42 protein-coding genes and 1 pseudogene (1 of these 43 running past the window's edge) are annotated in these 43,210 nt (G+C 71.4%); 23 read left to right on the top strand and 20 right to left on the bottom strand.

Going from position 1 to position 43,210, the window contains the following annotated elements; all coding sequences use genetic code 11:
- Positions 1 to 91: 91 nt before the first annotated feature.
- The 4 genes from AC07F0_RS35900 to AC07F0_RS35885 form a co-directional block, all read right to left on the bottom strand.
- Positions 92 to 823 (bottom strand): siderophore-interacting protein, encoded by a 732-nt coding sequence (locus AC07F0_RS35900; RefSeq protein ID WP_478984115.1) that lies wholly within the window; start codon positions 821 to 823, stop codon positions 92 to 94.
- A gap of 12 nt (positions 824 to 835) precedes the next feature.
- Complete coding sequence (locus tag AC07F0_RS35895; RefSeq protein ID WP_478984113.1) at positions 836 to 1,567, bottom strand: TetR/AcrR family transcriptional regulator; 732 nt, start codon at positions 1,565 to 1,567, stop codon at positions 836 to 838.
- A gap of 146 nt (positions 1,568 to 1,713) precedes the next feature.
- Positions 1,714 to 2,193, bottom strand: coding sequence for a MaoC family dehydratase (locus tag AC07F0_RS35890; protein ID WP_478984111.1), 480 nt, complete (start codon positions 2,191 to 2,193; stop codon positions 1,714 to 1,716).
- 85 nt (positions 2,194 to 2,278) lie between these two features.
- Positions 2,279 to 3,709 (bottom strand): class II 3-deoxy-7-phosphoheptulonate synthase, encoded by a 1,431-nt coding sequence (locus AC07F0_RS35885; RefSeq protein ID WP_478984122.1) that lies wholly within the window; start codon positions 3,707 to 3,709, stop codon positions 2,279 to 2,281.
- Between the two features lie 282 nt (positions 3,710 to 3,991).
- Between AC07F0_RS35885 and AC07F0_RS35880 the strand changes: the two genes are divergently transcribed.
- The 6 genes from AC07F0_RS35880 to AC07F0_RS35855 are packed head-to-tail and all read left to right on the top strand — an operon-like array spanning position 3,992 to position 9,791.
- On the top strand, positions 3,992 to 5,584 hold the full coding sequence (locus AC07F0_RS35880) for a 4-hydroxyphenylacetate 3-hydroxylase family protein (RefSeq protein WP_478984109.1): 1,593 nt from the start codon (positions 3,992 to 3,994) through the stop codon (positions 5,582 to 5,584).
- Positions 5,581 to 6,138 carry a flavin reductase family protein gene (locus tag AC07F0_RS35875; protein WP_478984107.1) on the top strand — a complete coding sequence of 186 codons (558 nt, stop codon included), beginning with the start codon at positions 5,581 to 5,583 and terminating at the stop codon, positions 6,136 to 6,138. The genes AC07F0_RS35880 and AC07F0_RS35875 overlap by 4 nt, the downstream gene beginning before the upstream one ends.
- Before the next feature lie 44 nt (positions 6,139 to 6,182).
- A complete protein-coding gene (locus AC07F0_RS35870) occupies positions 6,183 to 7,421 on the top strand; it encodes an FAD-dependent monooxygenase (RefSeq protein ID WP_478984105.1) in 1,239 nt (412 codons plus the stop codon).
- Between the two features lie 36 nt (positions 7,422 to 7,457).
- Positions 7,458 to 8,069 carry an acyltransferase gene (locus tag AC07F0_RS35865; RefSeq protein ID WP_478984104.1) on the top strand — a complete coding sequence of 204 codons (612 nt, stop codon included), beginning with the start codon at positions 7,458 to 7,460 and terminating at the stop codon, positions 8,067 to 8,069.
- Positions 8,070 to 8,079: 10 nt separating this feature from the next.
- Complete coding sequence (aroC, locus tag AC07F0_RS35860) at positions 8,080 to 9,264, top strand: chorismate synthase (protein ID WP_478984102.1); 1,185 nt, start codon at positions 8,080 to 8,082, stop codon at positions 9,262 to 9,264.
- On the top strand, positions 9,261 to 9,791 hold the full coding sequence (locus AC07F0_RS35855) for a shikimate kinase (protein ID WP_478984100.1): 531 nt from the start codon (positions 9,261 to 9,263) through the stop codon (positions 9,789 to 9,791). Before aroC ends, AC07F0_RS35855 begins: the two co-directional genes overlap by 4 nt.
- 16 nt (positions 9,792 to 9,807) lie before the next feature.
- Here the strand turns inward: AC07F0_RS35855 and AC07F0_RS35850 are convergent.
- Positions 9,808 to 10,269 (bottom strand): annotated as a pseudogene (locus AC07F0_RS35850) (alpha-ketoacid dehydrogenase subunit beta); the annotation flags it as partial.
- Between the two features lie 417 nt (positions 10,270 to 10,686).
- On the opposite strand from AC07F0_RS35850, the gene AC07F0_RS35845 reads away from it, so the two are divergent.
- The 3 genes from AC07F0_RS35845 to AC07F0_RS35835 are packed head-to-tail and all read left to right on the top strand — an operon-like array spanning position 10,687 to position 13,284.
- Positions 10,687 to 11,448, top strand: coding sequence for an AfsA-related hotdog domain-containing protein (locus AC07F0_RS35845; protein ID WP_478984098.1), 762 nt, complete (start codon positions 10,687 to 10,689; stop codon positions 11,446 to 11,448).
- Between the two features lies 1 nt (position 11,449).
- A complete protein-coding gene (locus AC07F0_RS35840) occupies positions 11,450 to 12,661 on the top strand; it encodes a chorismate mutase (protein WP_478984096.1) in 1,212 nt (403 codons plus the stop codon).
- Positions 12,658 to 13,284 (top strand): TetR/AcrR family transcriptional regulator, encoded by a 627-nt coding sequence (locus AC07F0_RS35835; protein WP_478984094.1) that lies wholly within the window; start codon positions 12,658 to 12,660, stop codon positions 13,282 to 13,284. Before AC07F0_RS35840 ends, AC07F0_RS35835 begins: the two co-directional genes overlap by 4 nt.
- Here the strand turns inward: AC07F0_RS35835 and AC07F0_RS35830 are convergent.
- Positions 13,219 to 14,277, bottom strand: a complete 1,059-nt coding sequence (locus AC07F0_RS35830; protein WP_478984093.1) for a LysR family transcriptional regulator — start codon at positions 14,275 to 14,277, stop codon at positions 13,219 to 13,221. The two genes, AC07F0_RS35835 and AC07F0_RS35830, sit on opposite strands and share 66 nt — an antisense overlap.
- Positions 14,274 to 15,203 carry a hypothetical protein gene (locus AC07F0_RS35825; RefSeq protein WP_478984091.1) on the bottom strand — a complete coding sequence of 310 codons (930 nt, stop codon included), beginning with the start codon at positions 15,201 to 15,203 and terminating at the stop codon, positions 14,274 to 14,276. Before AC07F0_RS35825 ends, AC07F0_RS35830 begins: the two co-directional genes overlap by 4 nt.
- Positions 15,204 to 15,891: 688 nt before the next feature.
- Here AC07F0_RS35825 and AC07F0_RS35820 point away from each other — a divergent pair.
- Positions 15,892 to 16,149 (top strand): response regulator transcription factor, encoded by a 258-nt coding sequence (locus AC07F0_RS35820; protein WP_478984089.1) that lies wholly within the window; start codon positions 15,892 to 15,894, stop codon positions 16,147 to 16,149.
- A 64-nt stretch (positions 16,150 to 16,213) separates the two neighbouring features.
- Here the strand turns inward: AC07F0_RS35820 and AC07F0_RS35815 are convergent, their stop codons facing one another.
- Both AC07F0_RS35815 and AC07F0_RS35810 read right to left on the bottom strand, forming a co-directional pair.
- Positions 16,214 to 16,885, bottom strand: coding sequence for a TetR/AcrR family transcriptional regulator (locus AC07F0_RS35815; protein ID WP_478984087.1), 672 nt, complete (start codon positions 16,883 to 16,885; stop codon positions 16,214 to 16,216).
- Positions 16,886 to 16,948: 63 nt separating this feature from the next.
- The gene (locus tag AC07F0_RS35810) at positions 16,949 to 18,175 is read right to left on the bottom strand and encodes an MFS transporter (protein WP_478984085.1); all 1,227 of its coding nucleotides are present in this window, start codon (positions 18,173 to 18,175) and stop codon (positions 16,949 to 16,951) included.
- 206 nt (positions 18,176 to 18,381) lie between these two features.
- Between AC07F0_RS35810 and AC07F0_RS35805 the strand changes: the two genes are divergently transcribed.
- The 3 genes from AC07F0_RS35805 (at position 18,382) to AC07F0_RS35795 (ending at position 20,805) form a co-directional block, all read left to right on the top strand.
- A complete protein-coding gene (locus tag AC07F0_RS35805; protein WP_478984083.1) occupies positions 18,382 to 19,023 on the top strand; it encodes a PadR family transcriptional regulator in 642 nt (213 codons plus the stop codon).
- 73 nt (positions 19,024 to 19,096) lie between these two features.
- Positions 19,097 to 20,047 carry an ATP-binding cassette domain-containing protein gene (locus AC07F0_RS35800; protein ID WP_478984082.1) on the top strand — a complete coding sequence of 317 codons (951 nt, stop codon included), beginning with the start codon at positions 19,097 to 19,099 and terminating at the stop codon, positions 20,045 to 20,047.
- Complete coding sequence (locus tag AC07F0_RS35795) at positions 20,044 to 20,805, top strand: ABC transporter permease (protein WP_478984080.1); 762 nt, start codon at positions 20,044 to 20,046, stop codon at positions 20,803 to 20,805. The genes AC07F0_RS35800 and AC07F0_RS35795 overlap by 4 nt, the downstream gene beginning before the upstream one ends.
- A 12-nt stretch (positions 20,806 to 20,817) precedes the next feature.
- Here the strand turns inward: AC07F0_RS35795 and gad are convergent, their stop codons facing one another.
- The 3 genes from gad to AC07F0_RS35780 are packed head-to-tail and all read right to left on the bottom strand — an operon-like array spanning position 20,818 to position 23,968.
- Complete coding sequence (gene gad, locus AC07F0_RS35790; RefSeq protein WP_478984078.1) at positions 20,818 to 22,224, bottom strand: glutamate decarboxylase; 1,407 nt, start codon at positions 22,222 to 22,224, stop codon at positions 20,818 to 20,820.
- 37 nt (positions 22,225 to 22,261) lie between these two features.
- On the bottom strand, positions 22,262 to 23,551 hold the full coding sequence (locus tag AC07F0_RS35785) for an ion channel protein (RefSeq protein ID WP_478984076.1): 1,290 nt from the start codon (positions 23,549 to 23,551) through the stop codon (positions 22,262 to 22,264).
- Positions 23,552 to 23,602: 51 nt separating this feature from the next.
- Complete coding sequence (locus AC07F0_RS35780) at positions 23,603 to 23,968, bottom strand: YbjQ family protein (protein ID WP_436731555.1); 366 nt, start codon at positions 23,966 to 23,968, stop codon at positions 23,603 to 23,605.
- Positions 23,969 to 24,103: 135 nt separating this feature from the next.
- Between AC07F0_RS35780 and AC07F0_RS35775 the strand changes: the two genes are divergently transcribed.
- The gene (locus tag AC07F0_RS35775) at positions 24,104 to 24,955 is read left to right on the top strand and encodes a DedA family protein (RefSeq protein WP_478984074.1); all 852 of its coding nucleotides are present in this window, start codon (positions 24,104 to 24,106) and stop codon (positions 24,953 to 24,955) included.
- Positions 24,956 to 25,081: 126 nt separating this feature from the next.
- On the opposite strand, the gene AC07F0_RS35770 is transcribed toward AC07F0_RS35775, so the two are convergent.
- Both AC07F0_RS35770 and AC07F0_RS35765 read right to left on the bottom strand, forming a co-directional pair.
- The gene (locus AC07F0_RS35770; protein ID WP_478984072.1) at positions 25,082 to 26,779 is read right to left on the bottom strand and encodes a threonine/serine exporter family protein; all 1,698 of its coding nucleotides are present in this window, start codon (positions 26,777 to 26,779) and stop codon (positions 25,082 to 25,084) included.
- 114 nt (positions 26,780 to 26,893) lie between these two features.
- The gene (locus AC07F0_RS35765; protein WP_003991985.1) at positions 26,894 to 27,385 is read right to left on the bottom strand and encodes an inorganic diphosphatase; all 492 of its coding nucleotides are present in this window, start codon (positions 27,383 to 27,385) and stop codon (positions 26,894 to 26,896) included.
- Positions 27,386 to 27,464: 79 nt separating this feature from the next.
- Between AC07F0_RS35765 and dacB the strand changes: the two genes are divergently transcribed.
- The 7 genes from dacB to AC07F0_RS35730 all read left to right on the top strand — a co-directional run bounded on the left by dacB (position 27,465) and on the right by AC07F0_RS35730 (position 36,424).
- Positions 27,465 to 29,042: a D-alanyl-D-alanine carboxypeptidase/D-alanyl-D-alanine endopeptidase gene (gene dacB / locus AC07F0_RS35760; protein ID WP_478984070.1), complete on the top strand. Its 1,578-nt coding sequence runs from the start codon at positions 27,465 to 27,467 to the stop codon at positions 29,040 to 29,042.
- Between the two features lie 386 nt (positions 29,043 to 29,428).
- Complete coding sequence (locus tag AC07F0_RS35755; RefSeq protein WP_478984068.1) at positions 29,429 to 30,556, top strand: zinc-dependent metalloprotease; 1,128 nt, start codon at positions 29,429 to 29,431, stop codon at positions 30,554 to 30,556.
- Positions 30,557 to 30,753: 197 nt separating this feature from the next.
- On the top strand, positions 30,754 to 31,788 hold the full coding sequence (gene tilS / locus AC07F0_RS35750) for a tRNA lysidine(34) synthetase TilS (protein ID WP_436729713.1): 1,035 nt from the start codon (positions 30,754 to 30,756) through the stop codon (positions 31,786 to 31,788).
- Between the two features lie 60 nt (positions 31,789 to 31,848).
- Complete coding sequence (gene hpt, locus AC07F0_RS35745; protein WP_020270244.1) at positions 31,849 to 32,409, top strand: hypoxanthine phosphoribosyltransferase; 561 nt, start codon at positions 31,849 to 31,851, stop codon at positions 32,407 to 32,409.
- A 186-nt stretch (positions 32,410 to 32,595) separates the two neighbouring features.
- The gene (gene ftsH, locus AC07F0_RS35740) at positions 32,596 to 34,635 is read left to right on the top strand and encodes an ATP-dependent zinc metalloprotease FtsH (protein WP_436729733.1); all 2,040 of its coding nucleotides are present in this window, start codon (positions 32,596 to 32,598) and stop codon (positions 34,633 to 34,635) included.
- Between the two features lie 126 nt (positions 34,636 to 34,761).
- Complete coding sequence (gene folE / locus AC07F0_RS35735; protein ID WP_478984066.1) at positions 34,762 to 35,367, top strand: GTP cyclohydrolase I FolE; 606 nt, start codon at positions 34,762 to 34,764, stop codon at positions 35,365 to 35,367.
- Between the two features lie 235 nt (positions 35,368 to 35,602).
- Complete coding sequence (locus AC07F0_RS35730; RefSeq protein WP_478984064.1) at positions 35,603 to 36,424, top strand: hypothetical protein; 822 nt, start codon at positions 35,603 to 35,605, stop codon at positions 36,422 to 36,424.
- A gap of 12 nt (positions 36,425 to 36,436) precedes the next feature.
- On the opposite strand, the gene AC07F0_RS35725 is transcribed toward AC07F0_RS35730, so the two are convergent.
- The 6 genes from AC07F0_RS35725 to AC07F0_RS35700 form a co-directional block, all read right to left on the bottom strand.
- Positions 36,437 to 36,925 carry a DUF3180 domain-containing protein gene (locus AC07F0_RS35725; RefSeq protein WP_478984063.1) on the bottom strand — a complete coding sequence of 163 codons (489 nt, stop codon included), beginning with the start codon at positions 36,923 to 36,925 and terminating at the stop codon, positions 36,437 to 36,439.
- A gap of 59 nt (positions 36,926 to 36,984) precedes the next feature.
- On the bottom strand, positions 36,985 to 37,596 hold the full coding sequence (folK, locus tag AC07F0_RS35720; RefSeq protein WP_356922555.1) for a 2-amino-4-hydroxy-6-hydroxymethyldihydropteridine diphosphokinase: 612 nt from the start codon (positions 37,594 to 37,596) through the stop codon (positions 36,985 to 36,987).
- Entirely contained in the window at positions 37,593 to 37,952 is a 360-nt protein-coding gene (gene folB, locus AC07F0_RS35715; RefSeq protein ID WP_086559022.1) for a dihydroneopterin aldolase, read from the bottom strand. The genes folK and folB overlap by 4 nt, the downstream gene beginning before the upstream one ends.
- A gap of 237 nt (positions 37,953 to 38,189) precedes the next feature.
- Complete coding sequence (locus AC07F0_RS35710) at positions 38,190 to 38,693, bottom strand: nuclear transport factor 2 family protein (RefSeq protein WP_436729716.1); 504 nt, start codon at positions 38,691 to 38,693, stop codon at positions 38,190 to 38,192.
- Positions 38,690 to 39,571, bottom strand: coding sequence for a dihydropteroate synthase (gene folP / locus AC07F0_RS35705; RefSeq protein ID WP_478984061.1), 882 nt, complete (start codon positions 39,569 to 39,571; stop codon positions 38,690 to 38,692). The genes AC07F0_RS35710 and folP overlap by 4 nt, the downstream gene beginning before the upstream one ends.
- A gap of 62 nt (positions 39,572 to 39,633) precedes the next feature.
- On the bottom strand, positions 39,634 to 41,478 hold the full coding sequence (locus AC07F0_RS35700) for a phosphatidylglycerol lysyltransferase domain-containing protein (protein WP_478984059.1): 1,845 nt from the start codon (positions 41,476 to 41,478) through the stop codon (positions 39,634 to 39,636).
- 240 nt (positions 41,479 to 41,718) lie between these two features.
- Between AC07F0_RS35700 and AC07F0_RS35695 the strand changes: the two genes are divergently transcribed.
- Together AC07F0_RS35695 and AC07F0_RS35690 are read left to right on the top strand one after the other, a co-directional pair.
- Entirely contained in the window at positions 41,719 to 42,837 is a 1,119-nt protein-coding gene (locus tag AC07F0_RS35695; protein ID WP_478984120.1) for an alpha/beta hydrolase, read from the top strand.
- Between the two features lie 134 nt (positions 42,838 to 42,971).
- Positions 42,972 to 43,210, top strand: the 5' portion of a protein-coding gene (locus AC07F0_RS35690; protein ID WP_478984058.1) for a hypothetical protein. The gene runs 1,033 nt beyond the window's last position; only the first 239 of its 1,272 coding nucleotides appear in the window; the start codon lies at positions 42,972 to 42,974; its stop codon lies beyond the right edge, outside the window.

Genomic DNA, 43,210 nt, shown 5'->3' with positions numbered 1-43,210 from the left:
ACCGGGCACGACACGCGGAGAGTTCATCCGCCCTCATATCCACAGGGAAGCACCAGACCACCAACCCGACAAGACACCTAACAAAGCACTACTAGTCCGAGGCCAAGGGATCGCGGTGGTCCGCCTCGTCCCGTTTCCAGTAGCCCTTCGCGTAGGCGCGCCGGCGGTCCAGACCGAGGGCTTCCGTGAAGTGGTGGCGGATGTCCCTGACGGCGCCGGACTCCCCCGCGGCCCACGCGGCGACGCGCTCGGGCGGTACGGCGGCCTTGAGGACGGCGTCGCGCAGCGCCTCGCCCTTGGCCCGGCCGGCGTCCCGGTGCACCCACACGAGGTCCAGGCCGGCCGGGAGGCTCACCGCGATCTCCGCCTCGGGGCCCTCCACCTCCAGGTAGACGGCGCCCCGCATGCCGGGCGGCAGGCTCTCGGCGATGGTGAGGACCGCGGGCTGGGCGCTCTCGTCGCCCGCCAGGAGGTAGAAGTCGGTGTCGGGAGCGGGACGGAAGGACCCCTTGGGACCGCCGAAGGAGACCTCCTCGCCCGGGCGTGCGGTCTCGGCCCAGCGCGCGGCCGGACCGTTGCCGTGCAGCACCACGTCGATGTCGACGCGGGGCCCGGCGGGGGAGTGGTCGCGCACGGTGTAGGCGCGGCCGGCCGTCCGCCCGTCGAGGGGATCGGTCACGAACAGCTTCACCCACTGCGTCGGTTCGTCGCAGTGGAAGGCGGACATGCCGGGCCCTCCCAGGGTGATGCGGGCCATGCGCGGGGCGATCAGGGAGACCGCCTCCACCGTGGCGGTGTAGCGGGTGCGACGGGTGCGGAACATGGGAACAGCCCTTCAGAGGGAGGGGGCGGCCGACGGAACCTCACGTCGGCGGGCCAGGACGGTGGCGGTCAGGCGCTCGACGAACCGCGGGTCCAGCGGCTGTCCCGTCGTGAAGGCCCGGTGGAAGGCGGGACCGACGAGCAGGTCGAGGAGCTGGTCCGCCTCGTTCCGGCTCACCGCGGCGCGGGAGAGGGAGGCCAGGGCCTGCCGGACATGTGCACGGTCGTACTGCCGCTGCCGGTCCAGCACCTGGTCGCGCAGGACCGCGGCGGTCGTCGGGTCGTGCAGGGCGTGGCCGATGAGCACGAACAGGACGTGGCCGGTGGGGGACTGGGTGAAGACCCGGCTCAGGTGCGTCACATGCTGCTCCAGGGCGGCCTGCGCGGAGTCCGGAATCTCCGGCCAGGACGCCTTGTCGTGCAGGTCCTCCTCCAGGACGTCGAGGAGGATGGCCACCTTCGACCGCCACCACCGGTAGATGGTCTGCTTGGCCACTCCCGCTCGTTCGGCGATCGCGTTCACCGTCATCGCGTGGAAGCCGACGTCCATCAGCAGGTCGTCGGCGGCCCGCAGGACCGCGACCCGGGCGGCCTCGCTGCGCCGCGGGCCGCTCCTGGTGCGCGCCGCGGGCGCGTCGGCCGGCTGCCGGGTGTCCTGTGGGGCGTTGATGGCGTGCCCTCCTCGTCGCGTCGCGGCGCCTGTCCCGGGACGGTCGGCGAGGACCGGCCGGGAAGATCGACGCATCTAGACTAGACGCAACGGTGCGTATGGTCAAAGTGGGGGAATCCGCCATGTGCGGTGTGGGCTGGGTCCCGTTTCCCCCCGGATCGGGGGAGGTCCGAGGGGAAACGGGAGTCGGGGGCAGGGCGAAGCCGCGGGCGCGCGGCGCGTCAGCGGCGTGCGCCCGCGTCCTCGTGCCGGGTGCCGCTGGTCTCCGCGCGGCCGAACAGCAGCCGCGTCCGCATCCGGTACACCGGTTCGCCCTGCTGGTTGTCCGCCTCGACGACGAAACGGACCGTGCCCGTGTCCGGGCGCCGGGGATGCGGCGCGGCCTCCTCCACGGTGGCCCGTCCGCGCAGCTCGTCGCCGGGGCGCACCGGACGCAGGAACCGGACCTCGTCCATGCCGTAGGAGCCCTGGCAGGCGGAGTCCGCGAGCAGCGCGCGGACGAACTGCCCCATGACCACGGCACCGGTGTGCCAGCCGCTGGCCACCAGGCCGCCGAAGGGGGAGCGGGCCGCCGCCTCGGGATCCAGGTGGAAGGGCATCGGGTCCCACGCGCGCGCGTAGTCCATGATGTCCTCGCTCGTGAGCCGCGTGGCCCCCAGCTCGTAGGTGCCGCCGACGCGGAAGTGCTCGAAGTGCCGCACGGTGAGTGCTCCTTCGTCTCGGATGTCTCGGGGGGCTCGGGCGTCTCGGGTGTCTCGGGTGTTTGGCAGCGGTCGGGATCGGGAGTCAGCCGAGGGACGCCGCGTACACCGGCACGCTCGCGGGACGGACGGAGGCGGGCTCGGGGCGGGGGCGGCCGAGGCGGCGCTTCTCGGCGCTGAACCACTCGGCGACCCGGAACGCCAGGTCCATCGACTGCCCCCGGTTGAGGCGGGGGTCGCACGCGGTCTCGTACCGCAGGTGCAGATCGTCGGAGAGGACCTCGTTGCTCCCTCCCACGCACTCGGTGACGTCCTCGCCAGTGAGCTCCACGTGCACCCCGCCGGGATGCGTGCCCAGCGCCCGGTGCACCTCGAAGAAGCCCGTGATCTCGTCCAGGACGTCCTCGAAACGCCGGCTCTTGTGGCCGCTCGGCGCGGTGAAGGTGTTGCCGTGCATCGGGTCGCACACCCACACCACCCGGGCGCCCTCCGCGCGCACCGCCTCCACCAGGGCGGGCAGCCGGTCGCGCACCCGGCCCCGCCCCATCCGCGCGATGAACGTCAGCCGGCCCGGGGTGCGCTGCGGGTCCAGCCGGTCCACCAGGGTCAGCACGTCGTCGACGGCGGCGTCGGGCCCCAGCTTGACGCCGAGGGGGTTGCTGACGCCGGCGGCGAACGCGACGTGCGCGCCGTCGAGTTGGCGGGTGCGCTCGCCGATCCACAGCAGGTGCCCGGACAGCGCGTACCGCCGCCCCGTGTCGGGGTCCGTGCGCACCAGGGCGGACTCGTAGTCGAGGAGCAGCGCCTCGTGGCTGGCGAACACCTCCGTGGTGCGCAGGGTCGAGGTGCTCATGCCGCAGGCCCGGATGAACGCGAGCGCCGCGTCGATCTCGTCCGCCAGCCGCTCGTAACGGCGTTCCGCGGCGGACAGGGCCACGAAGTCACGGTTCCACTCGTGCACCCGGTGCAGGTCCGCGTGCCCGCCGGCGGTGAACGCGCGCAGCAGGTTGAGCGTCGCGGCGGACGCGTGGTAGACGCGCTCCAGCCGGGCCGGGTCGGGGGTGCGGGCCTCGGCGGTGAACTCCAGCCCGTTGACGGCGTCGCCCCGGTACGAGGGCAGCGTCACCCCGTCGCGGGTCTCGGTGGGCTGTGAACGGGGCTTGGCGTACTGGCCGGCGATCCGGCCGACCTTGACCACCGGGACGCCTGCCGCGTACGTCAGCACGGCGGCCATCTGGAGAAGGACCTCCAGCTTGTTGCGGACCGACTCCGCGCTCACCGAGTCCAGGGTCTCCGCGCAGTCGCCGCCCTGGAGCAGGAACGCCTGGCCGAGGGCCACCTCTCCGAGACGGTCGAGCAGGGTGTTGCACTCCCTGCCGAACACCAGGGGAGGCGCGGTGGACAGGGCCGACAGGGTCGTTCGCAGCGCCACGGGATCGGGCCAGTCGGGCTGTTGCGCCGCGGGCAGCACCCGCCACGCTTCGGCCGCGGGCTCCGACAGTGAGTTCTCGTCCATTTCCAGGGATTTCACGCTGAAAACCTCAACGCCTTCTGTTCCGAGGGCAGGGCACGGGTTTGCGGTGGGCGCAGCCTGTCACGCGGCCGCCGGGCCCCGGCAGTGGGTCGTTGTGGCTAGAAGGGCGGATCTACTACCCGCGTACTAGCCCCAGCGGCCGACTGTCGGGGCGGGTCGCACTCCTGGAGCATTTCGGCAGGCGCACACCGTCGTCGGCACTCGGCGGCGGGCGCGGTCCACCGCCGCATTCCTCCACGCCACCGGCTCGAAAGGTGATTCCGCATGAGCAGCACCGCCAGCCCGTCCGGGTCCGTGTCCCGCCCGCAGACCGGCGACGAGTACCTCGAGAGCCTCCGGGACGGCCGGGACGTGAGGATCTACGGCGAGAAGGTGCGGGACGTCACGAGCCACGCGGCCTTCCGTAACAACTCCCGCATGGTCGCCCGGCTCTTCGACGCGCTCCACGACCCTGAGCGCAACAGCAAACTGGTCGTCCCCACCGACACCGGCAACGGCGGTTTCACGCACCCCTACTTCAAGGCCCCGTACACCTCCGGCGACCTGCGCGCCGCCGCGCGGGCCATGGAGGAGTGGGCGCGCATGACGTACGGCTGGCTGGGCCGCACGCCGGACTTCAAGGCCGCGTTCCTGTCCACCCTGGGGTCGAACAAGGAGCACTACGCGCCGTTCGAGGACAACGCGTCCGCGTGGTACCGCAAGGCGCAGGAGAACGTGCTGTTCATCGGCCACGGCATCGTCAACCCGCCGATCGACCGCAACCGGGGGCTGACCGAGCTCAAGGACGTGATGCTGACGGTGGACCGGGAGACCGACGCCGGCCTCGTGGTGTCCGGCGCCAAGGTGGTCGGCACCGGCGCGGCGCTCACGCAGCACATCTTCATCGGCAGCTACGGGGTCATCCCGAAGGGCGCCAAGGAGTTCTCCGCGTACTTCATCGTGCCGACCAACAGCCCCGGTCTGAAGATCATTTCCCGGCCGTCGTACGAGTTCGCCTCGGCCACCGTCAGCAGCCCCTTCGACCAGCCGCTCAGCAGCCGCCTGGACGAGAACGACGGCATCCTCGTCTTCGACGAGGTGCTGATCCCCTGGGAGAACGTCTTCTGCTACGACGTGGACAAGGCGAACAACTTCTTCTACGGGTCCGGTTTCTTCTACCGTGCCATGTTCCACGCCTGCGTCCGCTTCGCCGTGAAGATGGACTTCCTGACCGGTCTGCTCGCCAAGTGCCTGGAGACCACGGGCACTTCGGAGTTCCGCGGCGTGCAGAGCCGGCTCGGTGAGGTCCTCGCCTACCGCAACATGTTCTGGGCCCTGGTCGACTCCATGGCCGAGAACCCCACCCAGTGGCCCGACGGCACCGTCACCCCCAACGGCGAGACCGCGCTGGCCTTCCGCGTCCTGTCCTCGTCGATCTTCCCGAAGGTGCGCGAGATCTTCCTGCGGGACCTCGGCAGCGCGCTGATCTACAACAACTCCCACGCCCTCGACTGGTCGAACCCCGAGGTCCGGCCCTACCTGGACAAGTACGTCCGTGGCCTGGGCGTGGAGGCGATCGACCGGGTGAAGCTGATGAAGCTGGCGTGGGACGCGGTCGGCACCGAGTTCGGGGCCCGCTGGGAGCTGTACGAGATGAACTACGCCGGCAACCACGAGCAGATCCGCTTCGAGGCCCTCCACGCCCAGCAGGCCTCCGGGAAGTTCGACGACTACAAGCAGCTCGTCGACCAGTGCCTGTCGGAGTACGACGAGAACGGCTGGAAGGTCCCGGACCTCATCAACCCCAAGGACACCACCGTCATCGGCGCCGGCACCCCCGACACCGGGGCGACCGCCCCCGTCGAGGCCGCGCGGTGAGCAGCCGTACCCCCGCTCCAGGCGGCCCCGCCGCCCCGCCCGGAGTCTCCGTCCTGCCGGACAAGGCCCATCTCAGGCACGTCCTCGGACAGTTCGTGACCGGTGTGTGCGCGGTGTCCACCCGCTTCGAGACCCGGTCCGGAGTACGCCACGACGCCATCGCGGTGAACTCGTTCACCTCGGTCTCCCTCGACCCGCCGCTCGTGTCGATGTACCTGCGCGACGACTCGACCTTCCTGCGGCGCGTGCGGACGTCCGGCCAGTGGGCCGTGTCGTTCCTCGGCCACCGGGCGCGCTCCCTGGTCGGCGTCCTCACCACGCCCGCCGCGCAGCGCCCGCCCGTGGAGCAGGCCGCGGACTGGGCCGTCGGACCGCACACCGGCTGCCTGGTCCTGCCGGACGGGCCCGGAACGCTCGAATGCGCCCTGCACCTCACCCAGACGCTCGGCGACCACGTCCTCGTCGTCGGACGGGTCCTGGGCGCCGTCGGCCGCGACCACGAGCCCCTGGTCTTCCACCGCGGCACCTTCACCCAGGTCGCACCGGCGACGTGAGCACACGCCGGCGACCCCCAGCAGCGCACAGGAGAGGAGACGCCATGGCCGGGAAACGCCCGTATGTGGCTGTGGTGGGCGGCGGCATCGGCGGCCTGGCCGTCGCGCTCGGACTGCGGCGGCAGGGCGTCGAGGTGGTCGTCCACGAACAGGCACGGCAACTGGCCCACCTGGGAGCGGGGATCGCGATCGGCGCGAACGGACACCGGGCCCTGCGGGAACTGGGCGTCGCCGAGCGGCTGACCGCAGCGGCCGCCCGGCCCGTACGGGCCGACTTCCGACACTGGCGCACCGGCCGGTCCATGGTGTCGCATCGCCTCACCGGCATGTACGAGGAACGCTTCGGCGCCCCCTTCTGGACCGTGGAACGGGCGGCCGTCCAGCAGGCCCTGCTCGCCGAACTGGGCACGGAGCACGTCCGCCTCGGCGCGCGCTGCACCGGAGTGGAGCAGACGGCCGCCGGCGCCGTGATCCGCTTCGAGGACGGCGGCGAGGCGGAAGCCGACGCGGTCGTCGGGGCGGACGGCATCCACTCCGCGGTCCGCCACAGCCTCTTCGGTCCGGACGAGGCGGTGTTCTCGGGGACCAGCGGATACCGCGCCCTGGTCCCCATGGACCGGCTGCGGCACCTTCCCGAACTCGCCGAGCCGGTCCTGTGGCTGTGGCTCGGACCGGGCCGGCACTTCATCGCCTACCCGGTGGCGGACGGCAGCGCGCTGAACTTCCTGGCCGTCGTGCCCGACCGCACGTGGACCGTCGAGTCCTGGTCCACGGAGGGCGACGCCGCAAAACTGCTGGCCGCCTTCGACGGCTGGCACCCGTTCGTCACCGGGATCCTCGGAGCCTGCGAACGCCCGGGCCGCTGGGCGCTGTACGACCGGGAACCGCAGCGCGCCTGGAGCTCCGGCCCCGTGACCCTGCTGGGCGACGCCGCGCACGCGATGCTGCCGCACCACGGCCAGGGAGCCAACCAGGCCCTGGAGGACGCGGTGGTCCTCGCCCACCTCCTGGCGGGTACGGACGCCGGTGGTGTGCCCTCGGCCCTGCACGCCTACGAGCGCCTGCGCCGACCGCGCACCCGGCTGCTGCAGGCGGGCTCCCGCAAGAACGCCGGCTGCTTCCAGCTGCCCGACGGACCGGAGGCCGAGGCCCGCAACGTCCGCCTGGCCGGCCTGCCCGACGACCTCGCCTGGATCCACGGGCACGACCCCCTCGGCTCCCTGCGCCCGGCCACGGCACCGGCCCGAACCCCGGCCGCGCCCGCGGCGCCCGCGACGACCTGACCGGCCCGACGCCCATCGACGAACGGTGAGAGACACATGGCAAGGATCTACTCCTTCGAAGGGAACGTCCCCGTCGTGCATCCCACGGCGTTCCTGCACCCCGACGCCGTACTGATCGGGTCGGTCGACATCGGACCCGGGTGCTATGTCGGCCCCCTCGCCAGCCTGCGGGGCGACTTCGGGCACATCGCACTCCGGGCGGGTTCCAACGTCCAGGACGGCTGTGTCCTGCACTGCTTCCCCGGCGCCGACACGGTCGTGGAGGAGGACGGGCACGTCGGCCACGGGAGTGTGCTGCACGGCTGCCGGGTGGGCCGGGACAGCCTGATCGGCATGAAGTCCGTCCTGATGGACGGGGTCGTCGTGGGCGAGCAGGCCTTCGTCGGCGCCGGCAGCTTCGTCAAGTCCCGCTTCCAGGTGCCGGAGCGGCACCTGGTGGCGGGCAGCCCGGCCAAGGTGGTGCGCGAGCTCACCGCCGACGAGATCGCCTGGAAGGGCAACGGGACGGCCCAGTACCAGAAGCTGGCCCAGCGCTGCCTCACCGGCCTGCACCCGGCGGAGGCAGCCACCGAACGCGCCGCCGCCCCGGCCCCCGCCCGGCCCGGCGAGCCCGAGCACGTCACCCTGCACGCGTACCGGTCCCGCTGAAGGAGCACCGTTGAGCAGGTTGCGCTGGCTGACCGCGGGGGAGTCCCACGGTCCCGCACTCGTCGCGACGCTGGAGGGTCTTCCCGCCGGCGTGCCGATCACCACGCAGATGGTGGCGGACCACCTGGCCCGGCGCCGGCTCGGCTATGGGCGCGGTGCGCGCATGAAGTTCGAGCGGGACGAGGTCACCTTCCTGGGCGGGGTGCGGCACGGTCTCACTCTGGGTTCTCCGGTCGCGGTGACGGTCGGTAACACGGAGTGGCCGAAGTGGGAGCAGGTGATGGCGGCCGACCCGGTGGATCCGGAGATCCTGGCGGGGCTGGCGCGCAACGCCCCGCTGACCCGTCCGCGTCCCGGGCACGCCGATCTGGCGGGCATGCAGAAGTACGGCTTCTTCCAGGCCCGCCCGATTCTGGAGCGTGCCTCCGCGCGGGAGACGGCGGCCCGGGTGGCGCTGGGTGCGGTGGCCCGGTCGTATCTGCAGGAGACGGCCGGGATCGAGGTCGTCTCGCACGTGGTGGAGCTGGCGGCGGCGAAGGCCCCGCGGGGTGTGTACCCGACGCCGGCCGATGTGGAGCGGCTGGACGCCGATCCGGTGCGCTGTCTGGACGCGGACGCCTCGAAGGCGATGGTCGCGGAGATCGACCAGGCCCACAAGGACGGCGACACCCTCGGCGGAGTGGTGGAGATCCTGGCGTACGGGGTGCCCGTCGGTCTGGGTTCCCATGTGCACTGGGACCGCAAGCTGGACGGCCGTCTCGCGGGCGCGCTCATGGGGATCCAGGCGATCAAGGGTGTGGAGGTCGGTGACGGATTCGAGCTGGCGCGGGTGCCGGGGTCCAAGGCGCACGACGAGATCGTGAACACGCCGGAGGGCATCCGGCGGGTGTCCGGCCGGTCCGGCGGTACCGAGGGCGGTCTGTCCACCGGTGAACTGCTGCGGGTACGGGCGGCGATGAAGCCGATCGCGACCGTGCCGCGCGCCCTCCGGACGGTCGATGTCACGACCGGCGAGGCCACCCCGGCCCACCACCAGCGCTCCGACGTCTCCGCCGTGCCGGCGGCGGGCATCGTCGCCGAGGCGATGGTCGCGCTCGTCCTGGCGGACGCGCTGGCGGAGAAGTTCGGCGGCGACAGCGTGGCCGAGACCCGCCGCAATGTGCGGTCCTACCTCGAGAACCTGGCGATCCGGTGAGTGCCGTGCCGCTGGTGGTGCTGGTCGGTCCGACGGGGGTGGGCAAGTCCACCGTGGGCCGGTTGCTGGCCGAGCGGCTCGCCGTGGGGTACCGGGACACCGACGACGACATCGTGGCCGCGCGGGGCCGGAGCATCGCGGAGATCTTCGTCGACGAGGGCGAGGCCGCCTTCCGCGCGGTGGAGAAGCGGGCCGTGCGTGCTGCGCTCGACGGGCACGACGGTGTCCTGGCGCTGGGCGGCGGGGCGATCCTCGACGCGGACACGCGCGCGCTGCTGGCCGGCAAGCCGGTGGTCTACCTCTCGATGGACGTCGAGGAGGCGGTCAAACGCACCGGTCTGAACGCGGCCCGCCCCCTGCTGGCGGTCAACCCGCCCAAGCAGTGGCGGGAGTTGATGGATGCGCGGCGGCAGCTGTACGAGGAGGTCGCCACGGCGCTCGTGGCGACCGACGGGCGCACGCCCCAAGAGGTCACCGAAGTCGTAGTGACCACACTGGAGTCGAGGGATCCGCGACGCCTGGCGTGAGGGTGCCGATGCGTCACACAGGGGGCCGCTCCCCTCCCGCCGAACGGTCGAGGTCGCCCTTGGACCAGGACCGCCGCTTGGGCTCCAGGAAGACGACCGGGGCGTCCGAGGCGATGGCCGCGCGCAGCAGGCCGTAGGCGTCCGGGACGGTGGCCGGCGCGACCACGTGGAGACCGGGCGTGTGCGTGTAGTACGCCTCCGAGGCGTCGCTGTGGTGCGCGACGCCGCCGATCCCGCCGCCGTAGGGGATGCGGACGGTGATCGGCATGGGCAGCTTGCCGCGCGTCCGGTTGCGCATCTTGGCGACCTGGCTGACGAGTTGCTCGAACGCGGGATACGCGAAGGCGTCGAACTGCATCTCCACGACGGGACGCAGCCCGTACATGGCCATGCCGACGGCGGTGCCCAGGATGCCCGCCTCGGCGAGCGGGGTGTCGGCGACCCGGTCGTCCCCGAACTCGGCGGCCAGGCCGTAGGTGCCTGTGCGTTGTAGCGACGCCCCCGTGCCAGCTGCCGGTACAGCTCCAGCAGGACCGAGTCGTCCAGGGCCTGTTTGCCGTCCGGGCCGTCGATGAGACTCAGGGGTCGCGAGGCGGGTGGCATGGCCGTCACGTCGTCCTCGGCGACGCCGGCGGATCGAGAACTGACATGTGGATGAGGCTCCCTCGGCCGCGGGGACAGGGGCCGTGTCTCCCGTGCGCACTCCCGCGGCTGGGAGCCGGCGACCCCGTACCAGCATTCGCGCCGCGCCGTGGCGACGGCAGTCGGCCGATACGGCTAGTACCTCGTACCTACGCCCAACAGGCGACTGGCGAGCCCATTTCGGGGGCTTCACGCTGAATGCACTTCCGCGGCTCCGCATGACCGCGGCCTTCCCCCGCCAGGAGGCATGTTCATGAGCAGCTCAGCCACCTCCCGACTCGTCGTCGGCGACCGGTTCCGCGACTTCGCCGAGGCCGTCGGCGCCGAGACGTTCTCGCGCCTGGCCCGTTCGCTCGACGCGGGCGACCTGGACACCGTCGACGGGCCGGTGCACGTGGTCGCCGGCCAGGGGATCGGGGAGTTCGAGATCTCCTACCTCCAGGACGCCGTCACCCGGCGGCAGCTGGACGACAGGATCGTGCTGGTGCACTCCACCGGGCAGCCCGCCCGCCGCCAGGACCTGCACAAGGCTCGTGAGGACAACGTGCTGGTCGCCGGACTCACCCAGGTCGACGACACCACGTACGAGGCCGCTCTCCGCCTGCACGACCACAACGAACTGCTCGTGGACGTCCAGGACCGCGTGCACGTACAGGGCATGGTGGCCGTCGAGGCGGCCCGCCAGATGCTCGTCGCGGTGGTGGAGCGCTACTTCACGGCCCGCTGGCCGCAGCAGCGCTACTACATCGTCCTCAACTCCATGAACACCACCTTCTCCAACTTCCTCTTCCCCGTCGGCGCCACCCTGCGGCTGACGGTGGACGAGTCCGAGGTGTCGGAACCCAGCCGGCTCACCTTCCACACGACGGTGGAGGTGGAGCAGGCCGGACGGGCCGCGGCCACCGTCACCATCGACGCGGCCGCGTTCGCCCCCGGGCTGCTGGAGGACAAGGAACTGCGGCGGGCCAAGAGCGCGGTGGCGAGCACCATGGACGCCGCTCTGGCCAGCGCGTGACATGAGGACGCCGGTACCGGACACCCCGGCACGGCCCGCGCCGGGTCGACTCCCGTACCCGGAGCGGCGGTTCACCTATCTGGGCCCGGAGGGCACCTTCACCGAGCTGGCCCTGCGCTCGCTCCCGGAGGCCGCGGGCTCCCCGCTGGCACCGGCCGCCACCGCCGCGGACGCCCTGGCCCTGGTGTGCCGGGGCGCCGTGGACGCGGCGATGCTGCCCGTGCACAACACGGTGGCCGGCGTCGTCGCGGACACGGTGCGCGCGCTCGCCGAGTCACCCGCGCTGACCGTGCTCAGGGAGGTCGTGCTCCCCGTCGAGTTCGCCCTGCTGGTCCGCCCCGGCACGCCCCTCGCGCGGGTGGGCACGGTGAGCGGCCATCCGCACGCCGGGACGCAGGTCGCGGGATGGCTCGACGGGCGCGTGCCGCGGGCGCGGTGGATCCCGGCGCCGTCCAACGCCGAAGCCGCGCGGCGGGTCAGGGACGGGGAGTGCGACGCCGCCGTGGCCGGTGACTTCACCGCCGCCCACTACGGTCTCCAGGTCCTGGTCACCGGGATACAGGACACCGCCGGCGCGGCCACCCGGTTCCTGCTGTGCGCGCGCCCCGGCGGACCGGGCACCCCGCACCCGGCCCGTGCCGACCGCACGTCGCTGGTCGGGCGTCTCACGGGCCGGCCGGAGGACGTCGACGGGCTGGTGGACGGCCTGCGGCGCCACCCCTTCCTGCGGGCCGTGTCCCTGCGGGCCGTGTCCGACGGGCGCAGCGGATCGGTCCTGTTCGCCGACTGCCCGGGCGGCACCGACCGGCCCTCGACCGCACGCGCCGTCGGCCTGCTGCGGCTGCGCGTGCCCGGGCTGAGGTCCCTCGGGTCGTACCCCTCGGCGGCCCATGTCCCGTCGTACGAACGGAGCAAGACGATGCACACCGAGATCACCTCCGAAGCAGGCGGCTCGACGGAGCCCGCGTCCGGGGACATCGCCCGGCTGCGCGAACAGATCGACGCCCTGGACGGCTTCCTCATCGGCACGCTCAAGCAGCGGCTGGAGACCTCCCGGGAGATCCAGCGGATCCGTACCGGAAGCGGCGGCTCCCACGTCGACTCCGGGCGCGAGGTCTCCATCCGGGGCCGGTACGCCGAGGAACTGGGGGAGGGCGGAGCGGGCGTCGCCGAGGCCCTGCTGGAGATGTGCCGGGGGCGGTCACCACGGTGAACCCGCCACCGGCCACGACGGCGACACCGTCGCCCCGCCTCCGTCGCGGCCGTGAGGACGTCCTCACGGCCGCGACGGCCTTGTTCCACGAGCGGGGCTACGACGCGACGAGCATGAGCGACATCGCCGCCCGCCTCGGCTTCACCAAGGCGGCGCTGTACCGCCACGTGACGGGCAAGGCCGAGCTGCTGCGCGCGATCACCGGGCCGGTCCGCGCGCACGTGCGGGCGCTGCTGGCCGCGAGCGCGGCCGGGACGGGCCGGCCCGCCGACGAACTCACCGGGCTGCTGCGCGGGCTGGCCGGCGCGGCAGCGGCCGACCCGGGCCGGTACGCCCTGTTCTGGGGACCGGACGGCGAGCCCGGCCCGCTGGCCCCCGACGCCGTGTGCCGTGACGAGGTGGTCCGGCGGCTGGCCGATCTGCTGGAGCGGGCCGTGGCGCAGGGCGACGTGCGCGGCGACATCGCTCCCCGGCTCACCGCCCGGCTCCTGGTCGGCGCGGTCGTCGGCGCCGCCGTGGAGCGGGGCGGCCCCGGCGACGGGGCGGGGCCGACGCCGTCACCGTCGGCCGTCGACGTCCTGCTCGACGGCCCGGTCCGCTTCCTGACCGGCGGGCGGGCCTGAGCACCGTCCGCCGGGCCGGGCCGGGGGCGCCGACCGGGTGAGCGCGGCGCGGACGGCGTGCCGCAGCCACACGTGCACGGGCTCGGTCTCGTGGCGGGGGTGCCAGGCCTGGCAGATGTTGATGGGGTCGGTCTCCACCGGAAGGTCGAACAGCTCGATGCCCACGGACTGCCGCGCGCTGGCGGCGAGCGAGTGGGGCATCGCGGTCACCAGGTCGCTCGACGCGATCATCAGCAACGCCTCACCGTAGTTCGGCACGGAGGCGATGACGTCCCGTCGCAGACCGCGCGCGTGCAGCGCACCGTCGATCGGGCCCGTCATACGGCCCTTGCGGGAGACGCTGACGTGCCGGACCGAGGTGAACGCCTGCGCGCTCACCGCCGCGGCCAGCAGAGGATGTCCGGATCGCGCCACTCCGACGAACCGGTCCTCGAAGAGCGGTTCGATCCGCAGTTCCGGGCTGCACTCGTCGATGATCCCCACCTCGATGTCCACGGCGCCCTCCCGCAGCGGCGCGCTGCCGTGGGTGCTCTCCACCGTGAACGTGAACCGGGCGAGCGGCACCTCCGCGCTCGCCCGGTTCAGCAGCGCCGGAGCCAGCACCGCGGCGTAGGCCTCGTCCGCGACGATGGTCAGGGTCCTGCTGACCTGCGAGAGGTCCTCCTGCCGGCTCGGGGCGAGGAGGGCTTCGGCCTCCCGCATCAGGGCCCGCACCTTGGGCTGGAGCTCCAGCGCCCTCGGTGTGGGGACCAGACCGCGCCCGGCCCGCACCAGCACGGGGTCGCCGAGCGCGCGCCGGATCTTGGACAGCGCACGGCTCATGGCGGGCGGGGACAGGGCCAGCCGCTCGGCCGCCCCGGTGACGCTCCCCTCCTGCAACAGGGCGTCCAGGGCGGGCAACAGCCGCATGTCCACACGGGAGGCCAGGGCGCCGGGCAGCTCGCCCGCCCAGTCGCCGTCCTGGCCGGGGTCGTCGACACCGGTTGGGCTCAATGCTTCTCCTGGGACGTGGTCGGCTCTCCGGCGTGGGGACGCAGCCACGCTATGACCAGGAGCGCCGCCACCAGCAACAGGAGGCCGATCGACCGCAACGACTCGGCCATTCCCGTGGTGAATGCCTCCCGTCCCTGCGCCGAGAGGCGGGCCGCGGCGGTCCCGGAGTGCTCCGCCCCGCGCAGGGCGGTGCCCAGCGCCTGCCCTCCGGACGCCCTCTCCAGGTGCCGCAGCCCGGCCGGGACCCCCGACCCGACGCCGACCACGACGATGCACCCGGCGTACAGCACGTAGGCGGTGCCGGGGCCGCACAGCGAGAAGAGCCCCAGCCCCACGACGGCCACGAGCAGCCCGCAGCCGATGACGGGCCGCGCGCCGAACCGGTCGGCCGGCCGGGCGGCCCGCGGCGAGACCAGGAAGATGACGACGGCCAGGGGTGCCGTGCCCAGGCCCGCCAGGAGGGCCGGACAGTCCTTGACGTTCATCAGGTACTGGCCGTTGAGAAAGAGGACGGAGTACATCGCGACGAAGGACACGATGATGCCGAGGGTCCCGGCGCGCATTCCGGAGTGGCGGAATACCCGGGGATCCGGCAACGGCTGTTCCCGGCGCAGTTCGTACCGGCGGAAAAGCGCGAGAAACAGCGCGCCCGCGGCGAAGCTCAGCAGCACGGCGGGGAAGGCCCAGCCGAGTTCGGGCCCCTCGATGATGCCGAACAGCACGCCGAAGACGGCGACGACGAGGAGAAGAACACCGCCCGCGTCCACGGAGTGCTGATGGCGTTCGACTCGTGGCGGGGACTTCTCCGCCACGACGATTCCGAATGCGGCGAGAGGAGCGGCGACGGCCGCCCGCGAGCCGGGGCGGAACCCGCCCGGCGCGTCGGCGGACCGCCGAGCCGGGCCGGCGGACGGGGAGGCGCTCATGAGCTTACTCGGCCACGCCCGCGGATTTCAGATGGTCCCGGGCCGCCGCGCACTTTCCTTCGTGGAGATCCACGGTGTCCAGATTTCCCGACCGCGGGCGCATGGCGCGCACCCATGCGTAAAGCATTCAGCCGATGTCCGCGAGGGGAAGGCAGAGAGGAAGACATTTTTATGCGTCCTTTTCGTGGGGGGCAGTGGACGGTCTGGACTGAGCGTTCTGGGATTACTGGATGGGGAATTCGGAAGACGGAACCGGCTGGGCGCGGGCGGCGTCCGACCAGCGGAGCAGGTCGATCATCATGTCGACGAGCATCCGCTGACCTCCCCGCAGGGAAACGAATGATGAGGTGCGAGGCGGTATTCCGCCTTCTAGTTCCACTTTATTGACCGTTCGACACTTGATTCATGCAATGTGTGCAGCATGTATTTTCTTTGGTGGAATATTTGCTTCCGGCTGCTCGGGTGGTCCAGGTGAGAGGAAGTTTAGGATGCAACCTTCACCTGTGAAGTAACCCACGTTTAATCTATGGTTTTCGGTGGCGCTCATATACTGTTTTCGCGACGAGTAATCGTTGAAGATGCGGCTGCGTGGGCAATGGCGCTCGCGTACACGTCTTGATGAGTGATGACCATGCATGGCAGGGGGAAGTACATGTCTCGCACATCCAGTCCGACGTCCGAGGGATTAGTGGCCACTCTGGAGCCCGAGCAGGTGGTGTCGGATCGCGTGGCGGCCGGAACGGTATCGACACTCACGCCGCGGGAGCGTCAGGTCCTGGACGGGATCAAGGAGGGGAACTCCAACAGGATGGTCGCCCGACTGCTAGGGATTTCCGAGCGCACCGTCAAGGTCCATCTGCACTCGATTTTCATCAAGCTGGGCGCGGCATCACGTACCGAAGCGGTTATCGAGGGGATCAGGAGCGGCTGCATCAGCCTGCACTGATCGTCGCGTGCGAGTGGCCCCCGACGACACACGTCGGGGGCCACTCGCCCAGGTCGGTGCGAGGTCAGGGGTTCCGGGTCGACCGCTCGCGGGCGAGCGCGAGGACGAGACGGGACGTCGTCTCCACCAGTTCCTTGTCGATGGGGGAACCGGAGACCAGGACCCGGTAGTACAGCGGACCGAGCAGCAGATCCACGAGGTGGTCGAGGGTGCGGTCGTCGACGGCCAGGTCCTGGTCGCGGGCGAGGAGATCTCGCAGGCCGGCCATGTCGCGCTCCCGCTGCTCCTTCAGGAACCCGGCCCGCAGCGACGCGGCCGTCTCGCTGTCCAGCTGGGCGTGGCCCAGGAGGGCCAGCAGCACCTGGCCGGCGGGCTCCTCGAAGAAGTCGGCCACCCGCTGCAGATGGGAGGTGAGGGACTCCTCGACGCCGCGACTTTCGTCCGCGCGCCACTCCAGGGCCTCGCGGGCGTCGTCGGTGAGGGTGTCGAGAAGGATGTCGACCTTCGACTTCCACCAGCGGTAGATCGTCTGCTTGGCCACCCCCGCGCGCTGGGCGATGCCCTCGATGGTCAGGGCGGCGAAGCCCCGCTCGACCAGGAGGTCGTCCGCGGCGTGCAGCACCGCGAGCCGGACGCTCTCGCTGCGGCGTGGGCCGGTTCGGCTGACGACCGTGGTCTTCTCGCAGGCCGGTGGTGGTTTCCGCGTGGCGCTGATGGTTCCGTCAACCCTTCGCATCGTGTCCGTCGCTGTGATTCTGGCACAGCGGGTCCGCCGTGAACCGGTTCACGGCGGACCCGCTCAGGCGGCCTTACGGCCGGTCCGCACCAGGCTGAGCAGGACGCCGAGGGAGAGCGCCGCGACCACCGCGCTGAACGTCTCGCCGGCCGGGCGCAGGCTGGTCTCGCGGATCAGGACGCCCACACCGATCGCGGGCACCGCCAGCATCGAGTACAGGATGGCGAAGAAGGTGGAGACCGAGGCGCCCCGGTGCTGGGGGGCGCTGCGCGTGGTGATGCCGCCGATGCCGTGACCGACGGCGATGCCCGTCGCCAGTCCGTTGACCGCGGCACCGACGAGCAGAGGAGCCAGGGTGCTGGTGGCCATCGCGGCGGCGATCAGACCGGCCGCGACGATCAGGCCCAGGCACGAGGCGGGCAGGGCGGTGGCGGGCTTGAGGGTGCGGACGAGAAGCTGGCCGAGGGCGGTGCAGGCGAAGGCGATGAAGACCACCAGTCCGGTGAGGGTGTGGCTGGACTCGTGCAGCACCGTCCCCAGGAACAGGCCCGTCACGGCGGTCAGGACGCCGAGCACGGCGAAGCCCGCGCCCGCCGCCATCGCGGAGCGCAGGAAGTCCGAGCGGATCTCGGCGGGGACGTGCAGCGGCTGGACCTGCAGCGAGAAACCGGAACGGTGGGCGGAGCTCTCCCCGTTCACGAGGACACCGAGCGTGCCGATGGCGGCGAGGACGAGCATGACGACCCAGGGGGTGCGCAGCGGGGAGGGCGCGAGGTCCGCCAGGATCCCCGCGATCAGCGTGCCGCAGGCGAGGCCGCCCATGTTCGCGAACAAGGCGAGGGTGGCGGGCTTGATGCGGCTGTGCTGCCCGAGCCGCTCGGTGAGGGAGGCGGTGGCGGCGCCGGTCACCAGGGCCGCGGAGAAGCCGGACACGACCCGGGCGACGAGCATCGCGGCGACGTTCTGGGCGAGCAGGAAGACCACCGCGGCGACCACGGACAGCAGGGTGGCCGCGACCAGGACGGGACGGCGTCCCACCTGGTCCGAGAGCCGGCCGAAGACCAGCAGCCCGAGGACGACGCCGAGCGCGTAGACGGCGAAGACGACGGTCACGGTGAACGGCGTGAAGCCGAACTCCTCGCCGTACAGCGGGTAGAGCGGGGTGGGCGCGGTGGTGCCCGCCATGGTGATCCAGAAGGCGAAGGCCACGCTGAACACGGCGAGGCCGCCGCCGCGTGCCCTCTCTGGAGCGCCGGTCCGGTCGACGGCGCGGACGGTCGAGTTCCCCACTGAAGTGGCCTCTCGTGAGCGGTTGAGTGCGGAAAGGCGCGGCGCATGCCGAGACTTACCGTTGCGTCTCATCTGGAGACTAGACTAGTCGTCGCGTCTATTCAATGGCGCGGCGATGGTCAGGGGCCGAGGGCGCGCACCAGGCGCCACCGGGCCCGCCCCGGGCGGACGACCGGACTGTGCGGACACGACCTAGGCTGGAGCGCATGTCAGCGATCCGTCTCCTCGTGCTCGGCGCGGTCCGTCTGCACGGGCGGGCCCACGGCTACCAGGTGCGCACCGACCTGGAGTACTGGGGCGCGCACGAGTGGTCCAGCGCCAAGCCCGGCTCGATCTACCACGCCCTGAAGCAGATGGCGAAGCAAGGGCTGCTGCACGCGCACGAGGTCGCCCCGTCCACGGCCGGCGGCCCGCCGCGCACGGAGTACGAGCTCACCGGGCAGGGGGCCGACGAGTACTTCCGGCTGCTGCGCGAGGCGCTGGTCACGTACGACCAGCGGGGGGACGTGAAGACGGCCGCCGTCGGCTTCCTCGTCGACCTGCCGCGGGCGGAGGCGGTCGCGCTGCTGAAGGAGCGCACCGTGCGGATCGAGCAGTGGCGGGCCTCCGTCCTGGAGCACTACGTCCCCGAGGAGGGGCCCGGGCAGCTGGGCCACATCGGCGAGATCATGAACATGTGGGTCCACACGGCCGACTCCGAGGCCGAGTGGACCCGCGGTCTCATCGAGCGCATCGAGGGCGGCGCCTACACCTTCGCCGACGAGGGCGACCCGTTCGTCGGCGTGCTGGCCGAGGGTGTGGAGAACCCGTACGCGACGGGGGAGCGGCATCCGGAGGACGACTGCTAATCAAGTTTGACGAATGGAGGGTCAGGGGTTACTTTCGAGCATGTAGTCAAGTTTGACTAGCGAGGGAGTCCCTGTGGCCGACACGGCGATCATCGTCGAAGGCGCGGAGAAGAGATACGGCGACCAGAAGGCCCTGGACGGGCTCGACCTCACGGTCGAGCGCGGCACGGTGCACGGGGTGCTCGGCCCGAACGGCGCGGGCAAGACCACCCTGGTGAGGATCCTGTCCACCCTGCTGCGCCCCGACGCGGGCCGGATCGAGGTGGCCGGGCACGACGTGGTGCGCGAGGCGTACGCCGTCCGGCTGCGCATCGGCCTGCTGGGCCAGCACGCCGCGCTCGACGAGGAGCTCGGCGGCCGGCAGAACCTGGAACTGTTCGGCCGGCTGCACCACCTGGGCGCGCGGCGGGCACGCGCGCGTGCCGGCGAACTGCTGGAGCGTTTCGGCCTGGCCGGCACCGGCCGCAAGGCGGTCAGGCAGTACAGCGGCGGCATGCGGCGCCGCCTGGACCTCGCGGCGTCCCTGATCACCGAACCGGAGGTGCTGTTCCTGGACGAGCCGACCACCGGCCTCGACCCGCGCGGCCGGTCCGAGGTGTGGGACTCCGTCCGCTCGCTGGTCGGCGGCGGTACGACGGTCCTGCTCACCACGCAGTACCTGGAGGAGGCCGATCAGCTCGCCGACCGCATCTCGGTCGTCGACGCCGGCCGGGTCATCGCCGAGGGCACGGCGGACGAGCTGAAGGCCGAGACCGGCGGCGACCGCATCGACGTGGTCCTGCGCGACGCGGGCCAACTGGGGGCTGCTGTCGCCCTGCTGCCCCTCGGCGGGGTCAACGTCGACACCGACCGCCGCCTGCTGAGCGCCCCGGTGACCGACCGCATGGAGGCCCTCTCCGGGGTCGTCCGGGCCCTTCAGGAGGCCGGCATCGAGGCGGAGGACGTCGCCCTGCGCCGCCCGACGCTGGACGAGGTGTTCCTGCACCTCACCGGAGACGACCGCCGAGTGAAGGAGGCCGCGTGACCGCCCACGCCCTGACCGACTCCTGGACCATGACCCGCCGGGAACTCGCCCGATGGGGACGGCAGCCGGTCCAGCTGGTCGTCAACCTCGTCTTCCCGGTGATGCTGCTGCTCATGTTCGGCTACCTGGTCGGCGGCGGCCGGGGCGTGGGCGGGGAGTACCGCGACTACCTGATCCCCGGCATGCTCGCGCTCACCATGGCCTTCGGCCTGGAGGGCACGATGATCGCCGTCACCCGGGACCTCGACAAGGGCGTCATCGACCGCTTCCGCTCCATGCCCATGACCAACGGAGCGGTACTCGTGGGCCGTTCGGCCGCCGACATGCTCCAGTCGGCGATGGCCCTGGTGGTGCTCATCGGCGTGGGCGCCGCGCTCGGCTGGCGGACCCACGGCACTGCGGCGGCCTTCCTGGGAGCCGTGGGCCTGCTGCTCCTGTTCCGGTTCGCCATGCTGTGGATCGGCATGTACCTGGCGCTGGTGGCCGGGAAGCCGGAGATGGTCCAGGCCGTGCAGATCCTGGTCTGGCCGGTCGGCTTCCTGTCCAACGCCCTGGCCCTCCCCGACACCATGCCCGGCTGGCTCGGCACGGTCGTCGAGTGGAACCCGATGTCCCACACGGCCACGGCCGTGCGGGACCTGTTCGGCAGCCCCGGCGCGGAGTCCGGGCACGCGTGGGCGGCGCTCGTCTGGCCCCTGGCCCTGCTGGCGGTGTTCTTCCCGCTGGCGGTACGGAGGTTCGGGCGGCTGAGCCGCTGACCGGCTGAGCGGTCAGTGGTGAAAGCCGGTGGCCGCGCCCTTGTCCCAAGTGAAGGGGCGCGGCTGCCGGCGCAGCTCCGGCAGCAGGCGCTCCAGGTCCTGCGTGAGGAGCTCGGCGAGGTCGGCCGAGAACCCGTTGCGGCACACCACCCGCAGCACGGACAGGTCCTCGCGGTGGGCCGGGAAGGTGTACGCGGGCACCAGCCAGCCGTTCTCGCGCAGCCGCCGCGAGACGTCGAAGACGTCGTACGACGTCACGTCCGGCGCGGTCGTGAAGGCGAACACCGGCAACTGGTCGCCCCGGGTCAGCAGCCGGAAGTCGCCCAGCGCCTCGATCCGCGCGGCGAGCCCCGTGGCCACGTCCCGCGCGGCCTGCTGCACGGCCCGGTAGCCCTCGCGGCCCAGCCGCAGGAACGTGTAGTACTGGGCCACGACCTGCGCGCCCGGCCGGGAGAAGTTGAGCGCGAACGTCGGCATGTCGCCGCCCAGATAGTTCACCCGGAACACCAGCTCCTCCGGCAGCGCCTCCGCGTCCCGCCACAGCGCCCAGCCGACGCCCGGGTAGACGAGCCCGTACTTGTGCCCCGAGGTGTTGATCGACGCCACCCTCGGCAGCCGGAAGTCCCACACCAGGTCCTCGTCGAGGAACGGCGCGACCATGGCGCCGGACGCCCCGTCGACATGCACGGGGATGTCGAGCCCGGTCCGTTCCTGCACCGCGTCCAGCGCCGCGCACAGCTCGGCGACCGGCTCGTAGGACCCGTCGAAGGTCGAGCCCAGGATGCCGACGACCCCGATGGTGTTCTCGTCGCACAGCTCGGCCGCGGCCTGCGGGTCCAGGTGGAACCGCTCGCCCTCCATGGGGACCAGCCGGGCCTCGACCTCCCAGAAGTTGCAGAACTTCTCCCAGCAGACCTGCACGTTCACACCCATCACCAGGTTGGGGCGCGCCCCCGGGTACCGGTCGGCGTTGCGCCGCGCCCAGCGCCGCTTCAGCGCCATCCCGGCGAGCATGCACGCCTCGCTCGACCCGGTCGTCGAACAGCCCACGGCCGCCGCCGGATCGGGCGCGTGCCACAGGTCGGCGAGCATCGCCACGCACCGCCGCTCCAGTTCGGCCGTGCGCGGGTACTCGTCCTTGTCGATCATGTTCTTGTCCCGGCACTCCGCCATCAGCACCCCGGCCTCCGGCTCCATCCAGGTGGTGACGAAGGTGGCGAGGTTCAGCCGCGCGTTGCCGTCGAGCATCAGCTCGTCGCGCACCAGCTGATGGGCCGTCACCGGCGCCATGGGCTGCTCCGGGAGCCGGTGCGTGGGCGGGGCCTCGGCCATGTCGCCGACCGGGTTGGCGGGGCCGTAGAAGGGGTTGACGGACAGGCGCCGTTCACCGGTCTGGCGGGGGCCTTCGTTCAGGGGCATGAGGGACTCCAGAAGGGGTGGTGGGGGAGGGGTCGGGTCATCGCACCGGCGTCCCGTCCGGCCGGAGCTGCATCTGCGGCCGGCCCGTGACCAGCAGCCAGGCCGGCAGCGAGGCGATGCAGAGCAGGGCGAGGATCCCCGGCGAGTCGATCAGCACCGCGGCGACGAACAGGCTGATCCAGCCCTGCCGGGTGATGGCGAGCAGCATCCCGAGCACACCGGCGGACACCCCCACCGACGGATGCACCCCGGACACCAGGGCGTGCGCGCACAGCCCGAGGGCCGTGCCGGCGAACACGGCCGGAAAGATGCGCCCCCCGCGGAACCCGCAGGACGCGGCGACGAGCAGCGCGGCCAGTTTCACCACCGTCATGACGGCGAACTCCCCGGCCGACCAGCCGTCCGGGTCGTGCGCCAGCTCCGCGACCTCGTCGAGTCCCTTGAACAGCGTCAGATGGCCGCCCAGGGCCGCGAGAGCGCCCAGCACGGCCCCACCCGCCGGGAGCATCAGCATCGGGTGCCGCAGCCGGCGGAAGGCACCGTGGACGTACGGGAGCGCGCGCACGGCGCACATGCCGAGCAGCGCACCCGCCGCGGCGACCACGACGGCCGCCAGCAGGTCCGCCCAGCCCGGCCGGCCGAAGGACGGCAGGTCCAGGTCGAAGCTCGGGCGGTCGATCAGCGCGGCGGTCAGGGCACCGGCCGCGGCGGCGGTCAGCGGCGCGAAGAGGTTGTCCCAGAGCAGGCCGCGCGTCTCCTGCCGGGAGAGCACCTCGGAGATCACCAGGGCGGCCGCCACGGGCGTGCCGAACAGCGCGCCGATCGTCGCCGCCTCCGCCAGGGCCGGCCAGATCCGGCCCGGCGCCCGGGGGACGGCCCGGCCGCCCAGCCAGACCGCCAGGCCGACGTTCACGGCGATGATCGGGTTCTCGGGGCCCAGGCTCGGCCCGCCGGCCAGCGTCAGCGCGGCCGCCAGCAGCAGCCCCGGCAGCACCACGGGCGGCAGGACCGGCGCGTCCAGTCCCACGGTCGCCGGATCCGGTCCCGCGTGCCCCGGCACCTTCCACACCACCAGCCCGACGGCGACACCGGTCGCGAGGAGCGTCACGAACATCCACGCCACGGAGTACCGGCCGATGCCCAGTGCGTCCGGCGCGGTCTCCCACAACACGCCCTGGAGCTCCTCCGCGGCGACCTCCACCCCCACCAGGAGCAGGCTGGACATCACGCCGACGGCCACGGCCGGCAGGACCGACGGCAGCAGCACGCGCGCGGGGGTCGACGGAGTGACGGAAGGCGCCTGCTGCTCGGTGTCGACCACGGGCACACGATAAAGGGATCAAACGTCACAAACCGGAAACACGCTTGCGCGCGGGCCTCACTCCCGGGTCAAGACCACCGCCGTGCCGTACGCGCACACCTCGGTGCCCACGTCCGCCGCCTCCGTCACGTCGAAGCGGAACGCGAGCACACCGTTGGCTCCACGCGCGCGTGCCTGTTCGACGAGTCGTTCCATGGCCTGGTTGCGGGTCTGCACGAGCGTCTTGGTGAGCCCACGCAGCTCGCCGCCGACCATCGACTTCAGCCCGGCGCCGATCTGGCTCCCCAGGTGCCGCGAGCGCACGGTCAGTCCGAAGACCTCGCCGAGCACCTCCTGCACGCGGTGGCCGGGTACGTCGTTCGTGGTGACGACGAGGACGTCGGGCCGAGGGCCCTGTCCGCCGCCGTATTCATCGATGCCCATGGCTCACAGCTTTGACCGGGACGGCGCACAGTGCATCCTGAGTACGCCCATGGAACCTGGGCCATGACGGCCGCGTTGATACTTTGAGGCAGTCAGCCCCCAGCCCGTACCCCCAGCAGCAGGAGCCACATCCCCGTGACCACGCTTGCGCTCGGCCCCGAGTGGCTCAGCCCGGACTACCTGATCTCGACGTTCAGCCTGCCGGGCATCCTGCTCATCGTCTTCGCGGAGTCGGGTCTCTTCGCGTTCCTGCCCGGCGACTCCCTGCTGTTCACGGCGGGCCTCTTCGTCGCCGAGGGCACGTACATCAGCCAGCCGCTGTGGCTGGTCTGCACGCTGATCGTGCTCGCCGCCGTCATCGGCGACCAAGTGGGCTACATGATCGGCAAGTTCCTGGGCCCGAAGCTCTTCAGCCGTCCCAACTCCAAGCTCTTCAAGCAGGAGAACCTGGACAAGGCCCACGAGTTCATGGAGAAGCACGGCCCCAAGGCGATCGTCCTGGCCCGCTTCGTCCCCATCGTGCGCACCTTCGCCCCGATCGTCGCCGGCGCCGGCCGGATGCAGTACCGCACGTTCCTCACGTACAACGTCGTCGGCGGCATCGCCTGGGGCACCGGCGTCACCCTCGCGGGGTACTGGCTGGGCCAGATCGAGTTCATCAAGACGAACGTCGAGGCGATCCTCGTCCTGATCGTCCTGCTCTCCGTCGTCCCGATCCTCATCGAGTACCTCCGCGACCGCTCCAAGAAGAAGCGCGCCGCGTCCGAGGCCCCGGCGGTCCAGCCCCATCCCCCCGTCATGGACGACGCGACGACCCAGCTCCGCCGCATCACCCCGCACGACCAGCCCCACCAGCACCCGCAGCAGCCCCCGTACGACCAGCACAACGGCTACAACGACCAGCAGTACTACGGCCAGTACCCCCAGAGCCCCGGCTACGGCCACCAGCAGCAGGGCCAGCAGGGCCCTTACAACGGCGGCTACTGAACCAACCCTCTTGGCGGCGCGGGGAGGCGCGGGGAGGCGCGGGAAGGCGCGGGGAACTGCGCGAACAACCCCACCGGCCCGCGGCCGCCAGCGGACACCAAGCTCCGAGCCCGTAGGCACCCGGCGCTAGAAACCCCTGGTCCGCTTGGCGGCCCGCCGCTTCTCGGCGGAGCCGATCCGCAGGAACATCCGCGAGATCTCCGACCCCAGATTCACCCCGATGGCGATCGCCATGGCCAGAGCCACCGCCTTGGACAGTGAGACCAGCCCCGCGTCCACCTCGTTCTGCGCGATCGCCAGCAGCCCGAAGTACGTCGCGGAACCCGGCAGCAACGGCCCGATCGCCGCAGTCGTGTACGGCAGAGCCGACGCGAACTGGTACCGGGACAACAGCTGTCCGAACAACCCCACCAGCCCGGCGGCCGCAGCCGTGGACGCCACCGGCGAGATGCCCCCGGCGTAGTGCATCGCGCCGTACACGACCCACGCGACACCCCCGTTCAGCGTCACCCACACCACGGTGGATCGTTCCTGCTGAAGCAGCACCGCGAACGCCAGCGACAACAGCATCGACGCGCCGATCAGCACCAGCGGATCGTCGGAGACCCCGAGCGCCGCGTCCGGGTTCAGCCGGGCCCCCAGCTGCACGCCGAAGTACAGCACCATCAGCACACCCGCGACGATGCCCACGAAGAAGTACAGGACCTCCAGCAGACGCGCGGACGCGGTGATGTAGAAGCCGGTCAGCCCGTCCTGCACCCCGGCCACCAGCGCCCGCCCGGGCAGCAGGGCGAACAGTCCACCGGTGATGACCGCGGACGCCTTCACGTCCACATGGCCGAGGGTCAGCGCGACCCCGATCGCGGCCGGCGGCGTCGCGGCCACCGTGAACTGGTAGAACTCCGGCAGCCCGCGCCCCGCACAGAGCCACGCCAGCCGGTCGCCGAGCATCGCGCCCAGCGCGGCCGCGACGAACACGATCAGATCACCGCCGACGAGCACGGAGGCCGCACCCGCCAGCAGCCCGCTCGCGCCGGTCAGCGCCCAGCCGGGGTAGGGGTGCCGGTTACGGCGGATCTCGGCGAGCCGCCGGTAGGCCTCCTCCAGGGAGACCGCCGTCTCGTCGTCGCTGAGGTCGTCCACCAGCTGGTACACGGCCGCCAGCCGCGTGTAGTCGGTGCCCCGGCGGCGCACGGTCCGCGACGCCGTGACCGGGTCGTCGACGAGGGACGGCTGGTAGGAGATCGCCAGCAGTGTGAAGGTGACGTTGGGCTCGCAGCGGTCCAGGCCGTACGACCGGCAGACGGCGAACATGGCCGCCTCCACGTCCTCGGCGCCCTCACCGCCCGCCAGCAGCAACTCGCCGATACGCAGCGTCAGGTCGAGCACGCGCGGCACGGCCGGCCCCGAGTCGTCGCCGCCGCGCTGGCTCGGTTCCGGCGCCGGCCGCTCCGCCACCGGCATGCGCAGCATGGTGCGCATCCGGTCCTGCCAGGGCACGTCCTTGGTCAGACTGACCACGGGGATCCCGGTCGGCGGGGTGAACGCCGACGGGGCGTGCTTCGAGCTGTACGTGCTCGGCGGGGTGAACGCCGACCCCTCCGGATCCGCCGCCGGCGGCTGCGAGACGTCCAGCCCCTCCGGCAGGGCGAACTCGGACGTCACCTCGGACTCCGTACCGGTCACCTTGGGCACGGCGAGACCCTCGGGGATCGCGAACTCCGACGTCGTCGACATGTCCCCGTCGACGGCGGCCCCCGCCGGAGGCAGGAACATACTCCTGGCCTCGTCCGACTTCGGCTTGCGGTCCTCCGCGTCCGTCACTGCCTGGCGCTCCCTGTACGACACGTAAGCCTCAGTACCCCCAGCCTCAGTATGCGCACATACAGGCCAACGGGCCGCACGCGCAGGCGTACGGCCCGTGAGCATCAGAAGGGGTCAGTGACCGCCCTGCTCCTTGAAGCGCTTGTAGGACCGCTCGATCTCGGCCTCGGCGTCCGTCCGGCCCACCCAGTTGGCGCCCTCGACCGACTTGCCGGGCTCCAGGTCCTTGTAGACCTCGAAGAAGTGCTGGATCTCCAGGCGGTCGAACTCCGACACGTGGTGGATGTCCCGCAGGTGCTCCACACGCGGGTCGTGCGCCGGCACGCACAGCAGCTTGTCGTCGCCACCGGCCTCGTCCGTCATCCGGAACATGCCGATCGCACGGCACTGGATGAGGCAGCCGGGGAACGTCGGCTCGTCCAGGATGACCAGCGCGTCCAGCGGGTCGCCGTCCTCGCCGAGGGTGTTCTCGACGAAGCCGTAGTCGGCCGGGTAGCTGGTCGAGGTGAAGAGGCGCCGGTCCAGGCGGATCCGACCGGTCTCGTGGTCCACCTCGTACTTGTTGCGCGAACCCTTCGGAATCTCGATCGTGACGTCGAACTCCACCGGTGGCTCCTCCATGATCAACACATCGTTCTGGTGGTTAAGTGTCCCTCACGCAGGTGTGTGATCGCGAAAGGGGCTGGTGGTCGTGCCGGAGCTGCGTCCTTGGCGGGCCGCGAGGCCGCACGTGGTGCGGATTTCGCAGGCCCTGCGACCGCGCCTGGCCAGGGCCGCCGCAGCCGCGAAACCACGGGTCGCGCGGCTCGTCCGAGCCGGGAAACCACAGGTCGCGCGGGTCACGCCGAAGACCTGGCAGTACGCCGCGGGCGCCGCCACCGCCGGCCTCGCACTGGCCGCCGGTGTGGTGACCGCGGCCGGCCCCTGGGACTCCTCGGGTCAGCGTACGGCCGAGCGGGACCGCGCCGCGGCCCTGGGCCGTGTGGGTGGCACAGATCACGGCCGGGCCCCCGGCGCGCCCGCGCAGCCCCGACCGGCCCCCAGCGCCGGACCCGTGCTGACCGGCCTCGGCGGCGTCAGCACCGTGAAGTCCGCCCCGGACGGCAAGGCCCTCACGAAGACCCTTACGCCCCTGCTGAAGGACCCGGCGCTCGGCCCCCGGCCGGCAGCGGCCGTCGTGGACGTCACGACCGGCAGGCGCCTGTACGGCACCAACCCGGACGCCGCGCTCACCCCGGCCTCCACGACGAAGATCGCCACGGCGGTCGCCGCGCTGTCCGCGATGGGCGCCGACCACCGCCTCACCACCCGCGCCGCGCTGGAACCCGACACGAACGAGGTCGTCCTGGTCGGCGGCGGCGACCCCACCCTCACGGCACGCGAGGCCTCCGACGGCTCGGCCGGCCTGCACACCCTGGCCGACCGGACGGCCGCGGCCCTGGCCCAGCGCGGCGTCCGCGACGTGACGCTCTCCTACGACACGACCAGCTACGCGGGCAGCCAGAAGCACCCGATCGGGGTCAACCCCAATCTCGCCCCCGTCAGCCCCCTGATGGTGGACGAGGGCCGCACGGACGACTCGACCAGCGGCCCGGTCACCCGCGTGACCGACCCGGCCGCGGACGCGGCCCGCCGCTTCGGGGACCTCCTGAAGTCGCGCGGCATCAAGACCTCGGCCCCCGGCCCGTCGAAGGCCACGGGCCGCGCGAAGACCCTGGCCACGGTGTCCTCACCCCCGCTCTCGGCCCTCGTCGAACGCATGCTGACCAACAGCGACAACGACATCGCCGAGGCCCTCGCCCGCCAGACGGCGATCGCCACGGGCCACCGGGCCGACTTCGCCGGTGCCGGCCGCGCGATCGACGCCCGGCTCCGCAAGCTCGGCCTGCCCCTCAAGGGCGCCGCCTTCAAGGACGGCAGTGGCCTGGACCGCGCCGGCAGACTGACGGCCGGCCTCCTCACCGCCCTCCTGGCCAAGGCGGCCGACCCCGCCCACCCCGAACTCCGCCCGGCCCTCACCGGCCTCCCCGTGGCCGGCTTCACCGGCACCCTGACCACCCGCTACACGGACGGCGCAGGAGGCGTCGTCCGCGCCAAGACAGGCACCCTGACCGGCGTGAACACCCTCGCGGGCACGGTCGTCGACCAGGACGGCCGCCTGCTGGCCTTCTCCTTCATGGCCAACGACACGAACGACCCGGCCGCGGCCCAGACGGCCCTGGACCGGGCGGCAACGACCCTGGCGGCCTGCGGCTGCCGGTAGGCACGCGCCACGGCCGTGGTCGGCCGGTCTGCCTGACCATGGGTGGTCGGCCCGCCTGGCCGTGGGAGGCCGATCTGCTTGGCCGTGGGTGGTCGGCCCGCCTGGCCGTGGGAGGCCGATCTGCTTGGCCGTGGGTGGTCGGTCTGCCTGGCCGCCGGTAGCCGGCCCGCCTGGCCGTGGGCGGTCGGACCGCCCCGCCGTGGGCAGTCGTTCCGCTGGGGCGGAACGGGTGGGCACGGCCGACAACGCCGAGTACCGGCAAAACGGACCCCAGCCCTTGCCGACCCAGCACGCCAGCTGCAACGCCGCTGTCCAAAACGCACCCCCAGCTCCACCACCCCCTCGCCGCCCTGCCCCAGCGGCCAGCGCTCACGTACGGTTGACCCATGACGAGCATCGGTGGTGCTTCAACCGGCATGGTCGACTGGAACCTCGCGGTCGCGACCGCGACCCGGCTCGTACGGCCGGGCCCCGACGTCAGCCGCGACGAGGCCCGGGCCGTCGTCGCGGAGCTGCGCCGGCATGCCAAGGCCTCGGAGGGGCACGTCCGGGGTTTCACTCGTCTGGGCACGGAGGAGGGCCACGACACCCCCGTCCTGGTCGTCGACCGCCCGGGCTGGATCCGGGCGAACGTCGCCGGCTTCCGGGAACTGCTGAAGCCCCTGCTCGACAAGATGCAGGACCGGCGCGGCAACACCACCGGCGGCGCGGTCATGAGCGCCGTGGGCGGCAAGGTCACCGGCGTGGAGCTGGGCATGCTCCTGTCCTTCCTGGCCTCCCGCGTCCTCGGCCAGTACGAGACCTTCGCCCCGGCCACGCGCCAGCTCCCGGCCGGGGAGAACGGCGGCGGCCGGCTCCTGCTCGTCGCCCCGAACATCGTGCACGTGGAGCGCGAACTCGACGTCGACCCGCACGACTTCAGGCTCTGGGTGTGCCTGCACGAGGAGACGCACCGCACGCAGTTCACGGCCGTGCCCTGGCTGCGCGACCACCTCGAGGGCGAGATCCAGTCCTTCCTGGGCGAGACCGACGTCGACCCCATGACCGTCCTGGAACGTGTGCGGGAGGCCGCTCAGAGCCTCGCCGGGGGCCGTCCCGAGGCCGAGGAGGACGACGGTGGCCGCTCCCTCGTCGAGATCGTGCAGACGCCCGCCCAACGCGAGATCCTCGGCCGCCTCACGGCCGTGATGTCCCTGCTGGAGGGCCACGCCGACTTCGTGATGGACGGCGTCGGACCGGACATCGTACCGAGCGTCGGGGAGATCCGCGAGAAGTTCCAGCAGCGCCGCGCCAAGGGCGCCTCCCGCCTGGACCTGGCCCTGCGCAAGCTGCTCGGCCTGGACGCCAAGCTCCGCCAGTACCGGGACGGCGAACGCTTCGTACGGGCCGTCGTCGACGAGGTCGGCATGGACGGCTTCAACCGCGTGTGGACCTCGCCCAACACCCTCCCCACCAAGACGGAGATCGCCAAACCGGCGGACTGGATCGCGCGGGTGCACCGCAGGACCGAGTAGTGAACTACGGCGGGAAGTCGTGAAAGGAAACGGGCCGACTGGCAGGCGAACGCCCCTCCAATCACCCGTCCGAGGGACCGTGAGCCAGGGGTAGGCGTGCAATGCTCGGGGAACGGCCCGGTTCTGTCACCATCTACATACTCTGCGTGACCGGCACTCGGGTTCACCCCCCGAAAACTTCATGAAGGGAACCGGACATGGGTCCCCATCCTGCGGTCGCGGCGATACGCCTGGCGGTCCGCCGCGTCCTCCACGACCTCCTCACCGAACACCGCACCACCGCCGCACTCCCGCACGCCCTCTCGCACGAGCCGCCGCCCCCGCCGCTCGTGCTCGTGGCATGCTCCGGCGGCGCCGACTCCATGGCCCTCGCCTCCGCCCTCGCCTTCGAGTCCCCCAAGCTCGGCATCAGAGCGGGCGGCGTGACCGTCGACCACGGCCTCCAGCCCGGCTCCGACGTACGGGCCGCGGAAGTCGTCCTGCGCCTGCGCGAACTCGGCCTCGACCCGGTCGACTCCGTCGCCGTGACCGTCGGCCGCGCGGGCGGGCCCGAAGCCGCCGCCCGCGACGCCCGCTACGCCGCACTCGACACCGCCGCCGAACGCCACGGCGCCGCCGCGGTCCTGCTCGGCCACACCCGGGACGACCAGGCCGAAACCGTCCTGCTGGGCCTCGCCCGGGGCTCCGGGATCCGCTCCCTGTCCGGAATGGCCGCGGTCTCCGGGGCCGGTGGCCGTTACCGGCGGCCCTTCCTGGAACTCGACCGGCAGACCGCCCGCAAGGCCTGCATGGTCCAGTCCCTGCCCGTCTGGGACGACCCCCACAACGCCGACCCGGCCTACACCCGCTCCCGGCTGCGCCACGAAGGCCTGCCCGCCCTGGAGAAGGCCCTCGGCAAGGGCGTCGTCGAGGCCCTCGCCCGTACGGCCCGGCTCTCCCGCGACGACGCCGACGCCCTCGACTCCTGGGCCACCCGGGCCGAGGCCGCCGTCCGCGACGCCGCCGGGCAACTGGAGTGCGCGAAGCTCTACGCCCTGCCGCCCGCCGTACGCCGCCGAGTGCTGCGCCGGGCCGCCATCGCAGCCGGTGTCCCGGCCGGTTCGCTGTTCGCCCGGCACCTCGAGGAAGTCGACCGGTTGATCACCGGCTGGCGCGGTCAGGGTGCCATCAACCTCCCCGGCAAGGTCGTGGCCCGGCGGCAGGGTGGCAGACTGGTGATTCGGCAAGGCTGAATCACGTCCCCCTCCGAGCAGTCGGTGGAGGGGCCGCTCAGTCAGGGACGACCGAAAGTGATGCGGGTGGACGCGAAAGACATGGGTGCCGACCTTCAGCAGGTACTCATCACCAAGGAAGAGATCGACGCCAAGCTGGCCGAGCTGGCCGCGAAGATCGACGCGGAGTACGCGGGCAAGGATCTGCTGATCGTCGGCGTCCTCAAGGGCGCGGTGATGGTCATGGCCGATCTCGCCCGGGCGCTGTCCACCCCCCTCACCATGGACTGGATGGCCGTATCCTCCTACGGGGCGGGCACCCAGTCCTCCGGTGTGGTGCGGATCCTCAAGGACCTCGACACCGACATCAAGGGCAAGCACGTCCTCATCGTCGAGGACATCATCGACTCCGGCCTGACCCTGTCCTGGCTGATCTCCAACCTCGGCTCGCGCGAGCCCGCCTCCCTCAAGGTGTGCACGCTGCTGCGCAAGCCCGAGGCCGCGAAGGTCGCCATCGACGTGGAATGGGTCGGGTTCGACATCCCCAACGAATTCGTCGTCGGGTACGGGCTCGACTACGCCGAGAAGTACCGCAATCTCCCGTTCGTCGGTACGCTCGCGCCCCACGTGTACGGCGGCTGACATTCCGGCCGGGGTGCCGTGCCGGTGATCGGGAACCCCAGCGGGCTTCCCGCCGTTGGAGCATGCGTAGACGGATCGCCAGTCGTCCCACGCGGCTTCAGGTGACAATGCTGGGGTACCGTCCGAAGAACAGCCTTTATCAAACTCACTATGGCAGGAGGGACGGGGCGGCACCGCTCCGTATGGATGGACGTGAAGCGATACTTCCGTGGGCCGGTCATGTGGATCGTGCTGGCCGTCCTTGCCGTGGTCGTGTTGATGCAGGTCGTCGGCTCGTCCGGCGGCTACAAGACGGTGGACACCGGCCAGGTCGTCCAGGCGATCAATGACAACAAGGTCGAGTCGGCCAAGCTGACCACCGGCGACGAGCAGACCATCAAGGCCTCGCTCAAGGACGGCGTAAAGATCGAGGGCAGCTCGAAGATCCAGGCGAGCTACATCGGCGACCAGGGCGTGACGATTGCCAACACGCTCCAGGCGAAGTTCCAGGACAAGCAGATCCCGGACGGCTACACGGTCTCGCCGTCCAAGCAGAACCCGTTCGTCGGGATCCTGCTCTCGCTGCTCCCCTTCGTCCTCATCGTCGTCGTCTTCCTGTTCCTGATGAATCAGATGCAGGGCGGCGGCTCCCGAGTCATGAACTTCGGGAAGTCCAAGGCGAAGCTCATCACCAAGGACACCCCCAAGACGACGTTCTCGGACGTCGCCGGTTCGGACGAGGCCGTCGAGGAGCTCCACGAGATCAAGGAGTTCCTCCAGGAGCCGGCCAAGTTCCAGGCCGTCGGCGCCAAGATTCCCAAGGGCGTGCTGCTGTACGGCCCGCCCGGTACCGGCAAGACCCTGCTCGCGCGGGCCGTCGCGGGCGAGGCCGGGGTGCCGTTCTACTCGATCTCCGGTTCCGACTTCGTCGAGATGTTCGTCGGTGTCGGTGCCTCCCGGGTCCGTGACCTGTTCGAGCAGGCCAAGGCCAACGCCCCGGCGATCGTCTTCGTCGACGAGATCGACGCGGTCGGCCGCCACCGCGGCGCCGGCCTCGGCGGTGGTCACGACGAGCGTGAGCAGACCCTGAACCAGCTGCTCGTCGAGATGGACGGCTTCGACGTCAAGGGCGGCGTGATCCTCATCGCCGCGACGAACCGGCCCGACATCCTCGACCCGGCGCTGCTGCGCCCCGGCCGCTTCGACCGGCAGATCGCCGTCGACCGCCCGGACATGCAGGGCCGTCTGGAGATCCTCAAGGTTCACCAGAAGGGCAAGCCGGTCGCCCCGGACGTCGACCTGTCGGCCGTCGCCCGCCGTACGCCCGGTATGACGGGTGCCGATCTGGCCAACGTGCTGAACGAGGCCGCCCTGCTGACGGCCCGCAGCGACCAGAAGCTGATCGACAACCACATGCTGGACGAGGCGATCGACCGTGTGGTCGCGGGCCCGCAGAAGCGGACCCGGATCATGTCGGACAAGGAGAAGAAGATCACCGCGTACCACGAGGGCGGACACGCCCTGGTCGCGGCGGCCTCGCCGAACTCCGACCCCGTCCACAAGATCACGATCCTGTCGAGAGGCCGTGCCCTCGGGTACACGATGGTGCTGCCGGACGAGGACAAGTACTCGACCACGCGCAACGAGATGCTGGACCAGCTGGCCTACATGCTGGGCGGCCGCGCGGCCGAGGAGCTCGTCTTCCACGACCCGACGACGGGTGCCGCCAACGACATCGAGAAGGCCACGGGCCTGGCCCGGGCGATGGTCACGCAGTACGGCATGACCGAGCGTCTCGGCGCGATCAAGTTCGGTGGCGACAACACCGAGCCCTTCCTCGGACGTGAGATGTCTCACCAGCGCGACTACTCGGAAGAGGTCGCCGCGCTGGTCGACGAAGAGGTCAAGAAGCTCATCGAGACCGCGCACAACGAGGCCTGGGAGATCCTTGTCGAGAACCGCGACGTCCTCGACAACCTCGTACTGCAGCTGCTGGAGAAGGAGACGCTGGGCAAGGAGGAGATCGCCGAGATCTTCGCCCCGATCGTCAAGCGCCCGCCCCGGCCCGCCTGGACCGGCTCCTCCCGCCGCACGCCGTCCACCCGCCCGCCGGTCCTCTCCCCCAAGGAGCTGGCCCTGACGAACGGGGCGAACGGCGCGACGCCGGCCATCACCACCGCGAAGAGCACCGCGGCGGAGCCCGCCCCGGCGCCTGAGCGAGCCCCGGAGGACCGCCCCGAGAGCTGACCGCTCTCCCGGTGGCCCCACCGGGCCCGGAATGGATGCCGCGCCCCCCAGGTTTTAGCCTGGGGGGCGCGGCTTTCCGCCATATGTGCAGGCCGCCCCGTGATGGACACAGGAACGAGGCACCAGATGACCGACCCCGTGATGCTGGACAGCGAGGGCCAGATCGGCGAGTTCGACGAGAAGCGAGCCGAGAACGCCGTACGGGAGCTGCTGATCGCGGTCGGCGAGGACCCTGACCGTGAGGGGCTTCGGGAGACGCCGGCGCGGGTGGCGCGGGCGTATCGGGAGCTTCTGGCCGGGCTTCGGCAGGAACCAGAGGACGTCCTGACGACTACGTTCGACCTGGGGCACGATGAGATGGTCCTGGTCAAGGACATAGAAATCGTTTCCCTCTGTGAGCATCATCTTCTGCCGTTCCACGGCGTAGCCCACGTGGGATACATCCCGGCCGAGACAGGCAAGATCACCGGGCTGTCGAAACTGGCGCGTCTCGTCGAGGTGTTCGCCCGGCGGCCGCAGGTGCAGGAACGACTCACCACTCAGATCGCCGACTCCCTCATGAAGATCCTTGAGGCGCGGGGCGCCATCGTCGTCATCGAGGCCGAGCACATGTGCATGTCCGTGCGCGGCATTCGCAAGCCGGGGGCCAAGACCACGACATCGGCGGTCCGTGGCCAGCTGCGGGATGCCACGACCAGGGCTGAGGCGATGAGCCTGATACTGGCGCGCTGACCGGATTGTCAGTGGTGCCCGGTACCTTCCCCGATCAGTGACGTTGATCGCTGACCGGGGGTGTGCCGTGGGATATGGGCTTCCGAGCAAGCAGACGCTGAACGCCGTCGGCGGTCGCCTCCGGGCGCGGAGCGTCCGGGTCGGCTGCCGCCTCTGGACCTTGGACGGGGAGCGCACGGTCCCCACAACGGTCAAGGAGGTGACGACCCTCCGAGTCCGCGAGGTGGTAGACGTAGTGACCGATCACGTGACGTTCACGGTGGCGCCGGATCAGCTGCTGGGCACGCCGGATGGGTGGGTTCACGCGCGGGATGCCGAGGGGACTGTCCTGGCGTGGACTCCTGCACGGAAGCTGTGCCGGGAGCGGTTGACGATCAAGTCGGGTTATGAATTCGGCTACTTTCTCGGGGCCACGTGTTCCGACGGAACCGTCGGCAAGAACTATGTGTCACTCGTGGTCAACGACGAGGACTTCGCTTCCCGGTATGCGGCCTGTCTGACGGCGACCACTGGGCTGCCCGCTCGACCGCAAGCGGTGACACGGCCCTCCAGTTACCTTCAGCGGCAGGTCCCTGGTTTTCGTGTACGTGTGGTTTCCTCATACCTGGCCGACCTGCTGAGGCAGTACGTGGGCGGGGACGCGCACCACATGCGGCAGCGGTTCCCTCGCGTCGTGCTTCGGGACACAGTGACGCTTGAGGGCTTTCTGGACGGATACGCGGACGGCGACGGGTACCGGCCCAAGACCTGGTCCGGTCGGTTGCTGGTCAGCGCCAATGCACCGTTTCTTTCTGAGCTGGCGCAGGTGGTCGGCGCGAGATTCACTCCTCGTCCCAGAGGGCAGGTCTCACACCTGGTCGTAGCCGACAGCTGGCCGGGACGAGGAACCTTCAGGCCCGAGCAGCACTCGCTGCAACTCCGAGAGGGCTCCTGGGCCCAGGTGCATGAGGTGCGGCGGCGGACGATCACCAACAAGCCGTTCATCCTGTACAGCTACAGGCTCGACCCCCACCCCGGCTTCCTGGTCAACGGACACCTCGCCCGTCAGCCCTGGTGAGCCCGGGCGAGGTCACGTGGTCGGGGCCGCGCCCGTGCCCTCGTGTTCGTCGTCGTCCGGGAGCTTGCAGACGCGCTCCAGGAAGATGGCCGCCGCTATGACGCCGATGCCCGCGAGGACGGAGAAGCCGGCGTAGATGGCCTGGTCGCGGCGGGCGGGGATGTCGAGGGACTCCAGCAGGAAGACGCCGGTGCCGCCGTACATGCCGGCGACGAGGGCGGCGACCAGGGCGCTGGCCTGGCCGAAGACGACCGCGCGGGCCGCCATCATGGGGTCGACGCCCTTGGCGTCGGGCTGCCGCTCGCGCTGGGCCCTCAGCCGGGCGCGCAGCGAGAGCGCCGTGGCCAGCAGGACCACGGCGATCAGGGCCAGGACGATGGGGGCGGCCAGGGGGACGCTGGGGAGCGTGCCGATCGAGTTCCACAGGCGGGCGCCCGCCCAGGACAGGACCCCGGCCACGACGAAGACGCCGACCAGCACCCTGATGCGCAGCTCTTTCACAGTGTCCCTTCGGTTCCCCTGCTCCGGCCCCGGTTGTGCAGCCGTCTCGACCTTAACGGCTACTCGGGCAGCCGGAGTTCCAGGTCCGCGCGCGGCGCCACGCCCTCGCGGGTGACGGAGTCCAGCAGACCGGCGACGGGGCCGCGGCCGGGCAGCTGCGCCTCGGGGTCCAGGTCGTGCCAGGGGGCCAGGACGAAGGCGCGCTCGTGGGCGCGGGGGTGGGGGAGGGTGAGCTGCGGGTCGTCGGAGACGACATCGGCGTAGGACACGATGTCGACGTCCAGGGTGCGGGGGCCCCAGCGCTCGTCCCGGACGCGGTGGAAGGCCTCCTCGACCGCGTGCGCGCGCTCCAGGAGCGAGGAGGGCGGGAGGGTGGTCTTGAGGACCACGACCGCGTTGAAGTAGGCGGGCTGGCTGCCGGGGTCCACGCCCCAGGGCTCGGTCTCGTAGACCGGGGAGACGGCCTTGATGCGGACGCCGGGGGTGTCCTCCAGGGCGTCGATGGCTCCCTGGAGGGTCTCCAGGCGGTTGCCGAGGTTGGAGCCGAGGGCGACCACGGCCCGTTTGGGGTTGCTGAGCGTGGTGTCGGCGGCGTCGACCTTCTCGACGACGGAGGCGGGCACCGGCTGTACGGTCGGGTCGCTGGGACCCTTGAGGAAGGGCGCAGTCATACTCGGCTCCGGGTGATCGTGACGGTCACGTCGTCGAAGGGGACGGTGATCGGGGCGTCCGGCTTGTGGACGCAGACCTCGACCTGCCGCACCCCGTCGTGCTTCAGACATACCTGGGCGATGCGCTCGGCGAGCGTCTCGATGAGGTTGACGGGCTCGCCCTGGACGACGGCCACGACCTCCTCGGCCACGATGCCGTAGTGCACGGTCTTCGCCAGGTCGTCGTCGGCCGCGGCCGGCCGGGTGTCCAGGCCGAGGACGAGGTCCACGACGAAGGTCTGGCCCTCCTCGCGTTCCCTCGGGAACACCCCGTGGTGCCCACGGGCCTTCAGGCCGCGCAGCGCGACACGATCCACGCGAATCACTCCTGCAATCGTCGGTGCCGACCGGTCCGTGCCGTGTGCGGGCGGCACACCGGCCTCAGTCGAATCTACCTGCGAGCCCGGGCGGGGCCGGGCCTCGGGGGCGTGGGCCCGGGCGGGACCCGGCAGGATTCACCCGGCGTTTCCCCTGGGGAACCCGGCGGCTCACGGGTTGGTAGCCGCCCATACCCGCGGGTCCGTGATTCCAACCACTTCCTGGCACGTACCCACTCACGCGGGGGTGTCGTCCTGCTCGTCCTCGTCGTTTTCGGCCAGAACGGGGGAAGCGTGGTGCGACCAGAGTTTCCACCCCGCGGGCGTGCGCCGGAACACGTTCGTGGCGACCACGAGCTGTCCGACGAGCGGGCCGAGCTCCTCGTCGCCCTTGGGGGCGGGGCCGCCGCTGAGGATGTTCTCCGTGCAGGTCACCAGGGCGGTGTCGCCGGTGACGGAGACGTGCACGTCGGTCAGGAAGAACTGGATGTAGTCGGTGTTGGCCATGATCAGCGCGTACGACCGGAGGACCTCGCCGCGTCCGGTGAGCACGGGCCAGCCGGGGTGCACGCAGGAGACCACGCCGCTGTCGGCCGGGTCGTGGTACGTCTCGTCGACGCCCAGGTCGGAGGGGGTCAGCCAGAGCGACGCCAGTTCCTCGAAGTCGCCCTGCTCCAGTGCCTCGTAGAAGGCGGTGTTGGCGGCCTCGACCTGCTCGACGTCGGTGTGCGGGGCGCTCACCGGGTTCCTTCTGCGCCGGTGCGTGCGGCTGTGATGGCGCGGGCGACCCGTACGGCGTCCGCCGTGGCGCGCACCTCGTGCACGCGGACCGCCCACGCGCCGGCGTGCGCCGCGAGCGCGGAGACGGCGGCGGTGGCGGCGTCGCGTTCGCGGGCGGGCGGTGGCGGGCCGTCCGGGCCGGCCAGGACCCGGCCGAGGAAGCGTTTGCGGGAGGCGGCGACGAGCAGCGGGTGGCCGAGGGCGAGGACCCGGTCGAGGCCCGCGAGGAGCGCGAGATCGTGCTCGGCGTCCTTGGAGAAGCCGAGGCCCGGGTCGACGACGACGCGGTCGGGGGTGATGCCGCCCGCCAGGACGGCCTCCACGCGCGCGTGGAGTTCGTCGACGACCTCGGTGACGACGTCGGCGTACTCGCCGCGCACGTTGCCGCCCTGGAGGAAGCCGCGCCAGTGCATGACGACGAACGGGGCACCGGCGTCGGCGACGGCCGGGATCATGCGGGGGTCGGCGAGGCCGCCGCTGACGTCGTTGACGAGGGTGGCGCCCGCCGCGAGGGCCCGTTCGGCGACGGAGGCGCGCATGGTGTCGACCGAGACGGTGACGCCCTCGGAGGCCAGGCCGCGGACGACGGGGACGACGCGGCGGAGTTCCTCGGCCTCGTCCACCCGGGTGGCGCCGGGGCGGGTCGACTCGCCGCCGACGTCGACCAGGTCAGCGCCCTCGGTGACGAGCTCGAGGCCGTGTTTGACGGCGGCCGTGGTGTCGAAGAAGCGGCCGCCGTCGGAGAAGGAGTCGGGGGTGACGTTCACGACTCCCATGACCGCGCAGCGGTCCCATTCCGGTAGGCCCGCCACGCGCCCGCGTCCGCTCTGGTTGCTCATATGTTCAGCGTAGGCCCAGGGGACGGCCGCCAGGCGCTGCGGCCCGGCTCGGTCCCGACAGGTCACGCCGCTCTGACGCTCCGTTCCGTCGTCGTGCCGTGGGCGCAGGGGCGGCGGCCGGCCGGGCGACGGCGGCGCAGGTAGTGCGGCAGCGGCAGCGCCAGGTTGACGAAGCCCTCGGCCTGCATGGCGGCGAAGCCGATGCGGGGCAGGTCTCCGGAGGCCCGGTAGACGACGAAGCGGGGCTCCCAGCGCGGCTGGAACTTCGCGTTGAACTTGTACAGCGACTCGATCTGGAACCAGCGGGAGAGGAAGACGAGCAGTCCGCGCCAGGCGCGCAGCACCGGGCCGGCGCCGATCTTCTCGCCGCGGGCCAGCGCCGAGCGGAACATGGCGAAGTTGAGGGAGACGCGCGCGATGCCGAGCTTCGGGGCGGCCTGGAGGGCGGCCACGATGAGCAGTTCGTTCATGCCGGGGTCGGCCGAGCGGTCGCGGCGCATGAGGTCGAGGGAGGCGCCGTCGGTGCCCCAGGGCACGAAGTGCAGGATCGCCTTCAGGTCGCCGTAGGGACCGGGGTGGTCGTCCTGCTTGTGGGCGGTGGCGATGAGGCAGTCGCCGTCGGCGGGGTCGCCGACGCGGCCCAGGGCCATGGAGAAGCCGCGCTCGGTGTCGGTGCCGCGCCAGTCGTCGGCGGCGCGCCGGATGCGCTCCAGCTCGGCCTCGCCGAGGTCACGTACACGTCGTACCCGGGTTTCGTAACCGGCGCGCTCGATGCGCTTGACCATCTGGCGCACGTTGCGCATCGCGCGGCCGGAGAGGGAGAAATCCGCGACGTCCACCACCGCCTCGTCGCCCAGTTCGAGGGCGTCGAGCCCGGTCTCGCGGGTCCACACCTCGCCGCCGGTCTCGGAGCAGCCCATCACGGCCGGTGTCCAGGAGTGCGCCTTGGCCTCGTCCATGAACCGTTCGATGGCGCCGGGCCAGGCCTCGACGTCGCCGATCGGGTCGCCGCTGGCGAGCATCACGCCGGAGACCACGCGGTAGGTCACGGCAGCCTTGCCGCTGGGGGAGAAGACGACGGCCTTGTCGCGGCGCAGCGCGAAGTGGCCGAGGGAGTCGCGGCCGCCGTGCCGCTCCAGCAGGGCGCGCAGCTTGGCCTCGTCCTCCTCGGTGAGGTGCGCGGCCGGGTGTTCGGGGCGGAAGGCCAGGTAGATGGTGGTGACGGCGGTGAGCAGGCCGAGGGCGCCGAGCGAGAAGGCGACGGTCCACGAGGTGTTGCCCTGGTAGTCGACCGGGCCCTCGAAGCCGAACAGGCCGTAGATGACGTGGGTGATGCGGTCGGCCAGGCTGGGGTCGCCGACCATGCGCTCGGTGTGGACGCTGACGATGAGCAGGCCCAGCAGGAGCGAACCGGCGCTCATCAGGACGAAGTTGGCCAGGGCCCGCCAGCGGCTGCGCGGGTCGGGCAGGGCGTCGAACTGGTCACGGTGGCGCAGCAGGGGTGCCAGCAGGGCCAGGGAGATCAGCACGCCCACGATCGAGTGCCGGTAGGTGAACTGCGCGACGGCACCGGCCGGCAGCAGGGCCACGGCCGCCCGCCAGGCCCGGCGCTTGCCGCGCTTGAGGCCGTGGGCGAGCAGCAGCAACAGCACGCCGGTGCTGAGGGACAGGGCGGCCGCGAACGGGCCGAGCGCGCCGGGCAGCACCTCGGCGATGGCGTGCATACGGCTGTGCCGGAAGCGCGGGAAGACGCCCGCGGCGATGTCCAGGACACCCACCAGGGCGCACGCCCTGCCGACCAGGAGAGGGACGGCCTCGGGGCGTGGTCCGCGCAGCAGGTGGCGCACACGCCTCATCCGGCCGGTACCTGCCGTGGTGTTGCCACGACTCGGAACCTCACCCGACATTTCCTCATCTGTCCTGACAGACATCGCATCCCGTAGTTCTGCGAGAGACCTTGGATCCGGTGCCGATTCGGGCATCCGGCGACATTGCGCCCTCTAGGACGGTGTCTAGGGGGAAGAGGTTCACTCCCGTCGTCAAAGCCGTTTCAAAGGCAAAGGAAAGTCTGGGACAAGCCCGCGCGAAGGTGTGAGCGCGCAGGGCGGCCCCGGACGGGAAGCGCGGACAGGTAACCACGGATGGGTCTGGGTCTCACGAGCGACAGAGTGCTGGTGCTGGCGGTGCTGTCCGCCGTGCTGCTGTTCGCCGGCACGGTCTGGCTGTGGCCACGCCTGGCCCGGCAGAGCGGGCGGGCCGTGTGCGGGCGGGTCGGCCTGCTGCTCGCCACCCAGGTGGCGCTGTTCGCCGCGGTGGGGCTCGCCGCCAACCAGTCCTTCGGTTTCTACGCGAGCTGGGCGGACCTGTTCGGCCAGGAGAAGGACCAGGGCGTGGTCGTCGACCACACGCCGGACGACGGCCCGTTGCAGGTGGTCGGATCGCGCCGGGTGCCGGGCGCGGCCGGGGTGAGTGCCCGGTCGGGCGGCCGGATCCAGCGGATCGAGATCGTGGGCCGTACGACGCACATCGCCACGCCCGCGTACGTCTATCTGCCGCCGGAGTACTTCCAGCCGCGGTACCGCAGCCGTACGTTCCCCGCGGCCGTCGTGCTGACCGGTTATCCCGGCACGGCGTCGGCGCTGGTGGAGAAGCTCCACTACCCGCGCACGGCACTGGAACTGGCCCGGGCCGGCCGGATGCGGCCGATGATCCTCGTGATGCTGCGGCCGACGGTGGCGCCGCCCCGGGACACGGAGTGCGTGGACGTCCCGGGCGGTCCGCAGACCGAGTCGTTCTTCGCCAGGGATCTGCCCGACGCGATGCGCACGCACTACCGGGTCACCGAAAAGCCTGGCGGTCTGGGCATCATCGGCAACTCGACGGGCGGCTACTGCGCCTTGAAGATCGCCATGCACCATCCCGGTGTGTATGGCGCCGGGGCGGGTTTGTCCGCGTACTACAAGGCGCCGATCGACGCCACCACGGGCGATCTCTTCCGGGGCGACAAGGGGCTCCGGAATCGCGCCGACCTGTGGTGGTACCTCGAACACAGGCCCGCTCCCGACACTTCACTGCTCGTCACCAGCAGCAGGTCCGGCGAGTCCAACTACAAGGACACGATGCGGTTCATAGAGCGGGTGGAGGCCACCGGGCGGACGCGGATCTCGTCGATCATCCTGGAGAGCGGCGGGCACAACTTCAACACCTGGCGGCGTGAGATACCGGCGACGCTGGAGTGGATCAGCGAGCGGCTGAACGGCCGCTGAAAACGATCTTGGGAATTGAAAGAAGCGCCGATTCCGCTTCTTCCCGGGTAACGATGCCGTGTGAACGCTTCGCATGGCTTTGTTTTTGCAGGGTGGGTAACCAAGATTCGCCTACGCGCGGTAAGTTTCTGGCCATGCCACGTGGACGTCACCGCCATTCCCCGCCCTTGCACAGGCTGCTGCCCCCGTCGGCGATCGCAGGCGTCTCCCTCGTCTGCGCCCTGGGGCCCTGGGTGTTCACGGAGCCGACGGTGCTCCGTGGTCTGGCCGCGGCCGCCGCGGCGACGGCGGTCGTCGGCGCGGTCGTGCTCCGCCGCTGGGACATCCAGGCGGGCAAACGCGTCGCCGACCTCACGCGCGCGCGGGCGAGCGA

The organism is Streptomyces sp. NPDC045955 (assembly GCF_056430805.1).
Note: the sequence above shows the minus strand (reverse complement) of the source record. Positions and strands in the feature narration are given on the sequence as shown.

Bases quoted from the DNA above. Each gene is read 5' to 3' on its own strand.
- AC07F0_RS35900 (WP_478984115.1), bottom strand. From the start codon at position 823: ATGTTCCGCACCCGTCGCACCCGCTACACCGCCACGGTGGAGGCGGTC.
- AC07F0_RS35895 (WP_478984113.1), bottom strand. From the start codon at position 1,567: ATGCGTCGATCTTCCCGGCCGGTCCTCGCCGACCGTCCCGGGACAGGC.
- AC07F0_RS35885 (WP_478984122.1), bottom strand. From the start codon at position 3,709: ATGGACGAGAACTCACTGTCGGAGCCCGCGGCCGAAGCGTGGCGGGTG.
- AC07F0_RS35880 (WP_478984109.1), top strand. From the start codon at position 3,992: ATGAGCAGCACCGCCAGCCCGTCCGGGTCCGTGTCCCGCCCGCAGACC.
- AC07F0_RS35870 (WP_478984105.1), top strand. From the start codon at position 6,183: ATGGCCGGGAAACGCCCGTATGTGGCTGTGGTGGGCGGCGGCATCGGC.
- AC07F0_RS35865 (WP_478984104.1), top strand. From the start codon at position 7,458: ATGGCAAGGATCTACTCCTTCGAAGGGAACGTCCCCGTCGTGCATCCC.
- AC07F0_RS35845 (WP_478984098.1), top strand. From the start codon at position 10,687: ATGAGCAGCTCAGCCACCTCCCGACTCGTCGTCGGCGACCGGTTCCGC.
- AC07F0_RS35840 (WP_478984096.1), top strand. From the start codon at position 11,450: ATGAGGACGCCGGTACCGGACACCCCGGCACGGCCCGCGCCGGGTCGA.
- AC07F0_RS35825 (WP_478984091.1), bottom strand. From the start codon at position 15,203: ATGAGCGCCTCCCCGTCCGCCGGCCCGGCTCGGCGGTCCGCCGACGCG.
- AC07F0_RS35815 (WP_478984087.1), bottom strand. From the start codon at position 16,885: ATGCGAAGGGTTGACGGAACCATCAGCGCCACGCGGAAACCACCACCG.
- AC07F0_RS35805 (WP_478984083.1), top strand. From the start codon at position 18,382: ATGTCAGCGATCCGTCTCCTCGTGCTCGGCGCGGTCCGTCTGCACGGG.
- gad (WP_478984078.1), bottom strand. From the start codon at position 22,224: ATGCCCCTGAACGAAGGCCCCCGCCAGACCGGTGAACGGCGCCTGTCC.
- AC07F0_RS35780 (WP_436731555.1), bottom strand. From the start codon at position 23,968: ATGGGCATCGATGAATACGGCGGCGGACAGGGCCCTCGGCCCGACGTC.
- AC07F0_RS35755 (WP_478984068.1), top strand. From the start codon at position 29,429: ATGACGAGCATCGGTGGTGCTTCAACCGGCATGGTCGACTGGAACCTC.
- tilS (WP_436729713.1), top strand. From the start codon at position 30,754: ATGGGTCCCCATCCTGCGGTCGCGGCGATACGCCTGGCGGTCCGCCGC.
- hpt (WP_020270244.1), top strand. From the start codon at position 31,849: ATGCGGGTGGACGCGAAAGACATGGGTGCCGACCTTCAGCAGGTACTC.
- ftsH (WP_436729733.1), top strand. From the start codon at position 32,596: ATGGACGTGAAGCGATACTTCCGTGGGCCGGTCATGTGGATCGTGCTG.
- folE (WP_478984066.1), top strand. From the start codon at position 34,762: ATGACCGACCCCGTGATGCTGGACAGCGAGGGCCAGATCGGCGAGTTC.
- folK (WP_356922555.1), bottom strand. From the start codon at position 37,596: ATGACTGCGCCCTTCCTCAAGGGTCCCAGCGACCCGACCGTACAGCCG.
- folP (WP_478984061.1), bottom strand. From the start codon at position 39,571: ATGAGCAACCAGAGCGGACGCGGGCGCGTGGCGGGCCTACCGGAATGG.
- AC07F0_RS35700 (WP_478984059.1), bottom strand. From the start codon at position 41,478: ATGTCGGGTGAGGTTCCGAGTCGTGGCAACACCACGGCAGGTACCGGC.